The sequence below is a fragment of the Micromonospora cynarisoli genome (genome assembly GCF_030518815.1).
Taxonomy (GTDB): domain Bacteria; phylum Actinomycetota; class Actinomycetes; order Mycobacteriales; family Micromonosporaceae; genus Micromonospora; species Micromonospora wenchangensis.
This window is the reverse complement of record NZ_CP130426.1, coordinates 2,462,793-2,519,700: the sequence shown is the minus strand read 5'-3', so window position 1 is coordinate 2,519,700 and position 56,908 is coordinate 2,462,793. Positions and strand designations below refer to the sequence as shown.

The following is a 56,908-nucleotide window of genomic DNA, read 5'->3' as shown; positions in this document are numbered from 1 at the left end:
GGTCGATCGTCGCAGGTGACCCTGCGCAAGGCAAACCGTACGTACGGCTTGCTATTGGCCGTCGCCTCGGCCTGCCGGACGCGCGTCCGGTTAGGATCGGCAGGTGGCGACATCCCCGGTCACCTCCCCCCACCCGCGCACCGCCCCCGCCCGACCCCGGCTGCCCGACGGTCGACGACGGGCGGCTCGACCCTGTCGGCGGCGGTCCCCTCTCCCGTAAGGTGCCTCAGTGCCGTTGCTCCTGCTCGACCTGGACAACACCCTGCTCGACCGGGCCGGGCCGTTCCGCGCCTGGGCCGAGGGGTTCCTGGCCGAGATCGGCGCGCCGGCCACCGACATCGACTGGCTGCTGTCCATCGACGCCGACGGCCTGACCGACAGGTGGGACATCGCCGACGCCATCCGGGACCGGTACGCGCTGCGCATCCCCTCCATCGACCTGGTCGAGGAGCTGCACGACGGGGTGGTCGGCTACACCCGGCTGGACCCGCTGGTCGCCTGCGCGCTGCGGATCGCCGACGACGCCGGGTGGCTGCCGGTGGTGGTCACCAACGGTTCCGTCCGGCTGGAGGACGCCAAGATCCGGCAGACCGGCCTGGACCGCTACGTCGCCGACTGGGTGATCTCCGAGGAGGCCGGCGTCAGCAAGCCCAATCCCCGGATCTTCGCGCTGGCCGCCCAGCGGGCCCGGTTGCCGCTGCGCGGCGCGTGGGTGGTGGGGGACAGCCCGGAGGCGGACATCGGCGGAGCCGCCGCGGTCGGCCTGCCCAGCGTGTGGCTGCACCGGGGCCGGAGCTGGACCGACGGGCGGTTCGCCCCCACCCGTACCGTCGACTCGTTGATCGCGGCGGTCTCGGTGGTGCTCGCCGGCGGATAAATCGCTTGTGCCCCGTGCGGGGCGTCGGCCAGCATGGGCCGGCGCGCACGCGCAACCGGGCGGGGCCCGGTCGAGGAAGGGGGGTCGGTCATGGCCGTCTTCGCAGGGTCGTACCACCTGCCTCCATCAGCCTCGATCAAGGGATCACCAGCACCGTGCGCGAACACGACCTCCCGGCGCCGCAGCGCCGTGGCCGCGGCAAGAGCCGCTTCGACGACGACGAGACACCCTTCCTGACGTACGGCCGGCAGCCGGCCCGTACCGCACCCGAGGACGAACCCGACCCCGAGCCGGAGGAACACTGGTCCTCCTGGGACCAGGCCGTGCACGGGCCCGAACCGCACCCGCGGTGGCTGGTCACCGAACTGGCCGCCCGGGACACCGACCTCGGCGTGCTCAAGACCGGTAAGGAGGCGGACGTCCACCTCGTCCGCCGGGCGGTGCCCGACACCGACCGGTCCTGCCTGCTGGCGGTCAAGCGGTACCGCGACGCCCAGCACCGGCTCTTCCACCGCGACGCCGGCTACCTGGAGGGACGCCGGGTGCGTCGGTCCCGGGAGAACCGGGCGATGGCCGGCCGGACGGCGTTCGGCCGACAGATGATCGCCGGTCAGTGGGCGGCGGCCGAGTTCGCCGCGCTGTCCCGGCTCTGGGAGATCGGGGCGGAGTCCGGGCGGATCGCCGTGCCGTACCCGGTGCAACTGCTCGGCACCGAGCTGATGCTGGAGTTCGTAGGCGACCCCGACGAGGGGACGGCCGCACCCCGGCTGGCCCAGGTCCGCCCCGAGCCGGCGGAGCTGCGTTCCCTCTGGGAGCAACTGGTGGACGCCCTGGTGGTGCTGGCCCGGGCCGGCTACGCCCACGGCGACCTGTCGCCGTACAACCTGCTGGTGCACGCGGGGCGGCTCGTCATGATCGACCTGCCGCAGGTGGTCGACGTGGTGGCCAATCCGCAGGGGCCCGAGTTCCTGGCCCGCGACGTGCGGGTGGTGGCCACCTGGTTCACCGCCCGGGGCCTGCCCGCCGTCGACGCCGACCCGGCCGCCGTCACCGGGCTGCTGCTGCGGGAGGCGGGGGTGCGCTGACGCGGCGACGCCCCGGACGGCCGCCGACCGTCCGGGGCGTCGGACGTTCACTGGAGGTAACGCTCGACCTCCGACACCGGTCGGGCGCCCTGTGCCTCCGGGTCGCCGTGCGCCTCCCGGGCCGCCCGGCGGCGGCGCAGCAGGTCCCAACACTGGTCCAGGGACTCCTCCAGCGCGCGCAGTTGTTCCTTGGCCTCGTCGTCGGTGCCGGATTCGTGGGCCTGGGCCGCCGACCGGAGCCGGTGCTCCTCGTCGACCAGTTCCGAGATCCGGTGCAGGATGCTCTTGTCGTCCATGCCCTGAGCCTGGCACAGCGGGGTCGAGCGCGCCCGCGATCGGCGTCGGCCGGCCCGGCGACGGTCCCGTTCCCGTCCCGCCGTCGCGCCCGTCGCCACCGTCGGGCCGGTACCATCCATGGTGGTCACCATCGCCTCCGACCTGCGGCACCGGCCCGCCTCCATGATCAGCATGGCTTGAGTGATGATGGTGCCGACTGCTAGCGTGCGCCGGGTTCAGGTGTGCCGTGACGCGTCGGGCGTCCGGCGGCCACGGTCCGGCCCGGGGGCGGTGTGATGGGTTCCGGCAGCACGCGTCTGCGTACCAAAATCGTCGCCCTGCTCACCTCGCTCGTCGCGCTCTGGTCCTTCGCGGCCTGGGTGACCGTCCGGGACGGTTTCACCCTGCTGTTCGTCCAGACGCTCAACAGTCGGGTGGCCGCACCGGGCCAGTCGCTGCTCACCGCGTTGCAGGACGAGCGTCGCCTCGCCAACGCCTACCTCGGCGAACGTGGCCAGCCGCAACTCGACGCGCTGACCGCCCAGTGGCAGCGCACCGACCTGGTGGCCGACGAGTTCGGCACGTCGGTGGGCAGCTGGCAGGCCGAACTGGCCACCGGGGAGGACACCCGCCGCCGGGTGGACGAGGTGCTGACCGGGCTCAGTGGTCTCACCGGCGTCCGGGAGTCGGTGCGTGACGCCGGGGTGAACCGGACCGAGGCGTCGGCCGCGTACACCGCAATCCTCGCCGCGGTGCTGCGGATGTACGGCTCGCTCGGGCAGCTCGACGACCCCCGGATCGCCGCGGAGAGCGAGACCCTGGTCGACCTCTACCAGGTGCGCGAGCTGATCTCCCAGCAGGACGCCCTGATCACCGGGGTGCTCGCGGCGGGCCGGATGACCGGCGACGAGTACGCCCGCTTCGCCCAACTGGTCGGCGCCCAGCGCTACCAGACCGCGGAGGCGGCGGCCGAGCTGTCCCCGGCCGACCGGGTCCGCTACGACCAACTCGCCGGCTCCGCCGCGGTGGCCCGGTTCCGGGTGCTGGAGGACCGGGTGATCCAGCAGGCCCGGTCGGGGGCCACCCTGCCGCTGACGGCCGAGGAGTGGCAGTCGACCGTCGGGCCGGCGATGCAGGCCCAGGTGGACTTCGGGGTGACCATCGGCGACGCGCTGATCGACCGGGCCACCCCGGTCGCGGTGGGCGTCATCGTCCGACTGGTGCTCGCCGCCGGTCTCGGCCTGATCGCCGTGGTGGCCTCCATCGTGGTGTCGATCAGCACCGCCCGGCACCTGGTCCGCCAGTTGGCCCGGCTGCGGGACGCCGCGCTGCGGCTGGCCCACGAGCGGCTGCCCGGTGTGGTGGACCGGCTGGGCCGGGGCGAGGACGTCGACGTGGCCCGCGAGGCCCCGCCCCTGGACTTCGGCGACGACGAGATCGGCCAGCTCGGACGGGCGTTCAACGCCGTGCAGGAGACCGCCGTCCGCACGGCGGTGGAGCAGGCCGAGCTGCGCCGCAACGTGCGGGGGGTGTTCCTCAGCCTGGCCCGGCGGACCCAGGCGCTGGTGCACCGCCAGCTCACCCTGCTCGACGCGATGGAACGGCGCGAACACGACGCCGAGGAGCTGGAGGACCTGTTCCGGGTGGACCACCTCGCCACCCGGATGCGGCGCAACGCGGAGAACCTGATCGTGCTCTCCGGCGCCACCCCGGGCCGGGCCTGGCGGCGCAACGTGCCCATGGTGGACGTGGTGCGCGGCGCGGTCGCCGAGGTCGAGGACTACACCCGGGTGGACGTGCTGCCGCTCGGGCCTGTCGCGCTCGCCGGCCGGGCGGTCGGTGACGTGATCCACCTGCTCGCCGAGCTGATCGAGAACGGACTGTCCTTCTCACCGCCGACCACCACCGTGGAGGTCCGGGGTCGACTGGTGAGCGCCGGGTACGCCATCGAGATCGAGGACCGTGGCCTGGGGCTGACCGGGGAGGAACTGGCCGCGGCCAACCGCCGGATCGGCGACCGCTCCGAGTTGAACCTGGCCGACGCCGCCCGCCTCGGCCTGTACGTGGTGAGCCGGCTGACCGAGCGGCACGGGGTGAAGGTGCAGCTCAAGGAGTCCTCCTACGGGGGCACGACCGCCGTGGTGCTGATCCCGTCGGAGCTGGTCGTGCCCGGTGACCCGAGCCCGTCCGGCGCCCAGCCGATCCTCGCCGCCGGCCCGGCCACCCCCGCCGCCCCGCCGGCCGGTGAGGTCCCGCCGCCCAGCGTGCCGTCGCCCACCGCGACAGCGCTGTCGGGCGCGGTGACCCCGGCCGGCCTGCCCGCCCGCTCCCGCAAGCGTCCCCCGCGCGAGCCGGCCCCGGCCGCCGCCCCGCCGCCGGTCAGTGACGCGCTGCACGGGCCGACCCTCCCGACCGGCCTGCCGATCACCGGTGTCCGACCGTCCACCCCGGACCCTGCGGCCACCGACCCACCCCCGCCCGGCGACCGGCGGACGGCCGCGCCGGCCGGCCCCGGACCCGCCCCGGCGGCTGCCGGACCGGTCGCCACCGGACCGGCCACGGACCGGCGGGGCAGCCCCGACCCGGCCGACCGGGCGACCGGGGACGAGCGGACGGCGGACGACGGCGTCGACCCGCCGTCGCCTACTGTGGAAGGGCCGGTGACCGACGCGGGCCTGCCGGTGCGGGTGCGCCAGGCGAACCTGGCACCCGAGCTGCGGGCCTCCCCGAGCGCCGGGGAGACCGGGGCCGCAGGCACCCCGCGGCGCGCCCCCGAACAGGTGCGCCAACTGATGAGCGCCTACCAGTCGGGCACCCGACGCGGTCGCAGCGACGCGGCCCGGCTGCTGGAGGGCACCCGCGCCGGCGAGCGGCCGGACGACGCGGACAACCCGGCGGGCTGACGGCGTCGCGACGGATGCGACGCCGCCGACGGGACGGCAACGAGCACGGCGCACGCGCCGGGGAAGAAGAGGACGACGAGTGGGGCAGACGACGGCATCCGGTGCCGACCTGACGTGGTTGCTCGACGATCTGGTCAGCCGGGTCAAGCAGGCCGAGCACGCCGTCGCGCTCTCCACGGACGGCCTGCTGATGGCCGCGTCCGAGGGGATGGGGCGGGACGACGGCGAGCACCTCGCCGCGATGGCCGCCGGCATCCAGAGCCTGGCCCGGGGCGCCGGGAAACGGTTCGGCGGCGGGCAGGTCCAGCAGACCATCATCGAGATGGAGTCCTCGTTCCTGTTCGTCACCGCGGCCGGGCCGAACGCGTGCCTGGCGGTGCTGGCCGGCACGGACGCCGACGTCGGTCTGATCGCGTACGAGATGGCGATGCTCGTCGCCCGGGTCGGCAAGTACGTGGCGTCCCCGGCCCGGGGTGCCGACCAGCCGTCCGGCGGGAACTGACCGCGATGGCCGGTGACGGCGACCCCGCGGACGAACAGTGGGTCGACGAGCACGCTGGTCCGGTGGTCCGCCCGTACGCGGTCACCCGGGGTCGGGCCCGCCCGGTGACCGGCTCGTTCGACCTGATCTCGCTGGTCACGGCGACCCGGACGAACGTGGTCGAGGAGGCCGGGCTCGGGCCGGAACATGTGGCGATCGTGGCGCTGACCCAACGCATGCAGTCGGTGGCCGAGATCGCCGCCCGACTGGACCTGCCGGTGGGCACCGTACGGGTGCTCCTCGGTGACCTGGTGGCGCGGGACCTGGTCCGGGTACAGGAACCCCGGGAGCCGGCCGGTGTCAACGACGAGAGCATCTACGAGGCGGTGATCAATGGACTACGGGCACTCTGAACGTCCGGCGGGGGCGCGGGTGCTGCCCACCGCGCTCAAGGTTCTGGTGGCGGGCGGTTTCGGGGCCGGCAAGACGACCCTGGTCGGGGCGGTCAGCGAGAGCCGTCCGTTGCGGACCGAGGAGGTGCTGACCGAGACCGGCATCGGCGTCGACGACCTGTCCGGGGTGGAACGCAAGAGCACCACCACGGTGGCGATGGATTTCGGTCGGATCACCATCAGCAACGACCTGGTGCTCTACGTCTTCGGCACCCCGGGGCAGGACCGGTTCTGGTTCCTGTGGGACGAGTTGGCGGTGGGGGCGCTCGGTGCGGTGGTGCTGGCCGACACTCGGCGGTTGGCCGACTGCTTCCCGTCCATCGACTACTTCGAGGGTCGGGGCACCCCGTTCGTGGTGGCGGTCAACTGCTTCGAGGGTGCCCGTCGGTTCGGCCTCGACGAGATCCGCGCGGCGCTGGACCTGGACCCGGAGGTGCCGTTGCTGCTCTGCGACGCCCGGCAGCGGGAGTCCGGCCGCAGCGTGCTGATCACCCTGCTGGAGCACGCGATGAAGACCCGCGAGGCGCGCCGCCGGGCGGCCGGCGGCTGACCGCGCCCGCACCGCGCCGACGCGGACGAGCCCCCTCCGCGAGCGGAGGGGGCTCGTGCCGTCCGTGACGGGACGTCAGCTGGCGATCATGCGGCGCAGCACGTACTGGAGGATGCCGCCGTGGCGGTAGTAGTCCGCCTCGCCCGGGGTGTCGATCCGGACCACCGCGTCGAACTCCACGCCGGTGTCGGTGCTGACCCGCACCGTACGCGGGGTGTCGCCGTCGTTGAGCGCGGTCACGCCGGTGATGGAGAAGGTCTCCGCGCCGGTGAGGCCGAGCGACTCGGCGGTGGTGTCCACCGGGAACTGCAACGGCAGCACACCCATCCCGATCAGGTTGGACCGGTGGATGCGCTCGTAGGACTCGGCGATGACCGCCCGGACGCCGAGCAGCATGGTGCCCTTGGCCGCCCAGTCCCGCGACGAGCCGGAGCCGTACTCCTTGCCGGCCAGGATGACCAGCGGCACGCCGGCGTCCTGGTAGGCGGTGGAGGCGTCGTAGATGGTGGTCTGCTCGCCGGTGAGGTGGTTGACCGTGAAGCCGCCCTCCACACCGGGGACGAGCTGGTTACGCAGCCGGATGTTGGCGAAGGTGCCCCGGATCATCACCTCGTGGTTGCCCCGGCGGGAGCCGTACGAGTTGAACTCGTGGCGCGGCACGCCGTGCTCGGCGAGGTACCGGCCGGCGGGGGAGTCGGCCTTGATCGCGCCGGCCGGGGAGATGTGGTCGGTGGTGACCGAGTCGCCGAGCTTGGCCAGCACCCGGGCGTCGGTGATGTCGACGACCGGGCTCGGCTCCTGCTGCATCCCCTCGAAGTACGGGGGCTTGCGCACGTAGGTGGAGTCGTCGGCCCAGGCGAAGGTGTCGCCGGTCGGGGTGGGCAGCGACTGCCAGCGCTCGTCACCGGCGAACACGTCGGCGTACGCGGCGCTGAACCCGGTCGCGCCGATCGCCTGGGCGATGACGTCCTGGATCTCGGCGGTGTTGGGCCAGATGTCGCGCAGGAACACCGGGTTGCCCTCGGTGTCCTCGCCGAGCGGCTCGTTGGCCAGGTCGATGTCCATCGTGCCGGCCAGCGCGTACGCCACCACCAGCGGCGGGGAGGCCAGGTAGTTCATCTTGACGTCCGGGTTGATCCGGCCCTCGAAGTTCCGGTTGCCGGACAGCACCGACACGACGGCCAGGTCACCGTCGTTGACAGCGGCGGAGACCTCCTCGGGCAGCGGGCCGGAGTTGCCGATGCAGGTGGTGCAGCCGTAGCCGACCAGGTTGAAGCCGAGCTTGTCGAGGTAGGGCGTCAGACCGGCCCGCTCGTAGTAGTCCATGACGACCTTGGAGCCGGGCGCCAGGGTGGTCTTGACCCACGGCTTGCGGGACAGGCCCTTGTCGACGGCGTTGCGGGCCAGCAGGGCGGCGCCGATCATCACCTGCGGGTTGGAGGTGTTGGTGCAGGAGGTGATCGCGGCGATCACCACCGCGCCGTGGTCCAGCTCGTACTCCACCCCGTCGCTGCCGGTGACCCGGACCGGGTTGCTGGCCCGGCCACCGGCGCCGACGGCGGCGGTCTCCAGGTCGCGTGGCTCGTCGGCCGGGTCGCTGAAGTCGTTGGCCGGCGGGTCGCTGGCCGGGAACGACTCGGCGCTGGCCTCGTCGGCCGGGCCGTTCGCGCCCCGGGGGAGCTGCTCGCGGGCCACGCCGGGCTTGAGGTCACGCTCACCGGCGGAGTCGTCGGCGACGTAGTCGGTCAGCGCCGAGCGGAACAGCGTCTTGGCGGCCCCGAGTGGCACCCGGTCCTGCGGGCGCTTCGGCCCCGCCAGGGACGGCTCGATGGTGCCCAGGTCCAGCTCCAGGCGCTCGGAGTACGCCGGCTCACGCTCCGGGTCGTGCCAGAGGCCCTGCTCCTTGGCGTACGCCTCGACCAGCGCCACCTGGGCCGCGTCGCGGCCGGTCAGCTCCAGGTAGCGGACGGTCTCGGCGTCGATCGGGAAGATCGCGACGGTGGAGCCGTACTCGGGGGACATGTTGCCGATGGTGGCCCGGTTGGCCAGCGGCACGGCGCTGACGCCGGGGCCGTAGAACTCGACGAACTTGCCGACCACACCGTGCTTGCGCAGCATCTCGGTGATGGTGAGTACCAGGTCGGTGGCGGTGGTGCCGGCCGGCATCTCGCCTGCGAGCTTGAAGCCGACGACCCGGGGGATCAGCATGCTGACCGGCTGGCCGAGCATCGCGGCCTCGGCCTCGATGCCGCCGACGCCCCAGCCGAGAACGCCCAGGCCGTTGACCATGGTGGTGTGCGAGTCGGTGCCGACGACGGTGTCCGGGTACGCCTGCATGACTCCCGACGCCTCTGCGCGCGCCATGATCGTCCGGGCGAGGTACTCGATGTTGACCTGGTGCACGATGCCGGTGCCGGGCGGGACGACCTTGAACTCGTTGAACGCGGTCTGGCCCCAGCGCAGGAACTGGTAGCGCTCCTTGTTGCGCTCGTACTCCAGCTCGACGTTGCGGGCGAAGGCGTCCTCGCGGCCGAACAGGTCGGCGATGACCGAGTGGTCGATGACCAGCTCGGCCGGGGCCAACGGGTTGACCTTGGTGGCGTCGCCGCCGAGGTCGCGGACCGCCTCGCGCATGGTGGCCAGGTCGACCACGCAGGGTACGCCGGTGAAGTCCTGCATCAGCACCCGCGCCGGGGTGAACTGGATCTCCACGCTCGGGTCGGCGGTGGGGTCCCAGGAGCCGAGCTGGGAGATGTGGTCGGCGGTGATGTTCGCGCCGTCCTCGGTCCGCAGCAGGTTCTCCAGCAGGATCTTCAAGCTGTAGGGCAGTCTGTCGTGCCCCGGCACCTGGCTGATCCTGAAAATCTCGTAGCTCGCGTCTCCGACGCGTAGCTGGGTCTTCGCACCGAAGGTGTCGAGGCTCGCCACGTCGTACTCCTTCATACCAGCGACCGTGAGTAGTCCTGAGCAGTCTGTCGCACCGGGTGGAACGCCGCCCAGGTTAGGTGACACTTACTGCCGATTCGTCGTCTTCCAACAAAACCGTACGTCCGTCTTGCTATCGACGCAACCTCGTGCCAGGGTTCGGGACGAGGAGGTGCCACCATGATCCATCATGTGCTGCTCGCCTGCCCGCCCGGTGCCGAGGGCTCCTCCCGGGCCTTCTACGTGGGCATCCTCGGCCTGACCGAGAAACCCAAACCCCCGGCCCTCGCCGCCCGTGGCGGCTGCTGGTTCACCGGGTACGACGCCGAACTGCACCTCGGCGTCGAGGCCGACTTCCGACCCGCCCGCAAGGCGCACCCCGCCCTGCTGCGCCCCGACCTCGACGCCCTCGCCGACCGGCTGGCCCGCGCCGGCCACCCGGTCACCTGGGGTGACGACGACGAGTTGCCCGGGATGCGCCGCTTCCACACCGCCGACCCGCACGGCAACCGGCTGGAGTTCGTCGCCCCGCTGCCCGACCGGACGGCACGGCCGGCCCCCGATCGCTGACCGCCGCCGTGTCGGACCCGGCCGCTACGGTGTGCCGATGGCATCGGTCCGGCAGTTCCAGGTCACCGTCGACTGCGCGGAGCCCGAACGGGTCGCCCGCTTCTGGTGCGAGGTGCTCGGTTACGTCGTGCCGCCACCGCCGCCGGGGTTCGCCGACTGGGGCGCGTTCGACAGTGCGCTGCCGCCCGAGCGGCAGGGCTCCGCGTTCGCCTGCGTCGACCCCTCGGGTGTGGGGCCGCGCCTGTTCTTCCAGCGGGTGCCCGAGGGCAAGGTGGTCAAGAACCGGCTGCACCTCGACGTACGGGTCGGCACCGGGCTGGTCGGCGAGCAGCGGGTGGCCGCGCTGGAGGCGGAGTGCGCCCGGCTGGTCGCCCTCGGCGCGACCCGGGTACGCCTGCTGACCGCCGACGGTTTCCACGAGTCGTGCCTGGTGATGCAGGACGTCGAGGGCAACGAGTTCTGCCTCGACTGAACGCCTGGCAGCGCGCCGCACTATCGTTTCCGCGTGCACATCCGTTTCGACGTCCCCGCCGACCCCGCCTACCCGGGCCGGGTGGCCGCCGCGCTCAGCAGCGTCCGGCTGCGCCGGTTCAGCCTCATCGGCGTGGCGCTGGCGGCGGCCGGGGCGGTCGGTCTGCTCGTCTCCCGGGGCGGCCGGCTCTCGTCGCTGTGGCTGGTGCTGCTCGTGGGCGGGCTGCTGTCGATGCTCTACGCGCCCTGGGTGCGCTGGCGGGCCCGACGCCGCTCCGACGACTACGCGGTCGAGGGTGGCTACGACATCACCGACGACAACATCATGATGCGCAGCGGCTCGGAGTCCGGCGGTATCGCCTGGGACGGGGTGGCCCGGGTGCGGGAGGCCGGCGACTTCTGGATCGTGTACGTCGGCCGGATGCCGGCGACGGTGATCCCCCGCTGGCTGATGTCCCCCGGGGACGCCGCGACGTTGCACGCCTTCATGACCGACCGGGGCCTGCTCGCACCCCGCTGACCGCACGGCGTTGCCGGGGGCCGGCCCGGCCGGCGCGGGTAGGGTTCGAGGTCGGGTCGGAAGGGGTGCCGCGGTGGTCGACGTTCAGCACTGGCTCTCCGCGCTTCCCCCGGGGGTGGTCTACCTGATCGTCGCCGGGGTGATCGGCGTCGAGAGCATGGGTGTCCCGTTGCCGGGTGAGATCGTGCTGGTCAGCTCCGCCCTGCTGGCCGCCACCGGGGTGGTCGAGCCGCACTGGGTCGCCACCGCGGCGGCGTTCGGCGCGATCGTCGGCGACTCCGTCGGCTACGCGGTCGGTCGCCGGGGCGGTCGTCCGTTGTTGGCCAGGCTGGGCCGGCGCTTCCCGAAACACCTGGGGCCCGCACAGCTCGCCCGCGCCGAGCAGAGCTTCGCCCGGCATGGCGTCTGGGCGGTGTTCTTCGGCCGGTTCGTCGCCCTGCTGCGCATCCTGGCCGGGCCGTTGGCCGGCGCGCTGCACGTGCCCTACCGGCGGTTCCTGGTGGCGAACGCGGCCGGCGGGCTGGTCTGGGCCTTCGGCACGACCTATCTGCTCTACACCCTGGGCCGGGCGGCCGAGCACTGGCTCAAGGACCTCTCCTGGGCCGGCCTGGTCCTGGCCGTGCTCGGCGGGGTGGCCAGCACCTGGTGGCTGCGCCGCCGCGCCCGCCGGCTGGAGTCGACGACCACCGACGAGGCCGAGCCGGTGGCGGCCGGCACCGACCGCTGAACCACACCCGGGTACCGACGACGAACGGGCCGCCCCCGGGGTGGGGACGGCCCGATCGGTGTCCGGGTCAGGACGAGTAGCCGCGGGTGGCGATCCAGTCGGCGAGGTTGTCCACGCTCATCCGGTAGGACGCGGTGTTCGGGTTGGCCGAGTCGGCGATGGTCACGGTCTTCCCACCGTCGCGGTAGCCGATGACGCTGATGTAGTGGCCACCCTCGAAGGAGTGGGCGTTGCCGTCGGTGTCCACGGCGGTGCCGGCGATGTTGGCCACCACGGCCCGGCCGTCGTCGACGGCACGCACGATGTCGGCGCGCAGCTCGTCGGTCTGCTTGTCGTCGGCCTTGGCGCTGCGGATCTCGGTGCTCTCGTACGCCTTGCGGCCGGTCTCCTTGTTCAGGACGGGGGTGATGTCGTTGATGCTGTCGGTGCCGGCCTCGGTGGTGCGCATCTCCTTGGCCATGGCGTCGACGTCGATCTTCTTGCCCTGGACGGACAGGGCGTTACGGGTCGCGGCCGGGCCGCAGTAGTAGAAGTTCGGCTGCGCCTGGTAGTCGACCTTCAGCTCACGCTCGCCTGCGGGCCGGCGCTCGGCCTGCACGGAGGCGGCTGCGCCGGTCCGGGCCTCGGCGGCGTAGGCGGCGGTCAGCGGGCCGGCGATGACGCCGGTGGTGAAGGCGAGGCCGGCAGCGGTCAGGGCGGTCTTGCGGATCAGATCGGTACGCATGGTGGCGTGCTCCTCTGCGTCGGGGGTGTGGCGGACGCCCACAGGGGGGTGGGGCGTCGCCGGAAGGTCAGGGGGATCGCCCGGCGATCGGGGGGACCTGCTCGGGCGTCCAGGGGAGGTGTAACCGACCCGGTGGCGACCGCATTCCACGATCGGGGTTCCGGGGCCGTCCCCCGTGGGCGGGGGAGTGGCGGTGGTATGCCGGGTACAACGCCCCGCCCCCGGCGGCGATTCCGCCGTGCAGGTGGCCCCGGCCACGGGACGATCGGGCACGAACGGACCCGTCAGGTGGGGGTAACCCCCGCGACGAACCGGACATCCGGCCCGTGACCGGACCCGGTGCGATCGGGGGTCGATCCCTCAGTCGGCGCGGATCAGGTCGACAACCGGATGCCGGGAGCGGTCAGGCCGGGTCGTCGCCGGACTTCGCGGCCTCGGCGTGCCGCTCCCGCAGCCGGTCCCGGATCTCCTCCGGGGTGTACGCGCGCCGCCGCCGCTCGGCGCGGGCGACGACCACCCCGGTCGCGGCGACACCCGCGAGACCGGCCAGCCCGAGCACCTTCCACCACTGCATCCGTTGCCGCATCGGCCTAGGGTAGACGCCCATGAGCATCAGCCTGGACGAGGCCGTCGACCTGACCCGTACCGGTGACGTCTGGGTGTTCCGGGGGCGCAGCGTGCCGGACCGGGCCATCCAGTTCACCACCAACAGTCCCGTCAACCACGTCGGCATGGCGGTGGTGCTGGACGACATGCCCCCGCTGATGTGGCACGCCGAGCTGGGCCGGTCGCTGCGGGACATGTGGACCGGCACCCACCAGCGGGGCGTACAGCTGCACGACCTGCGCGACGCGGTCTGCGTCTGGGCCAACCGGTACGGCCAGCGGGCCTGGCTGCGTCAGCTCGAACCGTCGGCCGATCCGATGATGGAGCAGGCGGTGCTGCGGACGGTGGCCCGGCTCGACGGCACCCCGTTCCCGTCCACCGCCCAGTTGGCCTGGCGGTGGGCTCGGGGCCGGGTGCCGCAGCTACGCCTGCCGCTGCCGTTGCCGGGGCGACGGGACCGGGGCGACGGGCGGGCCGACCTGCCGACCGGTGACCGTGCGCTGGAGACCGCGTACTGCGCCGAGGTGGTGGCGGTGACCTACGAGGCGATGGGGCTGCTGTCGCCCGGCCGGCGGCCCAACTGGTACGACCCGGGCCGGTTCTGGAGCGGCGACGACCTGGACCTGGCGGGCGACGCGCGGCTCGGCGCGGAGATCGAGGTACGTGTCCCGCCCCGGTGAGGTTTGCCGACGGCCGGCGACGGCAATTGGTGACGCCGTGAGAGCTTCCACCGACCTCGACACGTTGAGCGACTTCTTCGACCGGTACGGGGTGGCGCTCACCACCGGCGACGTGCCCACCATCGCCGGCTGCTACGCCCTGCCGGGCCTGGTGGTCGCCGACACCTACAGCTTCTCGTTCAGCACGATGGCGGCGGTGGCGCTCTCCTTCGTCGGTGCCGCGCCCGACTACCAGGAACGGGAACTGGTCGCGGCGCACGCGCTGATCGAGGAGGTGGAGCCGGTGTCCGCCCTGCTGACCATGGTCGCGGTGCGCTGGGAGTTCCTGGACAGCCAGGGTCGGGCGGTGCCCGGGGAACGCTACCGCTACCTGCTGCGCGGCACCGAGGACGGCCCGGCGATCTGCACCGTCGTCCGGGCCGGCTGACCGTCGGGTCGGGCCCGGTCACGCCCCCGCTGACCATCCCTACCGGACGGTCGCTAATCTCTGCGTACAGGGTCGACCGAGGAGGGCCATGCCGGGCACGCGTGGGACGCGATGGGCGTCCCGACTGCCCCAGGTGGTCGCCGCGACGCCCTGGCTGCTCGCCTCGATCGGGGTGGTCGTGCTGCTCCTGCTGCTGGTCAAGGCGTCGGTGGCGGTGTTGGGTCACGATCGTTACGCGGAGCACGGTGCCGGGTCACGCAGCGAGGCCGTGATGGTGCCGGGGGTGCCGGTGGCGACCGAGCCGGGGTCGGCGACGCCGTCGCCGTCGCCCACCAGCATCCGGCGGGCCACCGGCGGCGGGACCGGCGCGACCCCGTCGGCGACCGGTCGGACGCCTGTCGCGTCCCGGTCGGCCAGCCCGTCCGCGTCCGTGTCGCCGTCGACCGTGGCCCTCTCGCCGACGCCAGCCACCCTGCTCAACGACGACGCCTCGGGCATCACCTACCGGGGGCGGTGGGCGGTCTCGCGGAACCGGCCGTTCGGCGACCACCGCGACGACGTGCACTACACCGTCCACGACGGGGACTCGTTCAGCTTCACCTTCACCGGCACCGGCCTGGACTACATCACGTCGCGCGACCCCGAGTACGGGGACGCCGACGTGTGGGTCGTCGACTCCGGTGGGCGACCGGTGAAGCAGCAGCGGGTGAGCGCGCGGGCGCACCGTTACCAGCCGCAGCAGACCGTTTTCAGCGTGCAGGGGCTGCCGGTCGGGCGGTACACCATCTGGGCGGTCAAGCGCGGCGGGGTCTACTTCCAGGTGGACGCGCTGCGGGTGCGCGGCTGACGGGGACGAACGAACTGTCCGGTTAGGACAAAGTCCGGACGTTGGGTACTTTCCGACAATCGCCTGAATCGTTACTCTTCTCGGACGGGGCCGACCAGGGAGGGTCATGTCCGGCATGCGTCGCGCGCAACCGCGGGCACACGGAGCGGGTGCGCTGGCGTCGTCGCCATGGGTCGTGGTCGCCACCGGCGTGCTGGTGATGGTGGTGCTCCTGATCGTCGCGTTGGCGTCGTACCGCAGTCGGGGGCCGGCGTTCGAGGCCCGGCCGGCCGATCCGCTGCCGACCTACTCGCTGCCCGGATCGGGGGCGACCAACCCGGCCCGGGTGGCGGCGAACCTCCCCGAACCTGTCGTCCCCGGGCTGACGCCCCGCCGCACCGATCCGCCTCCGGTCGAGGTGCCCGTGGTGGTCGTACCGGACGAGCCGTCGGCCGGGGACGACGTGCCCGCCCCGCCGGCCGGTGGGGTCGTGCCGCCGCCCGGCGACCCGGTCGGTGAGCAGCCCCGGCCCACCACGCCCGCGCCGCCGCCGGCCGCGCCGTCGTCGTCGGTGACCGGCCGGTTCAGCGTGCGGGACAGTTGGAACAACGAGGCGTTCATCGGTGAGGTGCTGCTCTACAACCGCGACCGGGTGTCCCGGCCCTGGACTGTCCGGTTGGTCCCGCCGCCGGGCAGCCGACTGGTCACCTCGTGGGTCGAGGGCGCCCCGCAGGGCAACCCCCGGATGTCCGGCGGGGTGTTCACGTACACCAGCGGGGTGAACGTCGGGCCCGGTGCCGCGGTGCCGTTGCGGTTCCACTTCGAGAACACCGGCGGCAGCATCAGGCCGTCGCGGTGCACGGTCGACGGGGTGCCCTGCTCCGGTCTCTGACCCGCCGTCCGGACCCCCTGCCGGTCCCGCGTTCTGCAAGGTTGCTGCCGTATTGCAGCCCTGTTTGCAAGGTATTGCAGAATGTTTCGGCAAGGGCTAGCGTGCGGGCGAATCAGCGACCATAGGAAGGCCGTCGATGAAACCCCCGCTGCCGCGCAAGGCGCTGCTCGCTCTGGTCTCCACCCTCACCCTCGCTCTCGTCGGCGTCCCGGTCGCCGTCCGTCAACTCGGTGCCGACGTCACGGACGGGCCGTCCACCGTCGACGCCCTCGCCGCGGCCGGCGCCGCCCAGTGGGGCGCCGAACCCTCCACCGAGGCGCTGCTCGCCGCCGGCACCGGCCGGGGACGCGCCGAACAGTTCTACTTCGTCCTGCCGGACCGGTTCGCCAACGGCGACCGCCGCAACGACACCGGCGGCCTGACCGGGGACCGGCTGCGCACCGGCCTCGACCCCACCGACAAGGGCTTCTACCACGGCGGCGACCTCAAGGGCATCATCGACAAGCTCGACTACATCCAGGGGCTCGGCACCACCGCCATCTGGCTGGCCCCGGTGTTCAAGAACCGGCCCGTGCAGGGCAGCGGCGCGGACGTCTCCGCCGGCTACCACGGCTACTGGATCACCGACTTCACCCAGGTCGACCCGCACTTCGGCACCAACGAGGAGATGAAGCGGCTGGTGAAGCTGGCCCACCAGCGGGGGATCAAGGTCTACCTCGACGTCATCGTCAACCACACCGCCGACGTCATCACCTACGCCGAGGACAGGTACGCGTACATCGACAAGAAGACCGCGCCGTACACCGACGCGCAGGGGCGGGAGTTCGAGGACCGCAACTACGCCGACGGCACCCGGGACTTCCCCACGGTGAACCGGGACTCCGGCGCGTACACGCCGACCTTCGCCACCCCCGCCGACGCGGGCGTCAAGGTGCCGGCCTGGCTGAACGACCCGACGATGTACCACAACCGGGGCGACTCCACCTTCTCCGGCGAGAACAGCGAGTACGGCGACTTCTACGGCCTCGACGACCTGTGGACCGAGCGGCCCGAGGTGGTCCGGGGCCTGACCAAGGCGTACGGCGACTGGATCGCCAGCACCGACGTCGACGGGTTCCGGCTGGACACCGTCAAGCACGTCAACCTCGACTTCTGGCCGCAGTTCAGCCAGGGCATCAAGCGCGCCGCCGACAAGGCCGGCAAGAAGGACTTCTTCATGTTCGGCGAGGTCTACAGCGCCGACCAGGAGGTCACCTCCACCTACGTGCGGCGCGGCGGGCTGCCGGCCACCCTCGACTTCTCCTTCCAGGAGGCGGCGCGCGGCTACGTCACCGCCGACGGATCGGCGAAGGCGCTCGCCGACGTCTACGCCAAGGACCCGCTGTACGCCGCCCGGGACACCGACGCCGGCCGGCTGACCACCTTCCTCGGCAACCACGACATGGGCCGGATCGGCTCGTTCATCGCCGCCGCCGGTGGGGACGACGCCCACCAACTCGGCCGGGACCGGCTCGCCCACCAGCTGATGTTCCTCACCCGGGGGCAGCCGGTCGTCTACTCCGGCGACGAGCAGGGCTTCACCGGGCCGGGCGGGGACAAGGACGCCCGGCAGGACATGTTCGCCACCCGCACGGCGGACTACCTCGACGACGACCTGATCGGCACCACCCGCACCCACGCCAGCGACCGGTACGACACCACCCACCCGCTGTACCGCACCATCGCCGAGCTGGGCCGGCTGCGGGCCGCCCACCCCGGCCTGCGCGACGGCGTGCAGGTCACCCGGTACGCCGCCGACGGGCCGGGCGTCTTCGCCTTCTCCCGGATCTCCCCGGCCGACCGCACCGAGTACCTCGTCGCGGTGAACAACGCCGGCACCCCGCAGACTGTCACCGTGCAGACCTGGTCACCCGGCACCACCTTCACCGGCATCTACGGCGGCACGGCCACCCCGGCCGCCGGCACCGACGGAAAGCTGAGCCTGACCGTGCCCGCCGGGTCAGCCGTGGTGCTCAAGGCCGGCCGGCCCGTGCCCCAGGCCACGGCGAAGCCGGCCGTCACCCTCACCGAGCCGGGCACCGACCCGGTCGCCACCCGGGCCGCCGTCACCGCGCAGGTGACAGGTGACCCGCTGGCCACCGTCACCGTCGCCGCTCGGATCGCGGGTGGCAGGTGGACGCTGCTGGGCAGCGCGCACACCGCGCCGTACACCGTGCACCACGACCTGACCGGGCTCGCCGCGGGCACCCGGGTGGAGTACAAGGCGGTGGTCCGCGACGGAAAGGGACGCACCGCCGCCACCCGGTCGACCGGGGTGGTCGGCACCCCGGCGCAGGGCGCGTCCCGGGACTGGGTGGTGGTGCACTACCAGCGCCCCGCCGGCGACTATGCCGACTGGGGGCTCTACGCCTGGGGTGACCTCGACCCGGCGTACGTCACGCAGTGGCCCGCCGGGCAGCCGTTCGCCGGGGAGGACTCGTACGGCCGGTTCGCCTGGGTGAAGCTCAAGCCCGGCGCGACGTCCGTCGGGTTCCTCGTGGTCGACAAGGCGGGCACCAAGGACGTCGCCGACGACCGCACCATCGACGTGACCACCACCGGCGAGGTCTGGGTCAAGCAGGGCGACCCGGCGCTGTATCCCACCCGGCAGGCCGCCACCGGCGAACCCGACCCGCCCGTCGACCCGGGCACCGCGGTCATCCACTGGCGCAAGGCCGACAACGACTACGCCGGCTGGGGCCTGCACCTGTGGGACGGGGCGGCCACCCCGACCGACTGGTCGAGCCCGCTCCTGCCCGAGAAGATCGACTCGTTCGGCGCGCTGTTCCGGGTGCCGCTGGCGGCCGGGGCGACCGGGTTGAACTACATCATCCACCGGGGTGACACCAAGGACCAGCCCGACGACCAGCGACTCGACCTGACCGGGGTCGGCCACGAGGTCTGGCTGTTGGGCGGGGTGCCCGGCCGGCTGCTGCCCGCCACCAGCACCGGGACGGCGAAGGACCTGGACATCACGAAACAGCAGGCGCAGTGGATCGACCGGTCCACGGTCACCTGGGCCGTCGGCCCGACCGACGGCAGGGCGTACGCCCTGGTGGCCGCCCCGAAGGGTGGGCTGGGCGTGGTCGACGGCGAGCTGTCCGGGACGTACACCTCGCTGCCGTTGCGGGCGCAGCGCAACGGGCTCACCGAGGCCCAGCGGACGGCCTTCCCGCACCTGTGGGCCCACCAGGCGTTCCGGCTCGACCGGGCCGACCTGGCGAAGGTGCCGGCGGCGTTGCGCGGGCAACTCGTGGTGACCGAGCGGGACGCCCGGGGCGTGCTGCTGCGCGCGACCGGGATGCAGATCCCCGGCGTGCTCGACGACGTCTACCGCGCCGCCACCGACGCCACGCTCGGGGTCAGCTTCGCCGGTGAGGTGCCCACCCTCGCGGTCTGGGCGCCCACCGCCCGCACCGTCACCCTCGAACTGTCCGACACGCCGTCGGCTTCGCCGCGCACGGTGGCGATGCGCCGCGACGACCGCACCGGCGTCTGGTCGGCACGCGGCAGCCGCGACTGGACCGGCAGGTACTACCGCTACCGGGTCGAAGCCTGGCAGCCGGCCGCCCAGAAGATCGTCACCGCGTCGGTCACCGACCCCTACTCGGTGGCGCTCGCGGCGGACTCCACGCACAGCCAGATCGTCGACCTGACCGATCCGGCGCTCGCCCCGCCCGGCTGGTCGGGGCTGCGCAAGCCGGCCGCGCCGCCCGCGTCGAAGGCGCAGATCTCCGAACTGTCGGTGCGGGACTTCTCCATCGCCGACGACACCGTCCCGGCCGACCGGCGGGGCACCTACCTGGCCTTCACCGACCCGGACACGGCCGGGATGAGACACCTGAAGGCGCTCGGCGACGCCGGGGTCAACTACCTGCACCTGCTGCCGGTGTTCGACTTCGCCACCATCCCCGAGAAGCGGGCCGACCAGCGGCAGCCCGACTGCGACCTGGCGGCGCTGCCCCCGGACTCCGACCGGCAGCAGGCATGCGTCGCGGCGGTCGCCGACACCGACGGCTACAACTGGGGGTACGACCCGCTGCACTACACCGTCCCCGAGGGCGGCTACGCCGTCGACCCGGACGGGGCGCGGCGGACCGCCGAGTTCCGCCGGATGGTCGCCGGGATCAACGGCGCCGGCCTGCGGGTGGTGCTGGACGTGGTCTACAACCACACCTCCGCCGCCGGCACCGACGGAAAGTCGGTGCTCGACCAGGTGGTGCCCGGCTACTACCACCGGCTGCTCGACGACGGCACCGTCGCCAACTCGACCTGCTGCGCCAACACCGCCCCCGAGCACGCCATGATGGGCAAGCTGGTGGTCGACTCGCTGGTGGTCTGGGCCAAGCAGTACAGGGTGGACGGCTTCCGGTTCGACCTGATGGGCCACCACCCGAAGGCGAACATCCTGGCCGTCCGGGCCGCGCTGGACCGGCTGACCCCGGCCCGCGACGGCGTCGACGGGAAGAAGATCCTGCTCTACGGCGAGGGCTGGAACTTCGGCGAGGTCGCCGACGACGCCAGGTTCGTGCAGGCCACCCAGGCCAACATGGCCGGCACCGGGATCGGCACCTTCAACGACCGGCTCCGCGACGCGGTACGCGGCGGTGGCCCGTTCGACGCCAACCCGCGCGTGCAGGGCTTCGCCTCCGGCCTGTACACCGATCCCAACGGCGACGACGCCAACGGCACCGCCGCCGAGCAGAAGGCCCGGCTGCTGCACCAGCAGGACCTGATCAAGGTGGGGTTGACCGGGAACCTGCGCGGCTACCGGTTCACCGACTCGGCCGGCCGGCAGGTCACCGGGGCGCAGGTGGACTACAACGGCTCCCCGGCCGGCTACACCGCCGCCCCCGGCGAGGCGGTCAGCTACGTCGACGCGCACGACAACGAGATCCTGTACGACGCGCTGGCGTACAAGCTGCCGACCGGTACCTCGGCGACCGACCGGGCCCGGATGCAGGTGCTGGCCCTGGCCACCACCGCCCTCGGGCAGGGCACCGGGTTCGTGGCGGCCGGCTCGGAGCGGCTGCGCTCGAAGTCGCTGGACCGCAACTCCTACAACTCCGGTGACTGGTTCAACCAGATCCGCTGGGACTGCGCCCGGGGCAACGGGTTCGGTGCCGGGCTGCCCCCGGCCGCCGACAACCAGGACAAGTGGCCGTACGCCAAACCGCTGCTGGCCGACCCGGCCCTGGTGCCGGGCTGCGCCGCGATCGACCTGACCGACGCCCGGTACGCGGAACTGCTGGAGATCCGGCGGTCCTCGCCGGTGTTCGGGCTGACCACCGCCGCGCAGGTGCAGCAGCGGGTCGCGTTTCCGCTGTCCGGGGCGAAGGAGACCCCGGGGGTGCTCACCATGACCCTCGACGCCCGGGGGCTCGGTGGCCGGTGGACGTCGGTGACCGTGGTCTTCAACGCCACCCCGTCGGCGGCGAAGCAGACGGTGGCCGGGCTGCGGGGCACGGACACCATCCTGCACCCGGTGCTGGCCGGCTCGGCCGACCCGGTGCTGCGGACCGCCTCGTTCGACCGTACGGCGGGCACCTTCACGGTGCCGGCGCGCAGCGTGGCGGTCTTCGTGCAACGCTGACGCGGACGACGACCGGCCCCCCTCCGCGTGTCGCGGAGGGGGGCCGGTGCGCGTCCTGCCCGGTGTGCCGCCGTCACCGGCCGCACGTCACCCGAGGGTGCTCAGCCGAAGCAGTTCGGGATGGTGTCGCCCGGGATGGCCAGGCAGTTGGTCGGACGGTTCGCGACGATCGCGGACCTGTCGTCCACGTTCACCACGCCCTCGAAGGTGAAGACACCGCCGGGGGCGAGGGTGGCGAAGTTGTTGGCGACCTTCGTCCGGCTGAGGTTGACCTCGCCGAAGATGTTGAAGATGCCGCCGCCGACGCCGATCGGACCGAGGGCCCGGTTGGCGACGACCTCGGACTCGCGCACCGTGGTGACGCTGTCCGCGTTGAACAGCCCACCGCCGAAGAAGCCGGCGGTGTTCTCCCTGAGGTGGCTCTTCTCGATGGTGACCGCGCTGTCGAACGCGACGGCCACGCCGCCGCCGACGCCCGCGGTGCTGTTCTTGGCAATCGTCGATTGGTCCACGTTGACCTGGGCGTCCGCCACCGCGAGACCGCCACCGGCGAGCACCGCGGTGTTCGACAGCAGTTCGGTGTAGCGCACGGTGGTGTTGCCGCCGATGTCAAGCACGCCACCGCCGAAGCCGAGCGTCTCGTTTTCGGTGATCTTGGACTTCTCGATCAGGACGGTGCCGCCGTCGACGTCCTCGGTGAAGATCTCCGCGGCGCCGTTGGAGACACCGCCACCACCGACGATGGCGGTGTTGTCGGTGATCGTCGACTCGTCGACCTGGAGCAGGCCGGCGTTGAAGATGCCCCCGCCGAAGAAGAAGGCGGTGTTGTGGGCGACCTCGGTGTGCCGCAGCGACGTGGTGCCGAAGTTGGCCAGCCCGCCGCCGTTGCCGCCGGACTGGTTCAGCACGACCGAGGTGTCGAACAGGTTGGCGGTGCCACCCGGCTGCACCAGGATGCCGGCGCCGTCGTTGACGCCCGGCTCCTCGACCAGCGTGGTGGCCTTGCCCGGCTTGGCCTTCGCGTTGGGCGCGGCCTTCACCGTGGCCTTACGGGCGGCCTTCGGCGCGGCCTTCAGGCCGGCCTTCGGGTTCGCCTTGCGGGCGGCGAGCGCCTGGGCCAGCGGGGTGCCGGCCTTGACCTGCGCGGCGATCGCCTGGGAGTCCGAGTAGGCCCCCCACACCGCTGCCGGGGAGACCGGCTGCAACGCCTCGATGGTCTGCCCACCCTTGATGGTCAGGCCCTTGAGGCTCAGGTGACCGCCGGGACCCACGTTGAGGATCCGGAAGTAGTCGGCGGTGGCGTCCCGGGTGATCGTGGTGTGCTCACCCCGCAGGGTGATGTCCTGGGTGATCACCGGCAGGCCGTTGCCGTCCTGGTTGCGGGTCAGGTTGTAGGTGCAGCCCTTGGCCAGGTCCAGCACACCGCCGTCGCGGCTGTTGGCGAAGACGATGGCCTGGATGAGCCGGTCGGTGTCGCAGGGCACCTCCTTCCCACGCTCGCGGTCCTTGCCGTCGCGGTCGTCCTTGCCGCCACGGTCCGGGCCCTCGTCGCCGCGGCCCTGGCCGCCGTCCTTGGTGACCTGCTGAGTGGTGTTCCACTTCAGTCCGCTCACCCCGACCGCCCCGGCGCTGCCGGCGACGCCCACCGCGGCGAGACTGACCACACCTGTCAACCCGGCGACGCCACTGGCGAGCCAGAGCTTGCGACGGCTCCTGCTCCCCGTCGCCCGCGCGGAGGCTTCGTTGTTCGTTAGGTAGTTGGACATCGGAGCTCTCTGCCCTCTCCTCGTACCAGACAGGGTCGCCGCGCCTGAGCGGACGTCCCCTGCTACAAATCGGTTGTAGCTCCCGAAACCCACGGTATGAGAAGGTTCCTCGCTATGAGGTCAAACCCGAGGAAAGCCCGCCTTATTTACACGTTCCGGCGGTCCGTGACCCCGGGGACGAGCAGGCCCTAGGTGGTGTGATCCGCGCGGGAGCGCCCGTGTGGTCGGGCAGGGAACGACGACGGCCCCGCCGCCGGAGGCGTCCGCCGGTGGCGGGACGCGTCCGACGGCGGGGCCGTCGCGGTGGGTGCGGGGGGTCAGCCGGGCAGGCGGGGACCCGCCTCACGCTGCTCGGCCAGCCAGGTCTCCACCTCGTCCGAGCGGCGGGGCAGACCCGCCGACAGGTTCACCGAGCCGGTCGCGGTGACCAGGATGTCGTCCTCGATCCGGACACCGATGCCACGCAGCTCCTCGGGGACCAGCTCGTCCTCCGGCTGGAAGTACAGGCCCGGCTCGACGGTGAGCACGTACCCCTCACCGAGCCGGCCGTCGCGGTACTTCTCCTTGCGGGCGTTGGCGCAGTCGTGCACGTCGATGCCGAGCATGTGGCTGGTGCCGTGCAGGGTCCACCGCCGGTAGACCGTGGAGGCCGGGTCCATCGCCTCGTCGACGCTCACCGGGAGCAGGCCGAGATCCTTCAGCGCCTCGGCGAGCACCCGCATCGAGGTCAGGTGCACGTCACGGAAGCCGACACCCGGGCGGATCGCGTCGATGCCGGCCTGCTGCGCGGCGTACACCGCGTCGTAGACCTGACGTTGCAGCGGGGTGAACCGGCCGTCGACCGGCAGCACCCGGGTCACGTCGGCGGTGTAGAGGTTGCGGTTCTCCACGCCCATGTCCATCAGCAGCAGCTCACCCGGGCGGGTCGCGCCGTGGTTGTGCACCCAGTGCAGGATCGTCGCGTGCTCGCCCGCGCCGACGATCGAGCCGTAGCCGACGTCGTTGCCGTCGTGCCGGGCCCGCAGCGCGAAGATCCCCTCCAACAGCCGCTCCGAGACGCCCCGGTCGGCCGGCAGCGCCCGGGCCACGTCCTCGAAACCGCGGACGGTGGCGTCGACCGCCTCCTGGAGCTGGGCGACCTCCCACTCGTCCTTGACCAGCTTCAGCTCGGCGATCGCGATCGCCAGCTCCCGGTCCCGGCCCGGCTGCCCCTCCTCACGGGGGCCGTCCCACGGGCGCACCGCCGCGTCGACCCGCTGGTCGAAGCCACGCAGCACCCGGGTCCGCCCCGGCGCCATCCGGGCCAGCGCCCCGTCCAGCGCGGACAGGTCCTCGGTGGCCAGGCCCAGCTCGGTGGACTTCTCGGCCAGGGTGTGCCGGCGGCCCACCCACAGCTCGCCGTGCCGGCTGCGGAAGAACTCGTCGGTCTCCCGCGAGGACCGGGGACGCATGTACAGCGTCGCGTCGTGCCCCGAGCCGTTGGGCCGCAGCACCAGGACGCTGTCCGGTTCGTGGTCGCCGGTCAGGTAGGCGAAGTCGCTGCCCGGCCGGAACGGGTGGTCGGTGTCGTTGGCGCGTACCTTCTCGGTGCCGGTGGGGATGACCAGCGTCTCGCCCGGGAAGGCCGCGGACAGGTCGGCCCGCCGCTTGGCGTGGTGCGGGACCTCCGGCCGGGGACCGACCGGCAGACCGGTGTCCCGCCAACCCTGCCGCATGAACGACAGGAACGCCTCCGGATAGTCCGGATCGTGCGATTCGGTGCCGTCCGCCGGCTTGCCGTCCGTCCGTTCCTCGGCCATGTCGGCTCCCTTCGCCTCGTCGCTGGTCCAGACGGTACTCCGGCTCCGCCCCGGCGGGGTGCCTGCGGTCCCGCACCCGACGCCCGCCCGGCCCGACCCTGTCCGGGACGGCCGCGGGGGCGGGCCGGAGGCGGCGGATCGTGCCGTGGGGAGGGGGACAGAGCCTGCGGTGCCGCGCGGGCGGATTGCGCCGCGTGGAAAGATGTCGGCCATGTGCGGACTCCTGGCCTTCTTCAGCGCGAACGGCAACGCCGCCGCCCACCGCGACAACATCGCGGGGGCGTTGGAATGCCTGCACCACCGCGGACCGGACGAGACAGGGGTCGAGGTGGTCGGTGACGCCACCGGCCACTACGCCGACGGGGTGTTCGCCCACAAGCGGCTGGCGATCATCGACGTGGCGTCCAGCCACGAGCCGCTGCCCTACGCCAACGGTCGCTACCTGCTGACCTTCAACGGCGAGATCTACAACTACATCGAGCTGCGCGAGGAGCTGATCCGCACCTTCGGCGCCCAGTTCGCCACCGCCGGGGACGGCGAGGTGATCGTCGCCGGCTACCACTACTGGGGCGAGCAGGTGCTCACCCGGCTGCGCGGCATGTTCGCCTTCGTCATCTGGGACCGGCAGGAGCGCCGGGCGTTCGGCGCGCGGGACTACTTCGGCATCAAGCCGCTGCACTACCTGGAGACCGCCGACGGGCTCTACCTCGCCTCCGAGAAGAAGGCGCTGCTGCCCTTCGCGCACTCCTACTACCAGGGCGACGCCGGCATCGACACCGCCAACCTGAGCCACTACCTGACCCTCCAGTACGTCCCCGAGCCCGGCACCCTGCACCAGGGCATCAGCCGGATCGGCTCCGGGGAGTACCTGACCTGGTCGCCGGGGGGGCGGCTGGACGTGCGGCGCTGGTACCGGCCGGTGTTCCGGCCCGCCCCGGTCGCCGACGAGCAGCGGCTCTACCACGAGATCCGGGAGACGCTGCGGGAGAGCGTCCGGATGCACATGCGCTCCGACGTGCCCGTCGGCTCGTTCCTGTCCAGCGGCATCGACTCCACCGCCGTGGTGGCCCTGGCCCGCGAGTTCAACCCCAACATCCTCACCTTCACCGTCGGCTACGACGTGCCCGGCTACTCCGAGATCGACGTGGCCCAGGACTCGGCCCGGCACCTCGACGTGACCACGATGGCCACCAAGATCGGGCCGCAGGACATGATCGAGGCGCTGCCGAAGATCGTCTGGCACCTGGACGACCCGGTGGCCGACCCGGCGCTGGTCCCGCTCTACTTCGTGGCCAAGAAGGCCGCCGAGCACGTCACGGTGGTGCTCTCCGGCGAGGGGGCCGACGAGTTCTTCGGCGGCTACACCATCTACCGCGAGCCGCTCTCCCTCGGCACCGTCAACGGCCTGCCCGGCGGGGTGCAGAAGGGCCTGCGGGCGGTTTCCAAGGCGATCCCGCAGGGCGTCAAGGGCAAGAGCTTCCTGGAGCGCGGCACCACCCCGATCGAGCAGCGCTACTACGGCAACGCCCGGATGTTCACCGAGGAGGAGAAGCGGCACCTGCTGCGCCGCTACGACCCGTCGGTGCGCTACACCGACGTCACCGCCCCGATCTACGCCGAGTGCACCGAACTCGACGACGTCACCAAGATGCAGTACGTCGACCTCTACACCTGGCTGCGCGGCGACATCCTGGTCAAGGCGGACCGGATCTCGATGTCGCACTCGCTGGAGGTCCGGGTGCCGTTCCTGGACCGGATGGTCTTCGACGTGGCGTCTACCATCCCGGTCGACCTGAAGCTGCCGCCCCGCTCCGACGCCACCAAGTACGCCATGCGCCAGGCGTTGCAGGGCGTCGTGCCGCCGGCCATCGTCAACCGCAGGAAGCTGGGCTTTCCCACCCCGACCCGGGTCTGGCTGCGCGGCGAGATGTACGAGTGGGCCCGGCACGTGCTGGCCACCTCCGGTGCCGGCGACCTGATCGACCTGTCGTACGCGATGCGGCTGCTGGAGGAGCACAAGCGCGAGGAGGCGGACAACTCCCGCAAGGTGTGGACGGTGCTGATCTTCTGCATCTGGCACGCCATCTTCGTGGCCAAGACCCTCGACCCGGGCATCCAGCGCAACCAGTCGGCGCTGCTCACCAAGCCGGTGGTCGGCAGCATGGTCCGCTGACCCCGGCCCGGTCCCCGTCGGTACGTCGCGGCGGACACCGGGCCCCGGACGGACCGGAGGCCCCCACCCGACGGGTGGGGGCCTCCGGTGTGCGTTCAGCGTCGGGTCACCGGCCGGAGCAGGAGACCGTAGGCAGTCCGTTGGTGCCGGTGCTGCTGGCCGTGAAGCCGAACGTGGTCGTCTTCTCCGGCGCGATCGAGCCGTTGTACGCGGCGTTGGTGACGGTCACCGTCGACCCGCTGGTGCTCAGCGAGCCGTTCCAGACCTGCGAGATCACCTGCCCGTTGGGCCAGGTCCAGCTCGCCGTCCAGCCCCCGTAGGTGCGGGTGCTGTGGTTCATGATGGTGACCTCACCCTGGAACCCACCGGACCAGGCGCTGACCACCTTGTAGACCGCCATGCAGTCACTGCTGCCCGGCGGGGTGGTGGTCGGCGGCGTGGTGGTGGGCGGCGTGGTGGTCGGCGGGGTCGTGGTCGGCGGGGTGGTGGTGGGCGGCGTGGTGGTCGGCGGGGGCGTGGTCGGGTTGTTGCCGCTGCCGACCCCGGTCACCTGACCGTTGCCACCGTCGAAGGTGACGTCCGAGCAGCCGAAGAAGTTCTCCTGGCTGTCCGAGCGCACCCAGCGGGAGTAGATGATGTGCCGGCCGGACTTGCCCGACGGCAGGTTCCCGCTGAAGTAGTAGTGCCCCTCGTTGGTGCCCGACGCGCCCTGCTGGGGCGGGTTGGTCACCGTGAGGAAGGGCTCCTCCAGGTCGCTCCAGGCCAGCGGCCGGGTCGGGCTCCAGCTGTCCTTCGTCACATAGAAGTAGAAGGTGCCCGGGTGGTGGGCCCAGTTGCTGTACTTGAAGTCCAGCCGCGCGCCGGACGTCAGGTGGGTCAGCGGCCAGTCGGTACGGGCCAGGTCGTACCCGGCGAAACCGGTGTTGCCGCCGCTGCACAGCTTGCCGTCGGGGATGTACCCGACGGTGCGGCCACCGGCGTCCGAGCGGAGCACGCTGAACCAGTTGTAGAGGGAGTTGGTGCCGCTCTGGGCGACCGCGGCGGAGCAGGCCGGGTTGTTCGGCCTGATCTCGCCGGTGGTGGTCAGACCGTCCTGCCAGCACAGGTACGTCCGGCTGCCGGGAACGATCGGCGTGCCGTGTGCGGCGGCCGGTTCGGCCTGCACCGTCAGGGCCACGGCCCCGAAGGCGAGGGTGGCGACCGCGGTGAACAACGCGGCCGTACGGGAACGGAGCACGAGCTTCTCCTGATCTGCGGGGTGGCGCGAGCGCGCCCGCCCGCACGAGGGGTGGGGGATGCGTCGATCGCGGCTCCGGCCGGTGGCCCCGCAGGGCCGACAGGCGCGTGCCGCCGACGGTCCGTGCCCACGGACCGGTGCCTCTCGCGTCGAGCCCCAGCTGATCACCGGACGGGTGCGGCAGCCCTCCGCGCCGGCCCGGCACCCCCATACCATCACGTCCGGACGAACCCTGCAATAGCCGCTGCTCGATGGAAGTGGTCGGGGTGCCCGGCCGGCCCCGATCGGCGTGGGCCGTTGTGCCAGCCTGGTAGCCGGACGACGAGGTGCCGGGAGGCGACATGGGATACGCGGTGGTGCTCGGCGAGGCGCTGATCGACCTGCTGGACGCCGAGTGCGGGGGCGGGCCGGTGTTCCGGCAGGCGGTCGGCGGCGGCCCGCTCAACGTCGCCGTCGGGGTGGCCCGGCTCGGCGGCGACGCCGAGTTCGTCGGCTCCCTCGGCGACGACGTGCTCGCCGGCCGCATCCGCGACTTCCTGGCCGACGCCGGGGTCGGGCTGACCGGCGCGGTCACCGTGCCCGCACCCACCACGCTGGCGGTCACCACCCACACCGGGGCGGAGCCGGACTTCCGGTTCTACGGTGAACCGCCGTCGTACGGCCTGCTCGCCGCCGACGACCTGGACGTGGCGCTGGTCGAGGGCGCGGACGTGCTCTACTGCGGTTCGATCGTGCTGCTGTGCCCACCGACGCTCGCCGCCGCCCGGCGGGCCTGGTCGCTCGCGCCCGGGCTGCGGGTCTTCGACCCCAACGTCCGGCCGCGACTGCTGGCCGGTCCGGCGGAACTGGCAGGCCTGCGGGAGGTGGTGGTGGAGTTCGCCGCCGGAGCGCACCTGGTGAAGCTCAGCGGGGCCGACGCCGCGCTGCTCTGGCCCGACGAGCCGGTCGAGGGGGTCGCGGCGTACCTGCGGGAGGTGGGCGCGGGCACGGTGGTGGTGACCCTCGGCGCGGACGGCGCACTGGTCGCCGCCGGCCCCGACCCGGCCCGGGTGCCCGCCCCGACGGTGCGCCCGGTGGACGCCACCGGCGCGGGCGACTCGGTGATGGCCGCGCTCGTCGCCGAACTGCTTGCCGACGGCGAGCCGAGCACGCCTGCCGACTGGCACCGGCGGGTCGCGTTCGCGCTGCGGGTCGCCGGCCTGGTCTGCGAGTCGCCCGGCGGCGCGGTCGCCATGCCCACCCGGGACGCGGTACGCCGCCGCTTCGCCGACTGAGCGCACCCGGTCGACGGGGCCGCCCGGGGCGACGGGTCGTGCGCGGCGCGGTGCCGGCCCGTCCGCGACGGCCGGCGGCCTCAGGGCGTGCCGTCGAGTTCCCGGTAGCCCCGGCGGGCGGCGACGAGACCGGGACGGGCACCGAACGGGGAGTCGGCGGCCACCCGCTCCGGCGGGGCCCCGCCGGTGTGCGCGGCCCGGATCAGCCAGGCCAGCTCCACCAGCCGGGCGTGCTGGGCCCGGACGAACCCCACGTCCACCGGCGTGCCGTGACCCGGCACGACCACCGTGTCGGGCGTGGTCATCCGCAGCAGGTCGGCAACCGCGTCCGGCCACTGCAACGGGTACGACTCCTCGAAGGCCGGCGGCCCGGACTGCTCCACCAGGTCCCCGGCGACCAGCACGTCGGCGTCCGGCACGTGCACCACCAGATCCGCGTCGGTGTGCCCGTGCCCCGGGTGCCGCAGCACCACCCGCCGGCCCCCGACGTCAAGCACCGTCTCGGTGTGCACGGTGTGTGTCGGGGCCAGCAGGGTCGTGCCGGCCAGTTCGGCGGCCAGCTCCGGCTGTGCCGCCCGCATCTCCTCGTACGCCGCCCGACGCAGCCCGTCGGGCCGGTCACGCAGGGCGGCGGCGGCCACCTCGTGGGCGTACACCGGGCGGGGCGGGTCGGCGGCGAGCGTCGCGTTGCCGAAGCAGTGGTCGAAGTGGTGGTGGGTGTTGACCAGCGTCCACGGGTACGGGGTGACCGCCCGCGCGGCGTCCGCCAGCGCGGCGGCCTGCCCGGCGGTGGACAGCGTGTCCACCAGCAGCGCCGCGCCGTCACCGACCACCAGCGTGACGTTGACGTCGAGCAGCGGCTCGCGCAGCACGTGGACCCCGTCGGCGACCGCCGTGAACCGGAACGTCACGACGCCCGCACCGCCCGGGCGACGAAGCGTTGCCTGTCGACCAGCGCCCGTTCCACCCGGCCGGATGCCACGGTGGTGTCGCCGTCGGTCACCGTCACCTCGAACAGCAGCCGCCGGCCGTCGACCCCGACCAGCCGCGCGTCGGCCACCACGGTCCGCCCGACGGGGGTGGCGGCCAGGTGCGCCAGCTCGACCCGGACCCCGACCGTGGTGCTCCCGGCGGGCATCCCGGGCGCCGTCGCGGCCACCGTGGCCGCCTCGGCGAGGGCGAGCACCCGGGGGGTGGCCAGCACCGGCACGTCACCGGAGCCGACGGCCGCCGCGGTGTCGGCGTCGGTGACGGTCAGCTCGACCCGGGCGGTCAGCCCCGGCGGGAACGGGTCGTCCGGTTGTTCCTGCATGCGCTCAGCCTAATGGGGGGTCACCCGGGCCGACCGGACGACGGGCCGGCCGGGACACCCGCCCGTCGGCGTACCGGTGGTCGGCGGTGGTCGATGCGTCGCCCACCGTTAACCTTGACCGCGATGGCCGTTGTGACTGAGACCCCGCCCCCCGTCCCGACCGACACCCCCGACGCGTCCGTCGGTGGGCGACGGCGGGTGACAGCGATGTCCGTCTGGGCCGTCGCCTTCGTCGTGACCTGGCTGGTCATCGGCCTGCCGACCGACCCGGCGTACGCCTTCCTGTGGATCTGGGCGGGCACCGTCGCCTGGAACTGGGGCCGGCCGTGGCGCAGCCACCTGCGGTTCGCCCGGGACTGGATTCCGGTGGTGCTGCTGCTCGCCGCCTACAACCTGTCCCGGGGCTTCGCCGACAACGGCCGCACCCCGCACGCCTACGAGCTGATCGTCGCCGACCGGGTGATGTTCGGCTGGGCGACCGGGGGTGAGGTGCCGACGGTCTGGCTCCAGCAGCACCTCTACCAGCCCGACGTGCGCTGGTGGGACGTGCTGGTGAGCTGGGTCTACTTCTCCCACTTCGTGGTGACGCTGGCCGCCGCCGCCGTGCTCTGGCTGCGCAGCCGCGAGCGCTGGGGGGCGTACATGCGGCGCTGGGGTTTCCTGTGCGCGGCGGGCCTGGTCACCTACTTCGCCTATCCGGCCGCGCCGCCGTGGTGGGCGGCGCAGAACGGCCTGCTGAGCGAGGTCGCCCGGATCTCCACCCGGGGGTGGAAGGAGTTCGGCATGCACGGCGCGGGCAACCTGCTCAACGCCGGGCAGATCGCCTCCAACCCGGTCGCCGCGATGCCGTCGCTGCACACCGCCTGGGCGCTGTTCGTGGTGCTGTTCTTCCTGCGTTCGACCCGTCGCCGCTGGTGGCCGCTGCTGCTCGCCTATCCGCTGGCGATGACCTTCACGCTGGTCTACAGCGGCGAGCACTACGTCATCGACGTCCTGGTCGGCTGGGCGTACGTGGGGATGACCTTCCTGGTCGTCGGGCTGGCCGAGCGGGCCTGGCGGGCCCGCCGCGGCCGGCGCGGTGTCCCCGCCGACGGTCCGCCGTCCGGGGGATCCGCCCCCGCCCCGACCACCGTCAGCGGGAGCGCCGGACGCTGATCAGCGGGCGCGGCGGGCGGCGTGCGCCCGCGCGGTCAGTTCCGCCGCGAGCGCCCACGCCTGCGCCAGGTCACGGTCGTGCGCGGCGGCCCCCGACCCGCCGGCCGTGTCGACGTGCACGGTGGCCAGCCGCAACCGGCGCTGCGCCGGCCCCTGCACGACCCGTACGCTCTGCATCCGGGCGTACGGCACCAGCGTCAACTGCCTGGTGAGCAGGCCGGAGCGGACGGCGAAGACCCGCTCGTGCAGTCCCGCGCCGAGCGCCCGGGCGCTGAGCGGGCGCAACCAGCGGGCCCGGTTCGGCGGGGGCGTCAGCGGCAGCGCGGTCAGCGTCACCCCCGGCAGCACCTCGTCGACGATCGCCGCCCCGACGGTCAGGTCACCGACGGGCAGCAGCCGGTCGGGCCGGTTGCGGTCGTCGGCCTCGCCGCCGGAGTAGCCGGCGACCTCCAGCCGCAGCCGCAGCCACCCCTTCATCCGCCAGAGCAGCGGCCAGGTCACCCCGACGGTCTGCACCCGCTCCAGCGGCACGGTCTGCACCCGGGTCTCCAGCAGGCCGTTGTGGATGCGCAGCCGGTCGGACTCGCGGGCCAGCCGGAAGTTCCAGTCGTCGAGGACCCGGCGGACCGGTTGCAGCAGCACGCCGGCCATCGCGGTCAGGGTGCTGGCCACCGCGATGAACGACCAGGAGCCCTCGGAGAGGAACTGCACCACCACGAAGGCCACCCCGAACGGCAGCAGGAACGCCTGCGGGGTGAGCAACTGGCTGACCAGCAGGTCGGTGTTCGTCACCGCGTGCAGCGGCCGGCCGGCCGGCTCCCGGTCGGCCGGCGCGGCGTCCCCGCCCGGCGGCGCGACGCCCGTCGACTGTGGGGCGGGGCCGGTGGTCGCGCCGTCGGGCAGGCCGGCGGCCACGGCGAGCAGCCGTTGCCGCAGCCGGGCCGCGTCGGCAACCGACAGGTACGCCAGCGGCGCCTCGGTCTTGCCGCCGCCGACCACCTCCAGGCGCAGCTCGGCCAGGCCGGTGAGCTGCGCCAGCAGGGGGCGGACCACCTCCACGGCCTGCAACCGCTCCAGCGGGATCGCCCGGGTCCGCCGCCACAGCAGCCCCTCGTGCACCCGCAGTTCCCGCCCGACGATGTGGTAGCCGGTGTTGTACCAGCTCACCACCGCCAGCACCGTCGCGCCGAGGGCGAGCACCGCCACCAGCACCGCGAACCAGCCGAAGCCGACCCGGGACAGCGTCGACCAGGAGAGCCCGGCGATCACCACGACCAGGGACTTCGCCCCCTGTAGCACCGGACTCAGCGGGTGCAGCCGCTGCCGTGGCTCGGCACCGGCCGGTCCGGCCGTCCCCACCGCCGGGGCGGCCGGGACGTCCGTGGCCACCGCCGGATGCGGTGGCCGCGGCGCGCCCGGAACCGTCGGAGCCGCCGGGACGCCCAGGGCCGGGACGTCGGGAGCCGCCGGGACGCCCGGGGCCGGGACGTCGGGAGCCGCCGGGACGCCCGGGGCCGGGACGTCGGGAGCCGCCGGGACGCCCGGGGCCGGGACGTCGGGAGCCGCCGGGACGGCCGGGGGCGTCGGGCGGGCCGCGTCGGGGTGCCCGTCGGTCACAGCCCCTCCGCCCGGTCCTCACCGAGGGCGGTGAGCCGGTCGCGGAGCCGGGCCGCCTCGGCCGGCCGCAGGCCGGGCACCCGGGCGTCGGTGGCCGCCGCGGCGGTGTGCAGCTGCACGGTGGCGAGGTCGAAGGCGCGTTCCAGCGGGCCCGCGCTGACGTCGACGAACTGCATCCGCGAGTACGGCACGATGGACAACCGCCGGACCAGCAGCCCGTGCCGGACCAGCAGGTCGTCGGCGCGTTCGGCGTACCCCCAGGCGCGCACGGCGCGGACGATCGTCACCACCCGCCACCCGCCGCCGAGCAGCACCACGGCGCAGCCGGCACCGAACAGCCAGTGCCCGGTGAACGCCCAGCCCAGCGCCAGCCCGACCAGCAGCACCGCCAGGCCCATCGCCAGGCGGAGCAGTTCGACCCAGATCAGGTCGGTGGAGATGGGCTGCCAGTGGACCGTGTCCGGCCAGGGTTCCAGGGCGCTCACCGGGGACTGGGGTGGCTCGGCAGCGTTCACGCTTCGAGGGTATGCGATCCGGGGAGCGCGGTGACCTCACGGAGGAACCCGCGGGCGTCGAGGAAGTCGCCGAGGCTACCCCGGTGGGCCGGGCAGGCGAGCCAGGTCTTGCGTCGCTCGGGGTCGTGCAACCGGGGATTGTTCCAGCGCAGCGCCCACACGGCGGGCGCGCGGCAGCCCCGGGACGAACAGACGGGTGCCTCGCCTGCGGGGGTGGGATCGGTCACCAGGGGAGTGTAGGCGTGCGCCGGGACCGGAGACGAGGTGAGCGCCGGGCGGCCACGGGGGGAGCCGCCCGGCGACGGGGTGAATCGTACACGTGGCAGACCCCTTCGTGTCCAGCCTCGTTCAGCGATTCGGCGATCCGGACGGCGTACCCGAAATCGGGTTCTCCCCACCTCGGCTCCCAGCCGGGCATGCGAGTCTTGTTACCGCACCACGCCACGACGACCGATCATGCTGTGGAGGACCGGTGGCCCAGCCGACCACGCCCGACGCCCCTGCCCCGAACGGGACGGCCCCCGAGACACCCGCGGCGGTGACCACCCCCGCCCAGGACGCCACCCTGCTGGAGCGGGCCCTGTTCGAGATCAAACGGGTGATCGTCGGTCAGGACCGGATGGTGGAGCGGATGTTCGTGGCGCTCCTGGCCCGGGGGCACTGCCTGCTGGAGGGGGTGCCCGGGGTGGCGAAGACCCTCGCGGTGGAGACGATGGCCCGGGTGGTGGGCGGGCAGTTCGCCCGGGTGCAGTTCACCCCCGACCTGGTGCCGGCCGACATCATGGGTACCCGGATCTACCGGCAGTCGAGTGAGAAGTTCGACGTCGAGCTGGGCCCGGTCTTCGTGAACTTCCTGCTCGCCGACGAGATCAACCGGGCCCCGGCCAAGGTGCAGTCGGCGCTGCTGGAGGTGATGAGCGAGCGGCAGGTCTCGATCGGCGGCCAGAGCCACCGGGTGCCCGACCCGTTCCTGGTGATGGCGACCCAGAACCCGATCGAGCAGGAGGGCGTCTATCCGCTGCCCGAGGCGCAGCGGGACCGCTTCCTGATGAAGATCGTCGTCGGGTACCCCACCGACGCCGAGGAGCGCGAGATCGTCTACCGGATGGGGGTCGCCGCGCCCGAGCCGGCGCAGGTGTTCTCCACCGACGACCTGCTCGCCCTGCAACGCAGGGCCGACCAGGTCTTCGTGCACAACGCCCTGGTCGACTACGCGGTACGGCTGGTGCTGGCCACCCGCAGCCCCGCCGAGCACGGGATGCCCGACGTGGCCCGGCTGATCCAGTACGGTGCCAGCCCGCGCGCCTCGCTCGGCCTGGTCCGGGCCACCCGGGCGCTGGCCCTGCTGCGCGGCCGGGACTACGCGCTGCCGCAGGACGTCCAGGACATCGCGCCGGACATCCTGCGGCACCGGTTGGTGCTCAGCTACGACGCGCTCGCCGACGACGTGCCCGCCGACCACGTGGTGCACCGGGTGATGTCGACCATCCCGCCGCCCTCGGTCGCACCCCGGCAGCAGGCGTCCCCACCACCGGTCAGCGGCCCGCCGGCCGGCGGCTGGCCCGGGCAGCACCCGTGACCGCACCGGTACGCCCGGCCGACGCCGGTGGGGAGCGGACCGAGGCGGTGCTGTCCCGCCTGCAACTGCTGGTGACCCGCAAACTCGACGGCCTGCTCCAGGGCGACTACGCGGGGCTGCTGCCCGGTCCGGGCAGCGAGGCGGGGGAGTCGCGCGAGTACCGTCCCGGCGACGACGTACGCCGGATGGACTGGCCGGTGACCGCCCGCACCACCACCCCGCACGTGCGGCGTACGGTGGCCGACCGGGAGCTGGAGACCTGGCTGGCGGTGGACCTGTCGGCGAGCCTGGACTTCGGCACCGGCCGGTGGCTCAAGCGGGACGTGGTGGTCGCCGCGACCGCCGCGCTGACCCACCTGACGGTGCGCGGCGGCAACCGGATCGGCGCGGTGATCGGCACCGGGGCCCCGCCGCCGGCCGCGCCCGCCCGCCGGTGGCGGTCCGCGCCGCCGGCGTCGCCCGGCGGGCCGGGGGTGCTGACCCGGGTGCCGGCCCGGTCCGGCCGGCGGGAGGCGCAGGCGCTGTTGCGCGCGGTGGCGCACACCCCGCTGCGGCCCGGGCGCGGCGACCTGGGCGCGCTTGTCGACCTGCTCAACCGGCCGCCGCGCCGACGGGGCCTGGCGGTGGTGATCTCGGACTTCCTCGCACCGCCCGCGCAGTGGGGCCGGCCGCTGCGTAAGCTGCGGGTCCGGCACGACGTGCTGGCCATCGAGGTGGTCGACCCGCGTGAGCTGGAGCTGCCCGACGTGGGGGTGCTGCCGGTGGTGGACCCGGAGACCGGGGAGCTGCACGAGGTGCAGACCGCCGACCCTCGGCTGCGCCGCCGCTACGCCGAGGCGGCCGCCGCCCAGCGTGGCGCGATCGCCGCCGAGCTGCGGGCCGCCGGCGCCGGACACCTGATGTTGCGTACCGACCGAGACTGGCTGCTGGACATGGTGCGATTCGTGGCCGCCCAGCGGCATGCCCGCACCCGGGGGACGACGCGATGATCCGTTTCATGCAACCGTGGTGGCTGCTGGCCCTGCTGCCGGTGCTGGCCCTGGCCGCCGCCTACGTCTGGCGGCAGCGCCACCGCCGGGCGTACGCGATGCGGTTCACCAACGTGGACCTGCTGCGTACCCTCGCGCCGAAGGGGCTGGGGTGGCGGCGGCACGCGGCGGCGACCGCGCTGCTGCTGGCGATGGTGGCGCTGGCCACCGGGATGGCCCGGCCGGCGATCGACACCCAGGAGCCGCTGGAGCGGGCCACCGTGATGCTCGCCATCGACGTGTCGCTGTCGATGCAGGCCGACGACGTGTCGCCGAACCGGTTGGAGGCGGCCCAGGAGGCGGCGAAGCAGTTCGTCGGTGAGCTGCCGGCCAGCTACAACCTGGGCCTGGTCTCCTTCGCGAAGGCGGCGAACGTGCTGGTGGCGCCCACCAAGGACCGGGCCGCGGTGACGGCGGCGATCGACGGGCTGACCCTGGCCGAGGCGACCGCCACCGGTGAGGCGGTCTTCACCTGCCTGGAGGCGATCCGGTCGGTGCCGGCCGACGGCGCGGCCGGTATCCCGCCGGCCCGGATCGTGCTGCTCTCCGACGGGTTCCGCACCTCGGGCCGGTCGGTGGAGGAGGCCGCGGCGGCGGCGCAGGCGGCGAACGTGCCGGTCTCGACCATCGCGTTCGGCACCGACTCGGGGCAGGTCGACATCGGTGGTCAGTTGCAGCGGGTGCCGGTGGACCGGCTGGCGCTGGCCCAGCTCGCCGAGACCACCGAGGGTTACTTCTACGAGGCGGCCTCGGTGGCCGAGCTGAAGCAGGTCTACCAGGACATGGGCTCGTCGATCGGGTTCCGCACCGAGCCCCGCGAGATCACCCAGTGGTACGCGGGGGTGGCGCTGCTGCTGGCGCTCTGCGCGGGCGGGCTGAGTCTGCTCTGGACGTCCCGGATGCTCTGAGGCCGGCCCGGACGTCCCGGGTGCGGTGGCCCGTACCCCGGACGTCCCGGGTGCGGTGCTCCGGGTCCGGGCGTCCCGGCGGTGGCCGCCGGTGCGGGGCGGCGCGGTGGCCGGTGGCGGTCTCAGTGACCGCCGCTGGCCAGCACGAACACGACGGCCACCCAGACGGCGGCGAGGGTGAAGCCCAGCGGGGCGACGTAACGGCTCATGAACGGCTCCGGTGGCGACTGGACGGTCCGCGGGCGGGCGGGACCGCAGGGATTGGTCAGGGCGCGCACACGAAGTCGTGACCGGGCTGCTCCACCGGGGACGTCCCGGCGCGGGACGGCGTCACCGACCGGTCCGCCGGCCGGGGGCCGGAAGCGGGCGGTGCGGGGGAGCGGGAGCTGGGTCAGCTCGACCGACTGAGTCGTGGCTCAGCGGGGCTGACGGACGGCCCGGCCACGACTGGGAGGATCGCTATCTCGCACAGCGATCACCTCCTGCGGTCGGCGGGGCCAGAGACACGAGTCGCATTCGGCTCGCGGACGCCGATCATCGTACAACGGGGACACCCGCAACGCGTATTCGGCCGTCCCGCCCCGGACGGTGGCCGGCCGCTCCCGGAGGGTCGTCGCGCCGACCCCTCAGCCGGGCCGGCCCGGCCGCCGCGCCGGGGTTCGGTGGCGCACCGTTAGCGGTTACCTGTCGGTAGCGCCTAGGCTCCGACCGGAATGATCAGCGGAACCGAAGGGGGACCCGTGGCCCGTACCGTGCTGGTGACCGGCGGCAACCGGGGGATCGGACTGGCCATCGCGCAGGCGTTCGCCAAGCAGGGCGACCGGGTCGCGGTCACGCACCGCAGCGGCGACGCGCCGGAGGGCCTGTTCGGGGTCCGGTGCGACGTCACCGACACCGCCTCCGTCGACGCCGCCTTCACCACCGTCGAGGCCGAGCTGGGCCCGATCGAGGTGCTGGTCGCCAACGCCGGCATCACCGACGACACGCTGCTGATGCGGATGTCCGAGGAGCAGTTCACCGGGGTGCTCGACACGAACCTCACAGGCGCCTTCCGCTGCGCCAAGCGGGCCTCGTCCAAGATGCTCCGCGCCAAGTTCGGCCGGATGATCTTCATCTCGTCGGTGATCGGGCTCTACGGCGGCGCCGGCCAGGTCAACTACGCGGCCAGCAAGGCCGGCCTGGTGGGGGTGGCCCGCTCGATCACCCGGGAGCTGGGCAGCCGCAACATCACCGCGAACGTGGTCGCCCCGGGCTTCATCGACACCGAGATGACCGCCGCGCTGCCCGAGGAACGCCGCACCGAGTACCGCAAGGTCATCCCGGCCGGGCGGTTCGCCGCGCCGGACGAGGTCGCCGGGGTGGTCACCTGGCTCGCCTCGGACGCCGCGGGCTACATCTCCGGCGCCGTCATCCCGGTCGACGGCGGCCTCGGCATGGGTCACTGAGAACGTACGGAGGAAGCCAACACATGTCAGGACTGCTCGCCGGTAAGCGGCTGCTCGTCACCGGCGTCATCACCGACGCCTCGATCGCCTTCTCGGTGGCGAAGCTCGCCCAGGACAACGGCGCCCAGGTCGTGCTCACCGGCTACGGCCGGCTCTCGCTGGTCGAGCGGATCGCCAGGCGGCTGCCCCAGCCGGCACCGATCATCGAGCTGGACGTCACCAGCCCGGAGCAGCTCGCCGGCCTGGCCGACAAGGTACGCGAGCACGTCGACGGCCTCGACGGGGTGGTCCACTCGATCGGCTTCGCGCCGCAGAGCTGCCTCGGTGGCGGCTTCCTCGACGCCTCCTGGGAGGACGTGGCGACCGCGCTGCACGTCTCCACGTACTCCTACAAGTCGCTGGCCATGGCGGCGCTGCCGCTGATGTCGCCGGGTGGCTCGGTGGTCGGGCTCACCTTCGACGCGACCAAGGCGTGGCCGGTCTACGACTGGATGGGGGTGGCCAAGGCCGGGCTGGAGTCCGCCTCCCGCTACCTCGCCCTGCACCTGGGCAAGCAGGGCATCCGCAGCAACCTGGTCGCCGCCGGGCCGCTGCGCACGATGGCCGCGAAGTCCATCCCCGGCTTCGAGCAGTTCGAGCAGGCGTGGACCGAGCGGGCCCCGCTCGGCTGGAGCCTCACCGACCAGGAACCGGCCGCCCGTGCCTGCCTGGCCCTGATGTCGGACTGGTTCCCGGCCACCACCGGCGAGATCGTCCACGTCGACGGCGGTTACCACGCCCTGGGCGCCTGAGCCGCACGCCGGGGCTCCGCACCGGGGCCCCGGCGTAACCTGCGTGACCAGGGGCCGTCGTCGGGCCGTCGCCGACCCCGGGGGAGAATGACCCCATGTCGTACGACGCATTGGTGCTGGTCTCCTTCGGTGGCCCGGAACGGCCCGAGGACGTGCTGCCCTTCCTGGAGAACGTGACCCGGGGGCGGGGGGTGCCGCCCGAGCGGCTGGCCGAGGTCGCCGAGCACTACCTGCACTTCGGCGGGGTCTCCCCGATCAACCAGCAGTGCCGCGAGCTGCTCGCCGCGATCCGGGCGGACCTCGCCGCCCACGGGGTCGACCTGCCCGTCTACTGGGGCAACCGGAACTGGGACCCGATGCTCGCCGACACCGTGGCGCAGCTGCGCGACGACGGGATCACCCGGGCGCTGGCGTTCGTCACCAGCGCGTACGGCGGCTACTCGTCGTGCCGGCAGTACCAGGAGGACATCGCCGCCGCGCGGGCCGCCGTCGGCCCGGACGCGCCGGTGATCGACAAGCTGCGCCAGTTCTGGGACCACCCGGGCTTCGTCGAGCCGCACGCCGACGCGGTGCGCTCGGCGCTGGCCCAGCTCGACCCGGCCCGGCGGGACACCACCCGGCTGGTCTTCACCGCGCACTCCATCCCCACCTCGGCGGCGGCCACCGCCGGCCCGCACGGCGGCCGGTACACCGCGCAGCTGGCGGAGACCGCCCGCCTGGTGCACGCCGCCGCCGCGCCCGACCTGCCCTACGACCTGGTCTGGCAGAGCCGTTCCGGCCCGCCCCAGGTGCCGTGGTTGGAGCCGGACGTCAACGACCACCTGACCGCCCTCGCCGGGCAGGGGGTGACCGGGGTGGTGGTCAGCCCGATCGGGTTCGTCTCGGACCACCTGGAGGTCGTCTGGGACCTCGACACCGAGGCGTCCGAGACGGCCAAGCAGCTCGGCCTGGACTTCGTCCGGGCGGGCACCCCCGGCACCGATCCGAGGTTCGTGGCGATGGTGCGCGAACTGGTGGCCGAACGCACCACGCCCGACGGGCCGGGCCCCCGCCGCCTCGGCGAGCTGCCGATGTGGGACACCTGCCCCACCCCGTGCTGCGTGCCGGCCGCCCGCCGCCCCTGATGCCGACGACCCGCCCTCCCCGACACCCCCTTGGGACGACAGATGCTTGACCGCAAGCCGGTGCAGAGCTGGCTCACCGACATGGACGGCGTGCTGGTGCACGAGGGCCAGCCGGTGCCCGGCGCACCGGAGTTCGTCAACCGGCTCCGGGCCTCCGGCAAGCCCTTCCTGGTGCTCACCAACAACTCGATCTACACCCCGCGCGACCTTCAGGCCCGGCTGACCCGGATGGGGTTCGAGGTGCCGGAGGAGGCGATCTGGACGGCGGCGCTGGCCACCGCCCAGTTCCTCGCCGACCAGCGGCCGGGTGGCACCGCGTACGTGATCGGGGAGGCGGGGCTGACCACCGCGCTGCACGCCGTCGGTTACGTGCTGACCGACTTCGCCCCGGACTACGTGGTGCTGGGCGAGACCCGCACCTACAGCTTCGAGGCGATCACCAAGGCGGTCCGGCTGATCAACGACGGGGCACGGTTCATCTGCACCAACCCGGACGTCACCGGTCCGTCGGTGGAGGGCGCGCTGCCCGCCGCCGGGTCGGTCGCCGCGATGATCTCGAAGGCGACCGGGGTGGAGCCGTACTTCGTCGGCAAGCCGAACCCGATGATGATGCGTTCGGCGCTGAACACCATCAACGCCCACTCGGAGAGCACCGCGATGATCGGTGACCGGATGGACACCGACATCCTGTGCGGCCTGGAGGCGGGGCTGGAGACGATCCTGGTGCTCACCGGGATCAGCACCCGGGCCGAGACGGAACGCTACCCGTACCGGCCGTCGCGGATCGTCGACTCGGTGCTCGACCTGATCGACGAGATCTAGGCCGTACCGGTGCCGGGCCGGGTGCGGTCAGGGGCGCAGCGGGGCGTTGCAGGCGGCGACCAGCGCCTGCCGGCAGGCGGTGGTGAGCGGGCGCAGCGCCGCGTCGCGTTGCTGCGCCTCGTGGTTGTTGACCGCCCCGCCGGGCGCGCTCTCCCCGGCCAGCGCGAGCACCCGGTCGAGCACGGCGGCGCGGGCGAACAGCCGCCGGGAACGCGGGTCGAACCCGGGCGGCAGGTCGGTCGCGCCGTCCGGGCGACGCAGCGCGGCCAGCGCCCCGGCCAGCTCGGGCCGCCACTGGGCCACGTCGAGCCGGGTCAGCGCGGCGGTGGACTCGGCCAGCGCGGTGGCGAGTTCCGCCTCCGCCTCGGCGGCCCCCGGCGCGGTCAGCGACGCCCGGGCTGCGTCGGCCGGCAGCGGGTAGACCCGCCACAGCACCGTCTCCCACGTCATTCCGGAGCCGGAGGTGTGGGTGCGCACCTCGGGGATCAGCCCGAGCGCACCGGCCACCACGGCCTCCCCGGCCAGCAGCGCCGCCCCGGCGAAGTCGCCCGGACCGGGCAGCCCCCGGGGGTCGCCCGGCGCGGGCAGCACCAACCGGATCTCGTCGGGGGAGAGCTTCGCCAGCGCCGGCAGGGCCTCGCGCAGGGGCACGTCCCGCCAGGTGCCCGGCGCGTCGGCGACCAGGTGCTCCTCGTCGCCGGCGACCGACTCGGCGACCTCGTCGAAGGGCACGAGGCCGGCCCGCCAGGCGCGTACCCAGGCCACGAAACGGCTCGACCGGCGCGCGGCCAGGGTGGCCGCGCCCGTTGCGGGGGAGGACATGCCGAAAAGGGTACGTGCTCCCCGCCGCCCGTGTCTCGACTGCCGGATCGTCGACTGTCCGGTCCGCCCACCGCCGCAGGTGGCGGGCACGTGGGCACGTGGTCACGGCCCGCTGCGGCGCGGTCACGCACCCGGCGCGTCGCCCGGTCGGTGTGTCGCGCCGTCCGGGCGCGTCGGGAGGTGCCGGGGCGCGGCGGAGGTTAGCGTGACCGGCATGGCGGGGCGATACGGCGAGGACGTGCTGGCGGGCGACTGGCGGCGGCGCAGGGTCACCCCCGAGGTCGACGCCGCGCCGGACCTGGTGGTGGAGGACGCCGACTCCGGGTTCTGCGGCGCGGTGGTCGGGTTCGAGGCGTCGGCGGTGGTGCTGGAGGACAGGCACGGCCGGCGGCGGGTCTTCCCGCTGCTGCCCGCCGCATTCCTGCTCGACGGGGAACCGGTGACCCTGCGTCGGCCGGCCCGCGCCCCGGTGCCCGCCGCCCGTCGCCGGACCGCCTCCGGGTCGGTCGCGGTTGCCGACGTGCGGGCGCGGGTGGCCAAGGCCAGCCGGATCTGGGTCGAGGGCGTGCACGACGCCGCCCTCGTGGAGCGGATCTGGGGCGACGACCTGCGGATCGAGGGCGTGGTGGTGGAGCCGCTGGACGGCATCGACGCCCTCGACGCCGAGGTGCGCGGGTTCGGCCCAGGCCCCGGCCGCCGGCTCGGGGTGCTCGTCGACCACCTGGTGCCAGGCTCCAAGGAGAGCCGGATCGTGGCCCGGGTGGACTCCCCGTACGTGCTGGTCACCGGCCACCCGTACGTGGACGTGTGGCAGGCGGTCAAGCCGGCCGCGCTGGGCATCCGGGCCTGGCCGGTGGTGCCGCCGGGCCGGCCGTGGAAGGAGGGCGTCTGCGCGGCCCTCGGGGTGGCCGAGCCGGCCGAGATGTGGCGGCGCATCCTGTCCCGGGTGGACAGCTTCGCCGACGTGGAGACCCCGCTGATCAACGCGATGGAACGCCTGATCGACTTCGTCACCGAACCGGACTGACACCCACCGCCGCGCCCGGCCCGGTCAGGGTTCCTGGTCGGGGGTGCGGGTGAAGACGAAGGTGCCGATGTCCAGGCCCACCGCCCGCCCGGCCGGGTCGCGCAGGACGGCGAGGGTCTCGCCGTCCTGCTCGCCGGAGCGGCCCCGCCAGCGGTCCGGGCCCTCCGGGGTGAACCGCAGCGTCGGGTTGCCGACCCGGCCGGCCCACAGCTCGCCGGCCGGGTCGGCCCGGACCTCGTACTCGATGCCCATCCACCACCAGCGGCCGGTCAGCTCGGCCAGTTCCGCCGCCGGTGGCGCGGACGCCGGCCGCCAGGCGACGACCGGGGTCGGCTCGGCGTCCAGGACGAGGGTGAGCAGTTGCCGGGACAGCCCGCCGATGTGCCCGGTGCGCAAGCCGTACGAGTTGGCGAAGCCGACCACGGCGGTCCGGCTGGGCCGGTGCACGGTGAGGGCGGCCACGTAGCCGGGCATCGAGCCGCCGTGGCCCACGTACACCCGGTCGCCGTCGCGGTACAGCTCCAGCCCCAGGCCGTGCCCGCCGCGCCAGGAGTCCAGGTCGTTGAGCATCACCGGGGTGCACATCTCGGTGAGGGTGTCGGCGGCCAGCACCTCGTCGGTGGGGTCGGCGAGGAACGCCGCCCAGCGGGCGAGGTCGGTCACCGTCGACCAGAGCTGCCCGGCGGGGGCCATCGCCCCGGTGTCGGTACGCGGTTCCTCCCGCAGCGTGTCGTGCCACGGGTGCACCACGTAGCCCGGGGCGTACGGCTCGGTCTCCCGGTAGGTGGTGCGTCGCAGGCCCAGCGGGTCGAGGATCCGCTCGGTGAGCAGCCGCGCCCAGGGGGTCCCGGTGACCCGCTCCAGCACCCCGCCGAGCAGCCCGTACGCCAGGTTGGAGTAGTGGTAGCCGCGCCAGGCGGGGTAGCCGACCTTGTCCGTGGTCACGCCGGCGACGAGGGTGGCCAGGTCGGTGCCCTCGGTGCGTTCCCACCAGGGGCCGTCGGGCTCGCGGTGCAGGCCGCTGGCGTGGCCGAGGAGCTGGCGCAGGGTGAGCCCGCCGACGGCAGTGCCCGGCAGGTGCCGCTCCAGCGGGTCGTCCAGGGTGAGCCGGCCGGCGTCGCGTTCCCGCATGACCAGCGTGGCGGTCATGGTCTTGGTGATCGAGCCGAGCCGGTACTGCAGGTCGGCGTCGGGGCGCGGGTGGTCACCGGCGGTGGACAGGTGGACCAGCGTGCCGTCCCGGACGATCCCGAGCGCCAGCGACGGGGCGCGCCCGGCGGCCTGCGCCTGCGCCACGAGGGCGTCGATCCGGCGGGCGGTCTCGGCGAGCAGGGTCACCAGCAGCTCCTTCGTGGCGGTCGTTCGGGTCTGGACCGAGCTTACTGATCATCAGAAGTGGGTGGATTCGCGTGGACGTGTCACGATCGAGGGGTGGACGCCGTGGTGTGGATCGTGCTGGGTGTGCTGTTGGCCGTCGCCGAGATCTTCACGACGACGCTGTTTCTGATCATGTTCGCGGTCGGCGCGTTCGCCGCCGCCGGGGCCGCCGCGCTGGGTGCGCCCGTCGCCGTGCAGGCGGTGGTCTTCGCCGTGGTGTCGGCGCTGACGGTGGCGCTCGCCCGGCCGACCATCCGCCGGCACATGCGGCCGTCGGTGGACAGCGGCGAGCAGCCGTTCGGGGTGCAGGCGCTGGAGGGCGCCACCGCCCTGGTGATCGAGCAGGTCGACGCCGAGCAGGGCATGGTGAAGATCGACGGCGAGTTGTGGACGGCACGTCCGTACGACGCGACGCAGACCTTCGCGCCCGGTGCCCGGGTGCAGGTGATAAAGGTCCAGGGCGCCACCGCCCTGGTGTGGCAGGACGACATTTCCTCCCCCGGCGAGTTGCCGGAAGCGAAAAGGTGACGGTATGGAATTTGTAGCGGTCCTGTTGGTGGCCGTAGCGTTGATCATAGTGGTGACGCTGGCGAAGGCGGTGCGGATCGTGCCGCAGCAGCGTCAGGACGTGGTGGAGCGGCTCGGCAAGTACAAGAGCACCCTGAACCCGGGCCTCAACCTGCTGGTCCCGTTCGTCGACGCGGTGCGTACCAAGGTCGACATGCGGGAGCAGGTGGTCAGTTTCCCGCCGCAGCCGGTGATCACCTCCGACAACCTGGTGGTGTCGATCGACACCGTCCTCTACTACAAGGTGGTCGACTCGGTCCGGGCGACCTACGAGATCGCCAACTTCATCCAGGCGATCGAGCAGCTGACCGTCACGACGTTGCGTAACGTGATCGGCTCGCTCGACCTGGAGCGGGCGCTGACCAGCCGGGAGGAGATCAACCGGCACCTCTCCGGCGTGCTCGACGAGACCACCGGCCGGTGGGGCATCAAGGTGACCCGGGTGGAGATCAAGGCGATCGAGCCGCCGCCGAGCATCCGCGACTCGATGGAGAAGCAGATGCGCGCCGAGCGGGACCGCCGGGCCGCCATCCTCAACGCCGAGGGTCACAAGCAGTCGCAGATCCTCACCGCCGAGGGTGAGAAGCAGGCGGCGGTGCTGCGCGCCGACGGTGACCGGCAGGCCCGCATCCTCCAGGCCGAGGGCCAGGCGAAGGCGATCCGGACGGTCTTCGACGCGATCCACACCGCGAACCCGAGCCAGAAGGTGCTGGCCTACCAGTACCTCCAGGCGCTGCCGCAGATCGCCAACGGCACGGCCAACAAGGTCTGGATCGTCCCGGCCGAGCTGACCAAGGCGCTGGAGGGCATGGGCGGCGCGCTGGGCGGGCTGAGCCGGATGGTCGGCGACGAGCCGGCCCCCGAGGCGAAGCGCACCGCCAGCGAGGTCGAGCGGGAGGCCGCCGAGGCGGCCGAGGCGGCGGCGAGCGCCGCCCAGCAGATCCACGACGAGGTCCGGGTCGCCGAGGCGCAGGCCACCGGCGGCAACGTGCCGAAGGGGCTGCCGGCCCCCGAGCCGGTCTCCCCGGCCAGCCTGGTCACCGACCCGGCCGACCAGCGCGAACGGGCCTGACCCGCCGCCGTCCGGGCCGGGCGGCAAATGTGAGAAACGCTCATCCGGCGCCCCGGCGCCTGCCACGATCGGTCCTGAGGGACGGGTGGTGGTCAGGCCCGGGGCGTCGACGCGTTCCGTGCCACCCGTCGCCGCAGACGGGTCGGGGCCCTGCGGGCCGCCCGTGCAGGCAGCCGGCGTCGCCCGGCGGAGCGGACGAGGTGAGGCATGAAGGACCCGGCGCAGCGGCTGTTCTCCCGTACCCCCGTTCCCGGCGCACACGACCCGGCCGGGCCGCTGGGCACCCGGCGGACCGGCGGCGGCTTCGGGGTGCTGCCCTTCGTCGGCGACCCCGGGCCGGCCGCGCCAGCCACCGACGCCAGTTGGGCCTGGTCGCTGCGCCGGCTGGCCCGCGCCGCGGTCTGGCTGCTGCCCGCCTACGCGGTGCTCTCCGGCACGGTGGCGATGGCCAGCGACGGCGGGGTCGGCAACGACCCCTACCCGGCCGACGGCCAGCCGCTCTACCTGCTCGGCTGGGTGGCGGCGATCTGGCTGGGCCTGCTCGCCCTGCTCGCGCTCACCGGCCTGCTCGCCGCCACCCGCAGCCGGCGGGGCGCGGTGGCCGGCCTGCTGACCAGCATCGGCGGTACGGTGCTGATGCTGCCCTTCGCCGGCCTGGCCGCGCAGACCCCCGTCTTCGGCACCACCGCCCGGATGCTGGTGCTGCTCGGCGCCACCTGCTACACCGCCGGCTGGCTGCTCACCGGCTGGGCGGTGGCCCGGTCCGGGGCGTTCGCGATCGGCGACGGGGTGATGCTGATGATCGCCGCCCCCCTGCTCGGCCTCGGCGGCGCGCTGGTCGGCCCGTTGCAGACCTTCGGGGCGATCTTCGTGCTGGTCGCCGGCATCGGCATCGGCTACCGCTCCGGCCGTCTCGTGCCGGCCACCGTCGCCCGCGACGCCGCCACCGCCAGCGTCACCACCCCCTGACCCCGCCCCGCCCGCCCCGCGCCCGCCCGGCCCGCCGTGGTGATCAAGAGCTTCGGGTCAGGAATCCGGACGGGACGCGCCCAAACCTCTTGATGGCCGAGCCGGGGGGAGAGACGGGATGGACCGGACGGACGGGGATGGCAGGGCAGCGGGACGGGGAAGTCGCTGGCAGGTCACGGTGAGTTACCTGACAATCGGGTGCCGGAGTGGGCTGCTGTCCCGCGCGGTGGCAATGCTTACCCGCATGTCCTCACCCCGGACGCCGCTGGCGCGGCTGCTCACCGTGCTGCTCGCCGGCCTGCTGGCCGGCCTGGTCCTCGCGGTCGCCGCGCTGCCGGGCAACCTGCTCGCGGGGTTCGCCACCAGGGCGGTGCTCGGGGGGTTCGACGACCTGCCGGCGGCACTGCGCACCCCGGCCACCCCGCAGCGTTCCTACCTCTACGCCAACGACGGTAAGACGCTGCTCACCACGTTCTACGACGTCAACCGCACGGACGTGCCGCTGGCCGAGATCGCCCCGACGCTGCGGGCGGCGATCGTCGCCGCCGAGGACCGCCGCTTCTACTCCCACGGCGGGGCCGACCTGCGCGGCATGGCCCGCGCCCTGGTCGCCAACGTCACCGGCGGCGGCACCGCCCAGGGCGGCTCCACGCTCACCATGCAGTACGTGCGCAACGTGCTCAAGAGCGACCCCAGCCGGAGCGCCGAGGAGCGGCAGGCGGCCACCGAGCAGACCGTCGGGCGCAAGCTCCAGGAGATCCGGTACGCCACCGAACTGGAGAAGACGCTCAGCAAGGACGAGATCCTCAACCGCTACCTCAACATCGCCTACTTCGGCTCCGGCGCGTACGGGGTCGCCGCCGCCAGCCAGCGCTACTTCGGCAAGTCGCCGGCCGACCTGACGCTCGCCGAGTCGGCGCTGCTCGCCGGACTGGTCCAGTCGCCCGACGCGTACAGCCCGATCGACGGGGACCGGGAGGCGGCCCTTCAGCGGCGCGGCTACGTGCTCGACTCGATGGTCGCCACCGGCGCGATCACCGCCGCCGCGGCCGACGAGGCCCGCGCCGAGCAGTTGACCCTGCACGCCACCGTCCAGCCCAACGGCTGCACCGCCACGGTCACCGCCGACGCCGGCTTCTTCTGCGACTACCTGCGCCGCTGGTGGCTGGAGCAGCCCGCCTTCGGGGCGACCGCGCAGGAGCGGGAGCAGGCGTTGCGCCGGGGCGGCTACACGGTGGTCACCTCCCTCGACCCGGACGTCCAGGCCACCGCCGCCGCCGAGGCCCGCAAGGTCTATTCCGCCGACGAGGCCCGCGCGCTGCCGATCGCCGCCGTCGAGCCCGGCACCGGCCGGGTGCTCGCCCTGGCCGTCAACCGCGAGTACGGGGTGGGCGACGGGCAGACCGTCAACCCGCTGGTCTCCGGCGGCGGCAGCATCGCCGGCTACCAGGCCGGCTCGACGTTCAAGCTGTTCACCATGCTGGCCGCGCTGGAGAACGGCCGTACCCTGTCCACCGGATTCGACTCGCCGAGCCGGCTGACCACCCGGTTCCCCGCCGAGGGCGAGGCATCCTGTGGTGGCAGGTGGTGCCCGGCGAACGCCAACCCGGCGCGGATGGACGGCTACCGGATGATGTGGGACGGCTTCGGCCGCTCGGTGAACACCTACTTCGTCTGGCTGGAGGAGCAGGTCGGCCCGGCCAAGGTGGTGGAGATGGCGCAGCGCCTCGGGATCACCTTCCGGGCCCGCACCGACGCCGACCTCGCCGCGCACGACGCCGACAACTGGGGGGCGTTCACCCTGGGGGTGTCCGCCACCACCCCGCTCGACCTGGCCAACGCCTACGCGACGGTGGCCGCCGAGGGGACGTACTGCGCGCCGACGCCTGTGGTGTCGGTGACCGGCCCGGATGGCTCGACCGTGCCGGTCGGCCAGCCGGCCTGCCGGCAGGTGCTGTCGGCGGACGTGGCGCGGGCCGCCACCGACGCGGCCCGCTGCCCGGTCGGCCAGCAGTCGGCGTACGGGCAGTGCAACGGCAGCACCGCCGGCGGGGTGGACCGGATCGTCGGCCGCCCGGTGGCCGGCAAGACCGGCAGCTCGGAGAAGAACGCCACCGAGACCTTCGTCGGGTTCACCCCGCAGGTGGCGGTCGCCGGCATCGCCGCCAACCCCGACGACCCGAGCGACGCGGTCGGCGCGGCCGTGCAGGGTGAGGTGATCACCGCGGTCGCCCGGACCATCCGTACCGCCGTGGACGGCCAGCCGGTCCGTGACTTCACCGCCCCCAGCCGCGAACTCGCCGGCAACCCGCAACGCCCCGCGCCCCGCCCGTCCCCCCGCGCCCCGGGGCAGGAGGACCAGAACTTCCCCTCGGACCTGCTCCGCTGGCTCCAGAACCGCCGGGGCTGACCCGCTGTCGCCCCGGTGCCGGCTCGACCCGGGCGGGCCCTGATCGATCGACGCCAGGTCGGCGGAACGGCGGTGTCCGCCCCGCGCGATGCCGCTGTTGCCCCGGCATCGCGCCCAACGACCGGGCGGGGCGGGCGGGTCAGCGGCGACGGGGGCGGTAGGTGGCCAGAGTGGCGGGGATGCCCCGGCGGACGATGCCGGCCCGGTCGGTGTCGCCGCGCAGCAGGGCCGCCGCCGTCTTGCGGGCCTGGTCGAGGGTGAAGTGCGGGGGCAGCATCAGCTCCGCCGGGTCGACCACCGCGTTCACCACCACCGGACGGTCGGCGGTCAGCACCCGCCGCCACAGGCCGTCGACCTGGTCGGGGGAGTCGACCAGCACGCCGTCGAGGCCCAACACCTCGGCCCACCGGTGGTACGCCACGTCCGGCAGGTCCTGGCTGGTCGGATAGCGCGGGGTGCCCTCGGTGGACCGCTGTTCCCAGCTGACGAACGCCAGATCCCGGTTGTTGAGCACCAGCACCACGAAACGCGGGTCGGCCCAGCGCCGCCAGTTCTTCGCCACGGTGATCAACTCGTTGACCCCGTTCATCTGCATCGCCCCGTCGCCGATCAACGCGACCACCGGACGGTCCGGGTGGGCGAACTTCGCCGCCAGGGCGTACGGCATGGCCCCGCCCATCGACAGCAGGGTGCCGGAGAGGCTGGCCAGCATGCCGGGGCGAACCTGGAGGTGGCGGGCGTACCAGGCGGTGGCGGTGCCGCAGTCCACCGCGATCATCGCGTCGTCGGGCAGCGCGTCGTCGAGGGTGTGGAACAGCAGCTGCGGGTTCACCGGGTGCGCGGGCTGCCCGGCCAGCTCCGCCTGGGCCTGCCGCCACCCCGAGGTGGCGTCGGCGATCGTCGCCCGCCAGGCCGTCGGCGCGGGCCCGTCGCCCAGCTCCCGCAGCAGCGCCCGCAGGGTCGGGCCGGCGTCGCCTGTCAGGTTGACCTCCGTCGGGTAGCGCAGCCCCATCCGGGTGCCGTCCAGGTCGATCTGCACCGCGCGGGCCTGCCCCTGGGGCGGATAGAACTCCGAGTACGGCATGTTGCTGCCGACGATCAGCAGTCGGTCGCACTCCTGCATGAGCTGCCAGCTCGGCCGGGTGCCGAGCAGCCCGATCGCCCCGGTCACCCACGGTTCGCGGTGGTCGACGGCGGTGAAGCCGAGCAGCGCGGCGGCCACCCCGGCGCCCAGCCGGTCGGCGATCAGGCGTACCTCCGCCTCGGCGCCCAGCGCACCCTGGCCGACCAGCATCGCCACCCGCTCGCCGCCGCGCAGCACGTCGGCGGCGCGGCGCAGCTCCGCCTCCGGCGGCACCGTCGGCATGCTGCTGGGGGTCGCACTGGTGTGGTAGTAGCCGTGTGCGTGCGGCGGGTCCGGCACCGCCGGCTCATCCTGCACGTCCAGCGGGAGCACGAGCGCGGTCACCGTACGGCGGGACAGCGCGGTGCGGCAGGCCCGGTCCACCAGGTGCCGCACCTGGGACGGGTCGTCGAGCTGGGCCAGGAAGTCCCCGGCCACGTCCTTGTAGAGGGCGAGCAGGTCGACCTCCTGGTAGTAGCCGCCGCCCTCGGCGGTGAGCGCGGTGTTGCCGACCAGGGCCACCACCGGCTGGTGGTCGAGCTTGGCGTCGTAGAGGCCGTTGAGCAGGTGGATCGCGCCGGGGCCGCTGGTCGCCAGGGCGCAGCCGAGCGGGCCGCCGCCGTACTTGACGTGCGCGCTGGCGGCGAAGCCGGCGGTCTCCTCGTGGCGTACCTGGACGAACTCCACCCGGTCGCCGGCCCGTTGCAGGGCGGAGGTCATCCCGTTGATGCCGTCGCCCGGGTAGCCGAAGTAGCGGTGCACCCCCCACTCGGCGAGGCGGGCCACGATGTGGTCGGCGACTGTGGCGTTCCTCGGCAACCGGCCGTCGGTGGTGCCCGCTGCGCTCATCGTGGTGGTCCCTCCGGTCGAGTCCGCTTCCCGCCCCCCTTCCCGCGTCACGCCGGGGGAAACCCGGTCGCCCGGGTATGACCCGACCGGGTCGGGCGCGCGCCGGGGGAACCGGCAGAATCGGGCGGTGCCCGTTCACGAGATCACCGACCCCGACGACGTCCGGATCGCCGACTACCGGGCGTTGACCGACGTCGAGCTGCGTACCCGCTGGGAACCCCCGCACGGGCTGTTCATCGCCGAGGGGGAGCTGGTGCTGCGCCGGGCGTTGCGGGCCGGCTATCCCGCCCGGTCCTACCTGGTCGACGCCAAGCGGGTCGACCAGCTCGCCGACCTGGACACCGGGGCCGCCCCGGTCTACGCGGCCACCCCCGACGTGCTGGAGAAGGCGACCGGCTTCCACGTCCACCGGGGCGTGCTCGCCTCGTTCCACCGCAAGCCCCTGCCCACCGCCGCCGAGGTGCTGGCCGCCGCCCGCCGGGTGGTGATCCTGGAGGACATCAACAACCACACCAACCTCGGGGCGATCTTCCGGGGGGCCGCCGCGCTCGGTATCGACGCGGTGCTGCTCTCGCCGTCCTGCGCCGATCCGCTCTACCGGCGCAGCGTGCGGGTCAGCATGGGGGAGGTGTTCGCCGTGCCGTACGCGAAGCTGGAACGTTGGCCGGCCGGCTTGGACGAGGTACGCGCGGCGGGTTTCACGGTGCTCGCGATGACGCCGGCGGCGGACGCCGTACCGGTGCAGCGGTTGACCCCGGCGCAGCGGGGGCGGGCGGCGCTGCTGCTGGGCGCGGAGGGCCCCGGGCTGACCGGGGCGGCGCAGGCGGCCAGCGACGTGCGGGTGGTGATCCCGATGCGGCGCGGCGTGGACTCGTTGAACGTGGCCGCCGCGGCGGCGGTGGCGTTCTGGGAGCTGGGTCGGGACGACCCGGTCGACGGGTAGCCACCGACCACCGGCTATTTGCATGAGAATGCGGGCAGGTGCATAATCTTCCCTGTGTCCAAGGTTCTCACCTCCCTGCCCATCGGCGAACGTGTCGGCATCGCCTTCTCCGGCGGCCTCGACACCTCGGTCGCGGTCGCGTGGATGCGCGACAAGGGCGCCGTCCCGTGCGCCTACACCGCCGACATCGGCCAGTACGACGAGCCCGACATCGACTCGGTGCCCGGTCGTGCGCTCAGCTACGGTGCCGAGGTCGCCCGCCTGGTCGACTGCCGCGCCGCCCTGGTCGAGGAGGGCCTCGCCGCGCTGACCTGCGGTGCCTTCCACATCCGTTCCGGCGGCCGGGCCTACTTCAACACCACGCCGCTGGGCCGGGCGGTGACCGGGACCCTGCTCGTCCGGGCGATGATCTCCGACGACGTGCAGATCTGGGGCGACGGCTCGACCTTCAAGGGCAACGACATCGAGCGGTTCTACCGCTACGGCCTGTTGGCCAACCCGCAACTGCGGATCTACAAGCCGTGGCTGGACACCGACTTCGTCACCGAACTCGGTGGCCGCAAGGAGATGTCGGAGTGGCTGCTGGAACGCGGCCTGCCCTACCGGGACAGCACCGAGAAGGCGTACTCCACCGACGCCAACATCTGGGGCGCCACCCACGAGGCGAAGACCCTGGAGCACCTCGACACCGGCATCGAGACGGTCAGCCCGATCATGGGGGTCCGGTTCTGGGACCCGTCCGTGGAGATCCCCACCGAGGACGTCACCATCGGCTTCGACCAGGGCCGGCCGGTGACGATCAACGGCAAGGAGTTCGGCAGCCCCGTCGACCTGGTGCTGGAGGCCAACGCCATCGGCGGCCGGCACGGCCTGGGCATGTCCGACCAGATCGAGAACCGGATCATCGAGGCCAAGAGCCGGGGCATCTACGAGGCCCCCGGCATGGCGCTGCTGCACGCCGCGTACGAGCGGCTGGTCAACGCCATCCACAACGAGGACACCCTGGCGAACTACCACCACGAGGGCCGCCGCCTCGGCCGGCTGATGTACGAGGGCCGCTGGCTCGACCCGCAGGCGCTGATGCTGCGCGAGTCGTTGCAGCGCTGGGTGGGCACCGCCGTCACCGGTGAGGTGACCCTGCGGCTGCGCCGGGGCGAGGACTACTCGATCCTGGACACCACCGGCCCCGCGTTCAGCTACCACCCGGACAAGCTGTCGATGGAGCGTACCGAGGACTCGGCCTTCGGCCCGTCCGACCGGATCGGCCAGCTGACCATGCGTAACCTCGACATCGCCGACTCGCGGGCCAAGCTGGAGCAGTACGCCACCCTCGGCCTGGTCGGCGGGGCAGCCCCGCAGCGGGCGGTCGGCGCGGCCCAGGCCGCCTCGACCGGGCTGATCGGGGCGATGCCGCAGGGCGGCGCGGAAGCCATCGCCTCCCGGGGCGTCGCCACCCCCGACGAGGAGGCCCTCGACCGGGCCGCGATGGAGTTCGGCGTCGACTGACAGTCGCGTCGCCGGCCGGGACGGGGGTCACCGCCCCGGCCGGCGGGGCCGCCCTCGTCGTCCGGGCGGCGACGGACGGTGGATGGCGGGACCCGGGATCACCGAGGGTAGCGTGTCGCCCGTGTTCCCTACCGTCCGTGAGGTGCTCGCGCTGGACCCGGTCCGCCACGGCGCCCCCCGGCTGGTCGCCGGGGAGACCGGCCTGGACCGCCCGGTGCGCTGGGTGCACGTGGCGGAGGTGCCCGACATCGCCACCCTCCTCGGCGGGGGCGAACTCGTGCTCACCACCGGCATCGGACTGCCCGCCGACGACGTCGGGCTGCGCGCCTTCATCGGCGACCTCGCCGCGGTGGGTGTCTCCGGACTCGTGGTCGAACTGGGCCGCCGCTACCCGACCGAGGTGCCCCGGGTGATGGCCGTGGCCGCCGCCCGGCGCGGGCTGCCCCTGGTCGAGCTGCGCCGGGCCACCCCGTTCGTGCGGATCACCGAGGCGGTGCACGCCCTGATCGTCGACGCCCAACTGCACGAGCTGCGGGCCGCCGAGGAGATCCACCAACGCTTCACCGAACTGTCCGTCGAAGGTGCCGGGGCCGCCGAGGTGGTCCGGCAGGCCGCCACGCTGGCCGGCTGCCCGGTGGTGCTGGAGAACCTGTCCCGGCAGGTGCTCGCCTACGACCCGGCGGGGGAGAACGCCGCACTGCTGCTGGACGGCTGGGAGCAGCACTCCCGACGGCTGCGTCCCGCCGGGCGCACCGCGTACGACAGCGACAGCGGCTGGCTGGTCACGACCGTCGGCGCACGCGGACAGGACTGGGGTCGGCTGCTGCTGCGCTGGCCGGCGCGGGCGGGCCTCGGCGACGGCCGGCCCGTCGGCACGCCACCCACCCGGCTGACCATCCTGGTGGAGCGGGCCGCCTCGACCCTGGCGCTCGGTCGGCTGATCCGCCGCGACGCCGAAGGGCTGGAACGGCAACTGCACCACACCCTGCTCACCGCCCTGCTCGACCACTCCCGACCGGTGGACGAGATCGCGTTGCGGGCGCGGGCGCTGGGAGTGCCCCTGGAGCGTCGGCACCTGATCGGCGTCATGGTCCGGCTCCGCCGCGACACCCCGGCCGAACACTGCGGACCGGGCGAGAGCGGCCCGGCCGACGCCGCCGAGGCCGGCCCGGCCCGGCTGCGTGACCTCGCCGAGGCGGTCGGCCAGGCGCTACGGGAGGCGAAACTGGCCGGCCTGACCAGCCCCGTCGACGACCAGGCGGTGGGGGTCCTGCTCGCCCTGCCGGACGCCGCCGCCGAGGACCGCGCGCTCGCCGCGTTCGCCGCCGCGCTGCGCCGCCGACACGGCGACCAGCCGGCCCGCGTGCTCATCGCCGCCGGATCCGGGGTGGCGAGCCTGCGGGAGGTACGCCGGTCGCTGGTCGAGGCCCGCCAGGTCGCCGAGGCCGCCCGCCGGGACAGCCGTGACCTGCCGGTCTTCCGGCTGCCGCACGTCGGGCTGGCCGGCCTGCTGCACCTGCTGCGCGACGAGCCCCGGTTGCAGACCTTCGTCGAACGGGAACTCGGCGCGCTGCTGGCCCACGACGCCCAGCACCCCCGGGAGCAGCTGCTCGGCACCCTGCGCGCCTACCTGGAGCAGGGCCGCAACAAGTCGGCCGGCGCGGTCGCCGCGCACCTGTCCCGCCCCGCCTTCTACGAACGGCTGGCCCGGATCGGCCGCATCCTCGGCGTCGACCTCGACTCGGTCGAAGCCTGCCTCTCCCTGCACGTCGCCCTCCTGGCCCTCGACGCCATCCGCACCCCCTGACGCGCCCCCCGCCCCGCCACCCCTCCGGCCTGTGCCCGCCCGACCCACGCCCGCCTGGCCTGTGCCCGGTGATCAAGAGAAATGCGTCAGATTTCGTAGCCCGGGTGACGCCAACCTCTTGATCACCGTCCGGTCGGCCGGCAGGTTCACCGTGATCAAGAAGAATGCGTCAGATGTCGCCGCCCCAGTGACGCGAACCTCTTGATCACCGGGGAGATGGGGGCCGGGTGAGGTGGCGGGAGACGGGTGGTGCCGGCGGGGGGCGGG

49 protein-coding genes are annotated in these 56,908 nt (G+C 73.4%); 33 read left to right on the top strand and 16 right to left on the bottom strand.

What is annotated here, in order from left to right; translation table 11 throughout:
- The first annotated feature begins 229 nt into the window (after positions 1 to 229).
- Together Q2K16_RS10240 and Q2K16_RS10235 are read left to right on the top strand one after the other, a co-directional pair.
- A complete protein-coding gene (locus Q2K16_RS10240) occupies positions 230 to 877 on the top strand; it encodes an HAD family hydrolase (protein ID WP_219463695.1) in 648 nt (215 codons plus the stop codon).
- Between the two features lie 155 nt (positions 878 to 1,032).
- Positions 1,033 to 1,962: a serine protein kinase RIO gene (locus Q2K16_RS10235; RefSeq protein WP_302744983.1), complete on the top strand. Its 930-nt coding sequence runs from the start codon at positions 1,033 to 1,035 to the stop codon at positions 1,960 to 1,962.
- A gap of 47 nt (positions 1,963 to 2,009) precedes the next feature.
- Here Q2K16_RS10235 and Q2K16_RS10230 read toward each other — a convergent pair whose 3' ends face one another.
- Positions 2,010 to 2,258 carry a DUF2630 family protein gene (locus Q2K16_RS10230; protein ID WP_088645025.1) on the bottom strand — a complete coding sequence of 83 codons (249 nt, stop codon included), beginning with the start codon at positions 2,256 to 2,258 and terminating at the stop codon, positions 2,010 to 2,012.
- A gap of 276 nt (positions 2,259 to 2,534) precedes the next feature.
- Here Q2K16_RS10230 and Q2K16_RS10225 point away from each other — a divergent pair, with 276 nt between their 5' ends.
- The 4 genes from Q2K16_RS10225 to Q2K16_RS10210 all read left to right on the top strand — a co-directional run bounded on the left by Q2K16_RS10225 (position 2,535) and on the right by Q2K16_RS10210 (position 6,624).
- Positions 2,535 to 5,141, top strand: a complete 2,607-nt coding sequence (locus tag Q2K16_RS10225) for a sensor histidine kinase (protein WP_302744978.1) — start codon at positions 2,535 to 2,537, stop codon at positions 5,139 to 5,141.
- Between the two features lie 79 nt (positions 5,142 to 5,220).
- Positions 5,221 to 5,643 (top strand): roadblock/LC7 domain-containing protein, encoded by a 423-nt coding sequence (locus Q2K16_RS10220; protein WP_302744977.1) that lies wholly within the window; start codon positions 5,221 to 5,223, stop codon positions 5,641 to 5,643.
- Positions 5,644 to 5,648: 5 nt separating this feature from the next.
- Positions 5,649 to 6,035: a DUF742 domain-containing protein gene (locus Q2K16_RS10215; RefSeq protein ID WP_302744976.1), complete on the top strand. Its 387-nt coding sequence runs from the start codon at positions 5,649 to 5,651 to the stop codon at positions 6,033 to 6,035.
- Positions 6,016 to 6,624 carry a GTP-binding protein gene (locus Q2K16_RS10210; RefSeq protein WP_302744974.1) on the top strand — a complete coding sequence of 203 codons (609 nt, stop codon included), beginning with the start codon at positions 6,016 to 6,018 and terminating at the stop codon, positions 6,622 to 6,624. Before Q2K16_RS10215 ends, Q2K16_RS10210 begins: the two co-directional genes overlap by 20 nt.
- Before the next feature lie 75 nt (positions 6,625 to 6,699).
- On the opposite strand, the gene Q2K16_RS10205 is transcribed toward Q2K16_RS10210, so the two are convergent.
- The gene (locus Q2K16_RS10205) at positions 6,700 to 9,567 is read right to left on the bottom strand and encodes an aconitate hydratase (RefSeq protein ID WP_302744972.1); all 2,868 of its coding nucleotides are present in this window, start codon (positions 9,565 to 9,567) and stop codon (positions 6,700 to 6,702) included.
- Between the two features lie 162 nt (positions 9,568 to 9,729).
- Between Q2K16_RS10205 and Q2K16_RS10200 the strand changes: the two genes are divergently transcribed.
- The 4 genes from Q2K16_RS10200 (at position 9,730) to Q2K16_RS10185 (ending at position 11,837) form a co-directional block, all read left to right on the top strand.
- On the top strand, positions 9,730 to 10,119 hold the full coding sequence (locus Q2K16_RS10200; protein ID WP_302744971.1) for a VOC family protein: 390 nt from the start codon (positions 9,730 to 9,732) through the stop codon (positions 10,117 to 10,119).
- Between the two features lie 37 nt (positions 10,120 to 10,156).
- Positions 10,157 to 10,591: a VOC family protein gene (locus Q2K16_RS10195; RefSeq protein WP_302744970.1), complete on the top strand. Its 435-nt coding sequence runs from the start codon at positions 10,157 to 10,159 to the stop codon at positions 10,589 to 10,591.
- 33 nt (positions 10,592 to 10,624) lie between these two features.
- Positions 10,625 to 11,110 carry a YcxB family protein gene (locus Q2K16_RS10190; protein ID WP_302744968.1) on the top strand — a complete coding sequence of 162 codons (486 nt, stop codon included), beginning with the start codon at positions 10,625 to 10,627 and terminating at the stop codon, positions 11,108 to 11,110.
- A 73-nt stretch (positions 11,111 to 11,183) separates the two neighbouring features.
- The gene (locus Q2K16_RS10185; RefSeq protein ID WP_302744967.1) at positions 11,184 to 11,837 is read left to right on the top strand and encodes a DedA family protein; all 654 of its coding nucleotides are present in this window, start codon (positions 11,184 to 11,186) and stop codon (positions 11,835 to 11,837) included.
- A gap of 67 nt (positions 11,838 to 11,904) precedes the next feature.
- On the opposite strand, the gene Q2K16_RS10180 is transcribed toward Q2K16_RS10185, so the two are convergent.
- The gene (locus Q2K16_RS10180; protein ID WP_302744965.1) at positions 11,905 to 12,561 is read right to left on the bottom strand and encodes a C39 family peptidase; all 657 of its coding nucleotides are present in this window, start codon (positions 12,559 to 12,561) and stop codon (positions 11,905 to 11,907) included.
- 403 nt (positions 12,562 to 12,964) lie between these two features.
- Positions 12,965 to 13,147, bottom strand: a complete 183-nt coding sequence (locus Q2K16_RS10175) for a hypothetical protein (protein WP_302746711.1) — start codon at positions 13,145 to 13,147, stop codon at positions 12,965 to 12,967.
- A 19-nt stretch (positions 13,148 to 13,166) separates the two neighbouring features.
- Between Q2K16_RS10175 and Q2K16_RS10170 the strand changes: the two genes are divergently transcribed.
- The 5 genes from Q2K16_RS10170 to pulA all read left to right on the top strand — a co-directional run bounded on the left by Q2K16_RS10170 (position 13,167) and on the right by pulA (position 21,624).
- Positions 13,167 to 13,847, top strand: coding sequence for a hypothetical protein (locus tag Q2K16_RS10170; RefSeq protein ID WP_302744963.1), 681 nt, complete (start codon positions 13,167 to 13,169; stop codon positions 13,845 to 13,847).
- 37 nt (positions 13,848 to 13,884) lie between these two features.
- Positions 13,885 to 14,274: a DUF6841 family protein gene (locus tag Q2K16_RS10165; protein WP_302744962.1), complete on the top strand. Its 390-nt coding sequence runs from the start codon at positions 13,885 to 13,887 to the stop codon at positions 14,272 to 14,274.
- A gap of 88 nt (positions 14,275 to 14,362) precedes the next feature.
- Positions 14,363 to 15,121 carry a hypothetical protein gene (locus tag Q2K16_RS10160; protein ID WP_302744961.1) on the top strand — a complete coding sequence of 253 codons (759 nt, stop codon included), beginning with the start codon at positions 14,363 to 14,365 and terminating at the stop codon, positions 15,119 to 15,121.
- A gap of 106 nt (positions 15,122 to 15,227) precedes the next feature.
- Positions 15,228 to 15,992 carry a cellulose-binding protein gene (locus Q2K16_RS10155; protein WP_302744960.1) on the top strand — a complete coding sequence of 255 codons (765 nt, stop codon included), beginning with the start codon at positions 15,228 to 15,230 and terminating at the stop codon, positions 15,990 to 15,992.
- A gap of 136 nt (positions 15,993 to 16,128) precedes the next feature.
- Complete coding sequence (gene pulA, locus Q2K16_RS10150) at positions 16,129 to 21,624, top strand: pullulanase-type alpha-1,6-glucosidase (protein ID WP_302744959.1); 5,496 nt, start codon at positions 16,129 to 16,131, stop codon at positions 21,622 to 21,624.
- 101 nt (positions 21,625 to 21,725) lie between these two features.
- On the opposite strand, the gene Q2K16_RS10145 is transcribed toward pulA, so the two are convergent.
- Together Q2K16_RS10145 and Q2K16_RS10140 are read right to left on the bottom strand one after the other, a co-directional pair.
- A complete protein-coding gene (locus Q2K16_RS10145) occupies positions 21,726 to 23,390 on the bottom strand; it encodes a right-handed parallel beta-helix repeat-containing protein (protein WP_302744957.1) in 1,665 nt (554 codons plus the stop codon).
- A 317-nt stretch (positions 23,391 to 23,707) separates the two neighbouring features.
- Complete coding sequence (locus tag Q2K16_RS10140) at positions 23,708 to 25,189, bottom strand: aminopeptidase P family protein (RefSeq protein WP_302744955.1); 1,482 nt, start codon at positions 25,187 to 25,189, stop codon at positions 23,708 to 23,710.
- 211 nt (positions 25,190 to 25,400) lie between these two features.
- Between Q2K16_RS10140 and asnB the strand changes: the two genes are divergently transcribed.
- A complete protein-coding gene (gene asnB, locus Q2K16_RS10135; protein ID WP_302744954.1) occupies positions 25,401 to 27,362 on the top strand; it encodes an asparagine synthase (glutamine-hydrolyzing) in 1,962 nt (653 codons plus the stop codon).
- A gap of 106 nt (positions 27,363 to 27,468) precedes the next feature.
- Here the strand turns inward: asnB and Q2K16_RS10130 are convergent, their stop codons facing one another.
- On the bottom strand, positions 27,469 to 28,599 hold the full coding sequence (locus tag Q2K16_RS10130; RefSeq protein WP_302744953.1) for a lytic polysaccharide monooxygenase auxiliary activity family 9 protein: 1,131 nt from the start codon (positions 28,597 to 28,599) through the stop codon (positions 27,469 to 27,471).
- Between the two features lie 341 nt (positions 28,600 to 28,940).
- Here Q2K16_RS10130 and Q2K16_RS10125 point away from each other — a divergent pair, with 341 nt between their 5' ends.
- Positions 28,941 to 29,873, top strand: coding sequence for a carbohydrate kinase family protein (locus tag Q2K16_RS10125; protein WP_302744951.1), 933 nt, complete (start codon positions 28,941 to 28,943; stop codon positions 29,871 to 29,873).
- 80 nt (positions 29,874 to 29,953) lie between these two features.
- Here Q2K16_RS10125 and Q2K16_RS10120 read toward each other — a convergent pair whose 3' ends face one another.
- Positions 29,954 to 30,784, bottom strand: coding sequence for an MBL fold metallo-hydrolase (locus tag Q2K16_RS10120; RefSeq protein WP_302744950.1), 831 nt, complete (start codon positions 30,782 to 30,784; stop codon positions 29,954 to 29,956).
- Positions 30,781 to 31,185, bottom strand: coding sequence for a thioesterase family protein (locus Q2K16_RS10115; RefSeq protein WP_302744949.1), 405 nt, complete (start codon positions 31,183 to 31,185; stop codon positions 30,781 to 30,783). Before Q2K16_RS10115 ends, Q2K16_RS10120 begins: the two co-directional genes overlap by 4 nt.
- Before the next feature lie 123 nt (positions 31,186 to 31,308).
- Between Q2K16_RS10115 and Q2K16_RS10110 the strand changes: the two genes are divergently transcribed.
- Positions 31,309 to 32,340, top strand: coding sequence for a phosphatase PAP2 family protein (locus tag Q2K16_RS10110; RefSeq protein ID WP_302744948.1), 1,032 nt, complete (start codon positions 31,309 to 31,311; stop codon positions 32,338 to 32,340).
- Here the strand turns inward: Q2K16_RS10110 and Q2K16_RS10105 are convergent, their stop codons facing one another.
- From Q2K16_RS10105 to Q2K16_RS10095, 3 genes are all read right to left on the bottom strand, one after another.
- The gene (locus Q2K16_RS10105; RefSeq protein ID WP_489671909.1) at positions 32,341 to 33,786 is read right to left on the bottom strand and encodes a PH domain-containing protein; all 1,446 of its coding nucleotides are present in this window, start codon (positions 33,784 to 33,786) and stop codon (positions 32,341 to 32,343) included.
- A gap of 167 nt (positions 33,787 to 33,953) precedes the next feature.
- Positions 33,954 to 34,472, bottom strand: a complete 519-nt coding sequence (locus tag Q2K16_RS10100) for a PH domain-containing protein (RefSeq protein ID WP_302744946.1) — start codon at positions 34,470 to 34,472, stop codon at positions 33,954 to 33,956.
- On the bottom strand, positions 34,469 to 34,699 hold the full coding sequence (locus Q2K16_RS10095) for a hypothetical protein (protein ID WP_302744945.1): 231 nt from the start codon (positions 34,697 to 34,699) through the stop codon (positions 34,469 to 34,471). Before Q2K16_RS10095 ends, Q2K16_RS10100 begins: the two co-directional genes overlap by 4 nt.
- A 245-nt stretch (positions 34,700 to 34,944) precedes the next feature.
- On the opposite strand from Q2K16_RS10095, the gene Q2K16_RS10090 reads away from it, so the two are divergent.
- From Q2K16_RS10090 to Q2K16_RS10080, 3 genes are read left to right on the top strand one after another with little or no spacing between them, the layout of a single operon-like run.
- Positions 34,945 to 36,051 carry an AAA family ATPase gene (locus Q2K16_RS10090; protein WP_302744944.1) on the top strand — a complete coding sequence of 369 codons (1,107 nt, stop codon included), beginning with the start codon at positions 34,945 to 34,947 and terminating at the stop codon, positions 36,049 to 36,051.
- Complete coding sequence (locus tag Q2K16_RS10085; RefSeq protein WP_302746425.1) at positions 36,030 to 37,040, top strand: DUF58 domain-containing protein; 1,011 nt, start codon at positions 36,030 to 36,032, stop codon at positions 37,038 to 37,040. Before Q2K16_RS10090 ends, Q2K16_RS10085 begins: the two co-directional genes overlap by 22 nt.
- Positions 37,037 to 37,987 carry a VWA domain-containing protein gene (locus Q2K16_RS10080; protein WP_302744943.1) on the top strand — a complete coding sequence of 317 codons (951 nt, stop codon included), beginning with the start codon at positions 37,037 to 37,039 and terminating at the stop codon, positions 37,985 to 37,987. Before Q2K16_RS10085 ends, Q2K16_RS10080 begins: the two co-directional genes overlap by 4 nt.
- Before the next feature lie 122 nt (positions 37,988 to 38,109).
- On the opposite strand, the gene Q2K16_RS10075 is transcribed toward Q2K16_RS10080, so the two are convergent.
- Positions 38,110 to 38,265: a hypothetical protein gene (locus Q2K16_RS10075; RefSeq protein ID WP_302744942.1), complete on the bottom strand. Its 156-nt coding sequence runs from the start codon at positions 38,263 to 38,265 to the stop codon at positions 38,110 to 38,112.
- 462 nt (positions 38,266 to 38,727) lie between these two features.
- Here Q2K16_RS10075 and fabG point away from each other — a divergent pair, with 462 nt between their 5' ends.
- The 4 genes from fabG to Q2K16_RS10055 all read left to right on the top strand — a co-directional run bounded on the left by fabG (position 38,728) and on the right by Q2K16_RS10055 (position 42,169).
- The gene (gene fabG, locus Q2K16_RS10070; protein ID WP_302744941.1) at positions 38,728 to 39,432 is read left to right on the top strand and encodes a beta-ketoacyl-ACP reductase; all 705 of its coding nucleotides are present in this window, start codon (positions 38,728 to 38,730) and stop codon (positions 39,430 to 39,432) included.
- A 23-nt stretch (positions 39,433 to 39,455) separates the two neighbouring features.
- On the top strand, positions 39,456 to 40,223 hold the full coding sequence (gene fabI / locus Q2K16_RS10065; protein WP_302744939.1) for an enoyl-ACP reductase FabI: 768 nt from the start codon (positions 39,456 to 39,458) through the stop codon (positions 40,221 to 40,223).
- A 95-nt stretch (positions 40,224 to 40,318) separates the two neighbouring features.
- Positions 40,319 to 41,347, top strand: a complete 1,029-nt coding sequence (locus Q2K16_RS10060; protein ID WP_302744938.1) for a ferrochelatase — start codon at positions 40,319 to 40,321, stop codon at positions 41,345 to 41,347.
- Positions 41,348 to 41,389: 42 nt separating this feature from the next.
- A complete protein-coding gene (locus Q2K16_RS10055; RefSeq protein WP_067312900.1) occupies positions 41,390 to 42,169 on the top strand; it encodes an HAD-IIA family hydrolase in 780 nt (259 codons plus the stop codon).
- Positions 42,170 to 42,196: 27 nt separating this feature from the next.
- On the opposite strand, the gene Q2K16_RS10050 is transcribed toward Q2K16_RS10055, so the two are convergent.
- A complete protein-coding gene (locus Q2K16_RS10050; protein ID WP_302744936.1) occupies positions 42,197 to 42,991 on the bottom strand; it encodes a hypothetical protein in 795 nt (264 codons plus the stop codon).
- 214 nt (positions 42,992 to 43,205) lie between these two features.
- Here Q2K16_RS10050 and Q2K16_RS10045 point away from each other — a divergent pair, with 214 nt between their 5' ends.
- Positions 43,206 to 44,018, top strand: a complete 813-nt coding sequence (locus Q2K16_RS10045; RefSeq protein ID WP_302744934.1) for a DUF3097 domain-containing protein — start codon at positions 43,206 to 43,208, stop codon at positions 44,016 to 44,018.
- Positions 44,019 to 44,042: 24 nt separating this feature from the next.
- Here Q2K16_RS10045 and Q2K16_RS10040 read toward each other — a convergent pair whose 3' ends face one another.
- Positions 44,043 to 45,356, bottom strand: a complete 1,314-nt coding sequence (locus Q2K16_RS10040) for a serine hydrolase domain-containing protein (RefSeq protein WP_302744932.1) — start codon at positions 45,354 to 45,356, stop codon at positions 44,043 to 44,045.
- Positions 45,357 to 45,449: 93 nt separating this feature from the next.
- On the opposite strand from Q2K16_RS10040, the gene Q2K16_RS10035 reads away from it, so the two are divergent.
- The 4 genes from Q2K16_RS10035 to Q2K16_RS10020 all read left to right on the top strand — a co-directional run bounded on the left by Q2K16_RS10035 (position 45,450) and on the right by Q2K16_RS10020 (position 50,413).
- On the top strand, positions 45,450 to 45,923 hold the full coding sequence (locus Q2K16_RS10035) for an NfeD family protein (protein WP_145920800.1): 474 nt from the start codon (positions 45,450 to 45,452) through the stop codon (positions 45,921 to 45,923).
- A 4-nt stretch (positions 45,924 to 45,927) separates the two neighbouring features.
- Positions 45,928 to 47,034 carry an SPFH domain-containing protein gene (locus Q2K16_RS10030; RefSeq protein WP_302744931.1) on the top strand — a complete coding sequence of 369 codons (1,107 nt, stop codon included), beginning with the start codon at positions 45,928 to 45,930 and terminating at the stop codon, positions 47,032 to 47,034.
- A 207-nt stretch (positions 47,035 to 47,241) separates the two neighbouring features.
- Positions 47,242 to 48,003, top strand: coding sequence for a hypothetical protein (locus tag Q2K16_RS10025; protein WP_302744930.1), 762 nt, complete (start codon positions 47,242 to 47,244; stop codon positions 48,001 to 48,003).
- A 244-nt stretch (positions 48,004 to 48,247) separates the two neighbouring features.
- Positions 48,248 to 50,413: a transglycosylase domain-containing protein gene (locus tag Q2K16_RS10020; RefSeq protein WP_489671872.1), complete on the top strand. Its 2,166-nt coding sequence runs from the start codon at positions 48,248 to 48,250 to the stop codon at positions 50,411 to 50,413.
- A 139-nt stretch (positions 50,414 to 50,552) separates the two neighbouring features.
- Here the strand turns inward: Q2K16_RS10020 and Q2K16_RS10015 are convergent, their stop codons facing one another.
- On the bottom strand, positions 50,553 to 52,385 hold the full coding sequence (locus Q2K16_RS10015; protein WP_302744927.1) for a thiamine pyrophosphate-requiring protein: 1,833 nt from the start codon (positions 52,383 to 52,385) through the stop codon (positions 50,553 to 50,555).
- Between the two features lie 127 nt (positions 52,386 to 52,512).
- On the opposite strand from Q2K16_RS10015, the gene Q2K16_RS10010 reads away from it, so the two are divergent.
- The 3 genes from Q2K16_RS10010 to Q2K16_RS10000 all read left to right on the top strand — a co-directional run bounded on the left by Q2K16_RS10010 (position 52,513) and on the right by Q2K16_RS10000 (position 56,641).
- On the top strand, positions 52,513 to 53,328 hold the full coding sequence (locus Q2K16_RS10010) for a TrmH family RNA methyltransferase (protein ID WP_302744926.1): 816 nt from the start codon (positions 52,513 to 52,515) through the stop codon (positions 53,326 to 53,328).
- Between the two features lie 54 nt (positions 53,329 to 53,382).
- Positions 53,383 to 54,834, top strand: coding sequence for an argininosuccinate synthase (argG, locus tag Q2K16_RS10005; protein ID WP_302744924.1), 1,452 nt, complete (start codon positions 53,383 to 53,385; stop codon positions 54,832 to 54,834).
- Positions 54,835 to 54,955: 121 nt separating this feature from the next.
- Entirely contained in the window at positions 54,956 to 56,641 is a 1,686-nt protein-coding gene (locus tag Q2K16_RS10000) for a PucR family transcriptional regulator (RefSeq protein ID WP_489671871.1), read from the top strand.
- Positions 56,642 to 56,908: the final 267 nt, after the last annotated feature.

Bases quoted from the DNA above. Each gene is read 5' to 3' on its own strand.
- Q2K16_RS10230 (WP_088645025.1), bottom strand. From the start codon at position 2,258: ATGGACGACAAGAGCATCCTGCACCGGATCTCGGAACTGGTCGACGAG.
- Q2K16_RS10225 (WP_302744978.1), top strand. From the start codon at position 2,535: ATGGGTTCCGGCAGCACGCGTCTGCGTACCAAAATCGTCGCCCTGCTC.
- Q2K16_RS10215 (WP_302744976.1), top strand. From the start codon at position 5,649: ATGGCCGGTGACGGCGACCCCGCGGACGAACAGTGGGTCGACGAGCAC.
- Q2K16_RS10210 (WP_302744974.1), top strand. From the start codon at position 6,016: ATGGACTACGGGCACTCTGAACGTCCGGCGGGGGCGCGGGTGCTGCCC.
- Q2K16_RS10205 (WP_302744972.1), bottom strand. From the start codon at position 9,567: ATGAAGGAGTACGACGTGGCGAGCCTCGACACCTTCGGTGCGAAGACC.
- Q2K16_RS10200 (WP_302744971.1), top strand. From the start codon at position 9,730: ATGATCCATCATGTGCTGCTCGCCTGCCCGCCCGGTGCCGAGGGCTCC.
- Q2K16_RS10195 (WP_302744970.1), top strand. From the start codon at position 10,157: ATGGCATCGGTCCGGCAGTTCCAGGTCACCGTCGACTGCGCGGAGCCC.
- Q2K16_RS10180 (WP_302744965.1), bottom strand. From the start codon at position 12,561: ATGCGTACCGATCTGATCCGCAAGACCGCCCTGACCGCTGCCGGCCTC.
- Q2K16_RS10175 (WP_302746711.1), bottom strand. From the start codon at position 13,147: ATGCGGCAACGGATGCAGTGGTGGAAGGTGCTCGGGCTGGCCGGTCTC.
- Q2K16_RS10170 (WP_302744963.1), top strand. From the start codon at position 13,167: ATGAGCATCAGCCTGGACGAGGCCGTCGACCTGACCCGTACCGGTGAC.
- Q2K16_RS10160 (WP_302744961.1), top strand. From the start codon at position 14,363: ATGCCGGGCACGCGTGGGACGCGATGGGCGTCCCGACTGCCCCAGGTG.
- Q2K16_RS10155 (WP_302744960.1), top strand. From the start codon at position 15,228: ATGTCCGGCATGCGTCGCGCGCAACCGCGGGCACACGGAGCGGGTGCG.
- pulA (WP_302744959.1), top strand. From the start codon at position 16,129: ATGAAACCCCCGCTGCCGCGCAAGGCGCTGCTCGCTCTGGTCTCCACC.
- Q2K16_RS10145 (WP_302744957.1), bottom strand. From the start codon at position 23,390: ATGTCCAACTACCTAACGAACAACGAAGCCTCCGCGCGGGCGACGGGG.
- Q2K16_RS10140 (WP_302744955.1), bottom strand. From the start codon at position 25,189: ATGGCCGAGGAACGGACGGACGGCAAGCCGGCGGACGGCACCGAATCG.
- asnB (WP_302744954.1), top strand. From the start codon at position 25,401: ATGTGCGGACTCCTGGCCTTCTTCAGCGCGAACGGCAACGCCGCCGCC.
- Q2K16_RS10125 (WP_302744951.1), top strand. From the start codon at position 28,941: ATGGGATACGCGGTGGTGCTCGGCGAGGCGCTGATCGACCTGCTGGAC.
- Q2K16_RS10115 (WP_302744949.1), bottom strand. From the start codon at position 31,185: ATGCAGGAACAACCGGACGACCCGTTCCCGCCGGGGCTGACCGCCCGG.
- Q2K16_RS10110 (WP_302744948.1), top strand. From the start codon at position 31,309: ATGGCCGTTGTGACTGAGACCCCGCCCCCCGTCCCGACCGACACCCCC.
- Q2K16_RS10080 (WP_302744943.1), top strand. From the start codon at position 37,037: ATGATCCGTTTCATGCAACCGTGGTGGCTGCTGGCCCTGCTGCCGGTG.
- fabI (WP_302744939.1), top strand. From the start codon at position 39,456: ATGTCAGGACTGCTCGCCGGTAAGCGGCTGCTCGTCACCGGCGTCATC.
- Q2K16_RS10060 (WP_302744938.1), top strand. From the start codon at position 40,319: ATGTCGTACGACGCATTGGTGCTGGTCTCCTTCGGTGGCCCGGAACGG.
- Q2K16_RS10055 (WP_067312900.1), top strand. From the start codon at position 41,390: ATGCTTGACCGCAAGCCGGTGCAGAGCTGGCTCACCGACATGGACGGC.
- Q2K16_RS10050 (WP_302744936.1), bottom strand. From the start codon at position 42,991: ATGTCCTCCCCCGCAACGGGCGCGGCCACCCTGGCCGCGCGCCGGTCG.
- Q2K16_RS10045 (WP_302744934.1), top strand. From the start codon at position 43,206: ATGGCGGGGCGATACGGCGAGGACGTGCTGGCGGGCGACTGGCGGCGG.
- Q2K16_RS10030 (WP_302744931.1), top strand. From the start codon at position 45,928: ATGGAATTTGTAGCGGTCCTGTTGGTGGCCGTAGCGTTGATCATAGTG.
- Q2K16_RS10025 (WP_302744930.1), top strand. From the start codon at position 47,242: ATGAAGGACCCGGCGCAGCGGCTGTTCTCCCGTACCCCCGTTCCCGGC.
- Q2K16_RS10020 (WP_489671872.1), top strand. From the start codon at position 48,248: ATGTCCTCACCCCGGACGCCGCTGGCGCGGCTGCTCACCGTGCTGCTC.
- Q2K16_RS10015 (WP_302744927.1), bottom strand. From the start codon at position 52,385: ATGAGCGCAGCGGGCACCACCGACGGCCGGTTGCCGAGGAACGCCACA.